The organism is Bradyrhizobium sp. OAE829 (assembly GCF_040546575.1).
GTDB lineage: Bacteria > Pseudomonadota > Alphaproteobacteria > Rhizobiales > Xanthobacteraceae > Bradyrhizobium.
Genome location: NZ_JBEPOE010000001.1, coordinates 4,467,978 through 4,523,381, shown reverse-complemented (window position 1 = coordinate 4,523,381; position 55,404 = coordinate 4,467,978). Strand labels below are relative to the sequence as shown.

Here is a 55,404-nt window from a genome sequence, read left to right as displayed (position 1 = left end):
GCCCCCCATCGACGAGCCGATCACGACCTGGGGGCCGCGACAAAACCGCGCGAACACGGCAACGCTCTCCTCCAGCCAGCGCCCGATGGTGCCGTCGATGAAGGCGCCACCAGATTCGCCATGGCCGGAATAGTCGAACCGGACGCAGGCGCGGCCCTGTTCGGCGGCCCAGGCATCCAGCGCCAGCGCCTTGGTGCCCTTCATGTCGGAGTTGAACCCACCCAGCCAGATCAGGCCGGGAGCACCTCCAGCCCGGGCCCGCACCGCGATTTTGCGCTTGTCCTCGCCGCTACCCACCTCGATGAAGGCCGGTTCCTGATCGTTTACCGCTGAATTGGTCATGGATTCGCTACCCTTGCCCGCTGCTTTGTCGGCGAGCCCACTTCTTGGGTCAACCACCGGTCAAGGCCGGCAAACCCACAGGCACAATATCGGGCTGTCCTTGCAGAACGTGCCGTTGCGCTATATTTGCCGGGCGTGACCAAAATGCCTCGCATTTGACGGTTTTCGAGCGCAGACAGCGAGTTCGCTTGCTCAGCGCCGCGTATTGCTTCAAAATATAGCCTTCCTTCACAGCATTGGAGAATTACCCATTCGCCGTCCCAACAGAGCCCCGCCCGCTGCAGCCAAAGACGGGCCGCGCACCAATGATGAAATCCGCAACGCGCAGATCCAGCTGATCGATCAGAACGGCACCAACCACGGAACGGTCGAGACCGTGGTAGCCGTCAAGATGGCCCTTGAAGCGGGCATGGATCTTGTCGAGATTTCGCCGAACAATAATCCTCCCGTTTGCAAGATCATGGACTACGGGAAGTTCAAATATTCCGCGCAGAAAAAAGCCGCTGAAGCCCGCAAGAAGCAGAAGGTCGTCGAGATCAAGGAGATCAAGCTGCGGCCGATGATCGACGATCACGATTACGACGTGAAGATGCGCGCGATGCAGCGGTTCTTCGAGGAAGGCGACAAGGTCAAGATCACCCTGCGCTACCGCGGCCGCGAGATGGCCCACCAGGAGATCGGCACCAAGCTCTTGGACAAGGTCAAGGCCGACGTCGCCGAGTTCGCCAAGGTCGAGCAGGACGCGCGATTCGAAGGCCGCCAGGTCGTGATGGTACTGGCGCCGCGCTGATCGGCGAAACGCGTTCAATCGATAGCGAAACACGCCCTCGGAGTTGCTCCGGGGGCGTTTTCAATTGGCGTCACGCTTCGACTTCCACATCCCGGCGTTCGCGGCCCGAAATCATGGCGGCATCGATGCACGCAATGATGTGCCGGCCGTAGGCGCCGGTAACCGGCACATCCGTGTCATGAACGATCGCCGCCGCCATCGCCTGCCATTCCCTGACGACGGCGTTCTGCATCCACGCGGGATCATGGGAATTCGGAACGTCCGTCCACTTTCCATTCTGTCCGATGGCAACCCCGCGATCGAAGTCGATCCGCAGCGTTCCGCGCTCGCAGACGAGGTCGAGATCGAAGGTTCCGCCGCCGTCCCGGAAGCCGATGCTGGCCACCTGGGCGAATCGGCCGTCGGTAAAGCGCAGCAGCATCATGGCGCTGTCATCGGCTTTTTGATCGTGAAACGACGTGCTGACCGCGGCCGAAACCGACCCGACCCGGCCATTCATCAGCCAGATCAGCTGGTCCAGCGCATGGATCCCGGCGGTCAGCAGCATGCCGCCGCCGGTTGAGGGATCGAGGTGCCAGCCACGGCGGTTCTGCTCCATCCAGATTTTCTGCAGTGAACTCGACCCTGTGACGGGCCTGCCGAGTTCTCCGCGATCCAGGATTTCGCGCGCGACGAGGCAGGGCCACACGAAATGCATGATCTGCCCGACCATCAGTTTGCGCCGGCCGGTTTCGGCCGCCGCAATGATGCGGCTGCATTCGGCGACCGACAGCGCCATCGGCTTTTCCAGTAATACGTGCTTGCCGGCCTGCAGCGCAGCCACCGCCAGCTCGCAATGCAAATGATGCGGGGCCGTGATCGCGACGGCGTCGACCGACTTGTCGCCCAGCATCGCGCGCCAATCGCCATATGGCCTGCCGCCATGTTCGGCGGCGAAAACTTCGGCGAGCGCCAGTTCCTCAGCGCACACCGCGACGATGCTGACATCCGGAACGGCCGCAATCGCGCGCGCATGAAAGGCGCCGAAAAATCCGGCGCCCAGAATACCTACTCCCAGCATCAGACGTCCCTTGATCGAGCCGCGTCTTTCGCGCGTGCCATCAAGTTACAGCCAATGCGGCGGATACGGCAAAAATCAGCTGCGCGTGGCCTGCCAGGTGCCGCTGCAGCGATCGCCGGTGATGATGCCGCTCCATGAGCCGGCGCCGCTGGTGCCGGCGAGCCGACCGCCGCCGCTGGCCTTGGATGCGCCAACCGACACATTGACGGCAACCGCGCCGCCACGGCTGATCGAGCCGGAGACCCTGCCCCCGCCTGCCGATGACACCCGGGTTCCCATCACCTGGAACGGGACGCTGTAGCCGGAGCTGCAATTGCCCCGGGTGGTAGCGAACACCACGTTCCAGGTGCCGTTGTAGGCGCCCGAGGCTCTGGCCGCGTCGGCGGTGGAGGGCACCGCGGTCACGGCAAGCACCGCGAACACGGGGAGCCAGCGCAGGGTCGAAAAGTGGGAAAAGGTGGGGAAGCGGGAAATGGAACGATGAAATCTGGTCATTTTGGTCCTGTTTCGGCTGAGACTGGGATCACATCAACGACTTCGTCACAGCACAGGGTTTACCGGTTCAACGTTGCAAACATGCGTCTGGTCTGCCATAAGCCCAGCCTTCATCGCCCGGCTGATTAAGGGCTGCCGTGTCGATGACCCCGTGCGGGTGGTTTCGTTTTCGAAAAAACCTGAGCACTTTCAACGCTCTAACGAGCATTTTAAGCCGCAGAAGCGCCCCTCGGGGCGCGTTTTCCTGTGGCCATAGGAGAGCCAAATGCCCAAGCTGAAGACCAAGTCAGGCGCTAAAAAGCGCTTCAAGGTGACTGCCACCGGCAAAGTGATGCACGCCCAGCGCGGCAAGCGCCACGGCATGATCAAGCGGACGAAGAAGCAGATTCGTCAGCTCCGCGGCACGCGCGTGCTGTTCAAGACCGACGGCGACAACGTCAAGAAGTACTTCTTGCCGAACGCCTGATCGCGCTCGCATTTCCGATTTAGCCGGCCGCGTGCGCGCGGCAATCCGTCACCTGATTTCAGATTTTAAGGATAGCAGTCATGTCTCGCGTCAAACGCGGTGTGACCTCTCACGCCAAGCACAAGAAAGTCTACAAGGCCGCCAAGGGCTTTTCCGGCCGCCGCAAGAACACCATCCGCGCCGCCAAGGCCGCGGTCGAAAAGGCCGGGCAATATGCCTTCCGTGACCGCAAGCGCAAGAAGCGCACGTTCCGCGCGCTCTGGATCCAGCGCATCAATGCCGCGGTCCGCCCGTTCGGCATGACCTACAGCGTCTTTATCAACGGCCTCTCGAAGTCGGGCATCACGGTAGACCGCAAGGTGCTGTCGGATCTCGCCATCACCGAGCCGGCGGCGTTCCAGGCGATCGCTGAAAAGGCCAAGGCTGCGCTCGCAGCCTGAGGTTCCAAGGTACCTGAAAAGGCACCCGACTTGAGCTGTCAGCGAGCCCGTGCAGGGCTCGCGGCTCTCAGCGCTCGCTGCGAGTAGCGCTGGGCGACTTTCGCCCGGCAGAACGCCGCGAACGAAATATACATCGTTCCCTCTTCGTGGCTGAACTTGCGGTCGCAGGCATCCTTTTCGCGCTGATAGGCCTTTTTCTGCTGCGCCTTGAGGCGGGCGAGGAAGTCGCCCTCGCATCTCTCTTCAACCGCATCGGTGAGCCCAACGTCACCGGTGGCCCCGCCTGAGCAGGCCGAGGCGATTTGCATGGCACGGTTGCAACTCGCCGCCTTCATCGCGGTCAAGACGTCGTCCCTCGACTTCGCCGGACAGTCCTCGGCGGCGGCGGGTGCGGCAAACGACAGAACGAGGGCCAGAACGGCCACCCCAGGTCCAAAACGCATCAATTGCTCCTTCTCGAACTCCCCGTGAGTAGAGCGTGCGGGATCGAGGGTTCAATGCCGCCTGCTCCAGTTACGGGCTTTTTGCTTGACGTTTTAGCCCGGGAGCGGCGACAACCGGCGGCCTTTTGCGAAAGAGATTTGACCGTGTCCGACCTCACCACACTCGAACAGACCATCCTCACCGATATCGCTACCGCCGCCGACGAAGCCGCGCTCGAAGCGGTGCGCGTTGCCGCGCTCGGCAAGAAGGGATCGATCTCGGCGCTGCTGGCAACGCTCGGCAAAATGTCGCCGGACGAGCGCAAGACCCAGGGCGCCGCGATCAACGTCGCCAAGGACAAGGTCACGCAGGCGCTGACCGCGCGCCGCGATATCCTGAAATCGGCAGCCCTCGACGCCCGCCTCGCTTCCGAGACCATCGACGTCACGCTGCCGCTGCGCGACGCGGTGGCCGAGCAGGGCCGCATCCATCCGCTGAGTCAGGTGTTCGAAGAGGTCAACGTCATTTTCGCCGACATGGGATTTTCGATCGCCGAAGGTCCCGATATCGAGACCGACGATTACAACTTCACCAAATTGAATTTCCCCGAAGGCCATCCGGCGCGGGAGATGCACGACACGTTCTTCTTCAACCCGAAGCAGGACAATTCGCGCATGCTGCTCCGCACCCACACCTCGCCGGTGCAGGTGCGCACCATGCTGAACCAGAAGCCGCCGATTCGCGTGGTCTGCCCCGGTCGCACCTATCGCATCGACTCCGACGCGACGCATACGCCGCAGTTCCATCAGGTCGAAGGCCTCGTCATCGACAAGGGATCTCATCTCGGCCACCTCAAATGGATCCTGCATGAGTTCTGCAAGGCGTTCTTCGAGGTCGACCACATCAACATGCGGTTCCGCCCGTCGTTCTTCCCGTTCACGGAGCCCTCGCTCGAGGTCGACATCCAGTGCCGGCGCGACAAGGGTGAAATCCGGTTCGGCGAAGGCGAGGACTGGCTGGAGATTCTCGGCTGCGGCATGGTGCATCCGAACGTGCTGCGCGCCTGCGGCATCGATCCCGACGTCTATCAGGGCTTTGCCTGGGGCATGGGCATCGATCGCATCGCGATGCTCAAGTATGGCATGTCCGATCTCCGTCAGCTGTTCGATAGCGACGTCCGCTGGCTCAACCATTACGGCTTCAAGCCCCTCGACATCCCGACGCTGGCGGGGGGATTGAGCACGTGAGCGCGCGCGAACTCCGAAAGAATTCCACCGATGCTGAACGCATGCTCTGGTCTGAACTGCGCGATCACAAGCTGAACGGCATAGGCTTCCGGCGCCAAGTGCCGATCAAGAACTACATCGCCGACTTCGCCTGTCATACATCAAAGCTGGTGGTCGAGCTCGATGGCGGGCAGCATTTTTCAGATCAAGCCGAGCAGGCTGATGCCGCACGCTCAGCCGTTATCGAAGCGAGAGGCTTCAAGGTCCTCCGATTCAGCAACCACGACGTGATGACAAATCGCGTCGGTGTTCTCGAAACAATCGCCACTGCCATTGCGGAGAGAGCCCCCACCCCAACCCTCCCCCGCAAGCGGGAGAGGGAGCAGACCATCCGCGTGGAGAAATAGCAGCCATGAAATTCACGCTCTCCTGGCTGAAGGAACATCTCGACACCGACGAGCCGCTGGAAAAGCTCGCCGACAAGCTCACCATGATCGGGCTTGAGGTCGAGCAGATCGAGGACAAGGCCAAGCAGCTTTCGCCGTTCTCGATTGCGCGGGTGATTTCGGCCGAGCAGCATCCGAATGCGGATCGCCTGCGCGTCTGCATGGTCGACACCGGCGCAAAAAACGAACAAGGCTTGGGCGCTCCGGTGCAGGTGGTCTGCGGCGCGCCGAACGCGCGCGCCGGCCTGATCAGCGTGTTCTCTCCACCCGGCACGTTCATTCCCGGCAAGAACATCACGCTCGGCGTCGGCACCATCAGAGGCGTCGAGAGCCGCGGCATGCTGTGCTCGGCGGCCGAGCTGCAGATTTCCGAAGACCATGACGGCATCATGGAGCTGCCGGCCGATGCGCCCGTCGGTGCGCCCTACGCGCAATGGGCCGGGCTCGGCGATCCCATGATCGAGATCAACCTGACGCCGAACCGGCAGGATTGCACCGGCGTGCACGGCATCGCCCGCGATCTTTCCGCCGCCGACATGGGCAAGTTCAGGGATCCCGGTATCCGCCCGATCAAGGGCGAGTTCCCCTGCCCGGTGACGGTGACGGTAGAAGACGCAACGCTGTGCCCGGGCTTTGCGCTGCGGTTGGTGCGCGGCGTCAAGAACGGCCCGTCGCCGGAATGGCTGCAGAAGCGGCTGACCTCGATCGGATTGCGTCCGATCAACGCGCTGGTCGATATCACCAACTTCATGACCTACGACCGCGCCCGGCCGCTGCATGTGTTCGACGCCAAGAAGGTGACGGGCAATCTCACCGTGCGCCGCGCGCGCGACGGCGAGAGCCTGGTGGCACTCGACGGCCGCACCTACGCGCTCGATCCCGGTATCTGCGTGATCGCGGACGAGCACGGCGTGGAGTCACTGGCCGGCATCATGGGCGGCGAAGCCTCCGGCTGCGACGAGAACACCACCGACGTACTGATCGAATCGGCGCTGTGGAACGAGATCAATATCGCGCAGACCGGCCGCAAGCTCGGCGTCAATTCGGACGCGCGCTATCGCTTCGAACGCGGCGTCGATCCGGCGTTCATGGTGCCCGGGCTCGAGCTCGCGACCAAAATGGTGATGGAACTGTGCGGCGGCACGCCGTCGGAGAACGTCGTCGTCGGCAACCCGTTCGGCGAAGACCGCGTGATCGACTTTCCGCTCAGCGAGGTCAAGCGCCTCGCCGCCATCGAGGTGCCGCTGGTCGAGATGAAGCGCATCCTCAGCCATCTCGGCTTCATGGTGGCCGGCAGCGGTCCAATCGTGAAGATCGCTGTGCCCTCCTGGCGCACGGATATCGGAGGCAAGGCCGATATCGTGGAGGAGATCGTGCGCATCGTCGGCGTCGACAAGGTGCCGATGACGCCGTTCGAGCGCGGTGACGCGCCGCGCAAGCCGGTGCTCACCACGATCCAGCTCCGCACCCGCCGCGCCAAGCGCGCGCTGGCCGCCCGCGGCATGGTCGAGGCCGTGACGTGGTCGTTCATTTCGAAACCTGCGGCCGAATTGTTCGGCGGCGGACAGGCCGAGCTCGCGCTCGCCAATCCGATCGCATCGGACCTCTCCGACATGCGGCCGAGCCTGCTGCCCGGCCTGATCGCCGCCGCGCAGGCCAATGCCAATCGCGGCTCGTCCGATGTCGCGCTGTTTGAGGTCGGCCAGGTGTTCAAGGGCGACAAGCCGGAAGACCAGCTGGTCGCGGCGTCCGGCGTGCGCCACGGCTTTGCCTCTGCAAAGGGCATGGGGCGGCACTGGTCCGGCTCGGCGGAGGTCGATGCGCTCGACGCCAAGGCCGACGCGTTTGCGGTGCTCGCGGCCGCAGGCGCGCCGATGCAGGCGCTGCAGATCGTACCTGGTGGTGCGAGCTGGCTGCATCCGGGACGTTCCGGCACCATCCAGATCGGTCCGCAAAACGTGCTCGGCTATTTCGGCGAGCTGCATCCGCGCACGCTGGAGGCGCTCGGCGCCGACGGGCCGCTGATCGCGTTCGAAGTGATCCTCGATCGCGTTCCCGACGCCAAGCAGAAGCCGACCCGCGCCAAGCCCGTGCTTGAACTTTCCGCGTTCCAGCCGGTGTCGCGCGATTTTGCCTTCATCGTCGACCGCGCCGTCAAGGCGGGCGATATCGTGCGCGCCGCGCAGGGTGTCGACAAGAAGCTGATCACGGGCGTGACCGTCTTCGACGTCTACGAGGGCAAGGGCATCGATGAGAGCAAGAAGTCGGTCGCGATCGCCGTGACCATCCAGCCGCGCGAAAAGACGCTCACCGACCAGGAGATCGACGCCGTGGCGGCGAAGATCGTGGCCGAGGTCACCAAGAAGACCGGCGGCACCTTGCGCGCATGATGCCGAACGGCGTGAGCGGTTCGGACATCACGCCCAAAAACACGTTCTAGAAACAGAACATGAACCTCGAAGGCCTAATCCCCGCCAGCGTCAGCCTCACCGCCGCAATCGCGATCTGCGCGATTGCGTTCGTGTCCGGCTTGGCGCGCGGCTTTTCCGGCTTCGGCTCCGCGCTGATCTTCATGCCGCTGGCGAGCAGCATGGCGGCGCCGCAGTTGGTGGCGGCGCTGCTGCTGATCATCGATTTCATCGCGGCCGCGCCGCTGGTCCCGAACGCGTGGAAGCAGGCCGACCGCAGGGCGACCGCGGTGATGGTGTTCGGCGCGCTGATCGGCGTTCCCATCGGCACCTATTTCCTGAGCCGGCTCGAGCCGGTCACCACGCGCTGGATCATTTCCGCCTTCGTGTTTGCGCTGCTCTTGCTGCTGCTTTCCGGCTGGCGCTACCGGGGCAAGGACCACGCAAGCGTTTCGGTCGGTATCGGCGGCGTGTCCGGCTTTTGCAGCGGGCTGGCGCAGACCGGCGGGCCGCCTATCGTTGGTTATTGGCTCGGCCGGCCGATCGCCTCCAACATCGCACGGGCGAACATCCTGCTGTTCTTCGGCGCCTCGGATTTCTTCTCGGTCGTCAGCTACAGCCTGACCGGGCTGATCACGATGCAAGCGATCAAGTTCTCACTGGTGGTCGGGCCCATCTACGGCATCGGCGTCTGGCTCGGCGCCTCCCTGTTCGGCCGAGCCAGCGAGACATTGTTCCGCGCGATCTGCTACGCGCTGATCGCGATAGCCGTCATTGCCGGCCTGCCGACGCTGGATGGTATCCTGCGCTAGGGCGTGGACTCGGGATAGTGGATGCGGCCGGGCTTGCCACTGGTTCGGCCCGGTCGCGAACGACCCATAGCGGCTGTTGCCCGAAGCACCGGAAGCGGACAACGCACACCAGATTTGATCGTATTCGTTAGGCAGCGATACTGCGTTCGACGTGCTGCGCCAGTTTATCGAGGGTCTGATAACCGTATTCGACCGCGCCGAATCCGATCCCCGCGTCGCGCTGAACCTTCGTCGGATGCAACTGCCGCAAAGTGATGACGGTCTTGCCGTCGCTCTGCTCATCGAACGTGATGGTGGTGCGGAATATGCCGGGATCGTTGTCTTTGTCGGCGCCATGATCGATCTCGATCAAATGCGGCCTCTCGATGCGCCGGAATCGCATCCGGTTCGTATATCGCTTGCCGTCGGGCGCGATCATATCGAACCGCCATTCGCCGTTGACACGAATATCCATTGACTTTGTCTCGACCTTAAAACCGGCCGGACCAAACCATTGCGGGAGATGATGCGGATCAGTCCAGGCGGAGAAAACCAGCTCTCGCGGCGCGTTGATCACGCGCGAGAGGACGATCTCTCGATCGAGTGCCCACGTGGACAGCAGCGTATCATTTTGACTTGCGTTTGCGGACATTGGACTTCTCCCTTTTCTTCAGTTTCTCGACGTACATTTCCAGTCGATCCAGTCGTTGCTCCCAGATCTCTCGTTGGGCCGCCAACCAAACCTCGACGGTTGCGAGAGCTTCCGTCTGCAACGAACACATCCTGACGCGACCGGTCTTCTCGGACGTAACGAGGCCGCTGCTCTCCAGAATGCGGATGTGTTTCATCAGGCTCGGCAGCGCCATTTCGAACGGCTTCGCCAGCTCTCCGACGGATGCCTCGCCATCACATAATCGCATGACGATCGCACGACGGGTCGCGTCGGACAGGGCCCCGAAAACGTGGTCGAGCTGCATTGATTGGTTAGCCATAAAGCTAACTATAGTGGAGACACGAACGTGTGTCAATAACAGTTAGCCATACGGCTAACTATTGGTGAGCATAGCTTTATGAGTTCGCGGGCTGGATCACCAGATCGCAATAGGCGTAGCCATCGCGCTCGACGCGCTCGGCCGTACTGACTGAAAGACGATGTGAAAACATCGGTCCCGCCACCACGCAGGTGTGGAATTCGCCGTTCTCGCCGCAAGGATCGACGCTATCGGGCAGGTCCGCCAACAGCTGCACATCGAATTTGCGGCCGGCGAATTCGGCCGCGAGCTTTTTCATGTCGACGGTCGCAAGATAGGCTTCCAGCCCGCATTCCATCATCGCCCGCGCCAGTTCGGGCGTCGGCCGGTCCCAGAGTGGAAAGATTGGTGTGATGCCGGTGCCGGCGAGTTTCGCTTCGCGATAGGCGCGAATGTCGCGCAGGAACAAATCGCCGAAGATCATATGCGTGACGCCGTCAGCGACCGCTTGCGCGACCGCTTCGCCCATGCGGGCCTCATAGATCTCGTTCGGGCAGGGATAGGGGATCGGCACGATCCGTTGCGGCAGGCCTGCGGCTCCGCATTGCGCCTGCAGGATCTCCTGCCGCACGCCGTGGATCGAAACGCGGCCGAACGTCTCCGTCACGGTCGTCAGCGCGCCCACCACATCGAATTCGCCCGCGCGCCGCACTTCGTGCAGCGCAAACGCGCTGTCCTTGCCGCTCGACCACGAGATCAGCGCCTTCGGTCGCGCCATCAGTTGAACTGCGAGGATGGCATTGCCGCCTTCGGCTGCGGTGCACGCCGCCGCTGCTTCGGTGGCGGCGCCGCCGGTTCGGGATCTCTCAACGCGCCAATCCTGCGCAACGCCGCTTCGGCCGCACGCTCCCCGCTTTCCCAGGCACCGTCGATCGTGCCCCACAGCGTCTCGTGCGTGGCTTCGCCCGCGAGATACATGCAGCCGAACGGCTCGGTCAGAACCTTTCGCGAGGCCTGCGCGCCCGGCCCGGCCGCGGACATCGCGCCAAGCGCGAACGGCGCGGCGTTCCAGCGCGTCGCGCTCGATTTCTTCACCGCCGCCGCAACTTCGCTGCCGTACAGTTTTGTCAACCACTCCACCGCAAATGCGATCATGGCCTTTTCGCCCTGCGCGGAGAGATCGCGGCCGAACGAGCCTGCGACGTCGATCGAACACAGCGAAGATGACCCCATATTGGCGTACAGCAAGGCGGTGCGCGTCGAGTTGCTCTGCTCGATGATGATGTCGTCGCGGGCTAATCCCAGCGGATTACCCGGCATTTGCAGCGCAATGCGGTCATAACTGCCGAGGCTCAGTTTGGTGGCGGCATCCAGCGTGCGTTTGGGAATGTCGGGCGTGAATTTGATGTTGCCCGCCGCCAGCACGTTGCTCGAGACCGTCACGACGGCGGCGCGCGCGACAATCTTGCCGGACGGCGTTTCCACCGCAACGTCGCGGCTGCCCCAGGAAATCCGGTTCGCGGGCGTCGACAGCGCCAACGGCACCTGCTCGCCGAGTTTCGTGATCAACGTCCCCAGCCCCTGACGGCAGGCGATCGCGGTGTTGCGATCCTGCGCGCGGACCTTGTCGACAACAGAGATATCCTTCAGGTCCTTGCCGGCGAAATTGGCGCCGAGGACGAATTCGGCGGTGCCCGCCCAGTCGCCGAGATCTTTCGGCAGCGCCGAGGCGCAGGAGACGTCGAGCCGGCGCGAGGCATCGTCGATGGCGCGGTTGGCGCGCACCAGTGCTGCAAGAAACTCCTCGGTCTCGCCGGCGCGGGCGTTGCGGCGGCCGACGCGGATTTTCTGGCCCGACGGCGCGGTGATAATCTCGAGCCCGGCGGATCGCGCGAGCTTGATCATCGGGTTGGTTTCGGGATTGTGCATCCAGCGCGCGCCGCGATCGAACGGCACCTCGAAGGTGGTGGCATCGGTCTGGCAGCGCCCGCCGATCTGGCTAGCGGCTTCCACCACGATCACCTTGCGGTTCGCCGCCATGATCCGCCGCGCCGCAGCAATGCCGGCGGCGCCGGCGCCGATCACGACAATGTCAGCCTCGCGGGGCAGCGGCGCGGCCCCTGCCCGCCCACCGAAAACCGGCATCACCGCCAGGCCAGCGGACGCCGAGAGGAAATCGCGGCGAGTCATTGTCATGTCATGGTTTCCGGGGCCTTGAAGCAAAGAGAACAGCTAGCGAACTCTGCCGCATCTCACCGTGCGCAGCAACACTCATGGTAAATCAATCATGATTGACCCGCTTCACGCATGAACTAAATTGAAACGGCTTGCGACCATGCTAATGGAACATAAAAGCGGTCAAAGAACCGCGGGGGGATTTCATGGGCGTAATGCTCGATACGATTGGCCAGTTGATTGCGGGCTACCTGCAGAAGGAAGTCCCGGGCTATGAACCGTTCACGCCCAGTGACCCCGAGCATCTGCGCGGCGTCATCGAGCCCGGCGACGTGCTGCTGGTCGAAGGCAACAACCGCATTTCCGGCATCATCAAATACCTCACGCAATCAACCTGGTCGCACGCCGCGCTCTATGTCGGCCCGATCGACGGCGCGACGGAACCGGACGGCGAACCTCACGTCCTGATCGAGGCCAATATCGGCGAAGGCGTGACCTCGGCGCCGCTGTCGAAATATTATCCCTATCACACCCGCCTCTGCCGTCCGGTCGGACTGTCCTATGAGGACCGCATCACGGTGTGCCGCTACGCCATCAACCGGATCGGCTTCGGCTACGACACCAAGAACATCGTCGACCTGGCGCGATATTTGTTCCCGCTGCCGGTGCCGCAGCGCTGGCGGCGGCGCCTGATCGCGTTCGGTTCCGGCGATCCCACCAAGATCATCTGCTCGGCGCTGATCGCGCAGGCGTTCGACGCCGTGCGATATCCGATCCTGCCCAAGATCACGCGCGCCGCCTCGCGAAAGGCCCGGCGCGAGATTCTCCACATTCGCGATTCGTCGCTCTACATGCCGCGCGATTTCGATATCTCGCCCTATTTCGAAGTCGTCAAACCCACCATCGTGCATGGCTTCGACTATCTGGCCTTGCATTGGGCCGACAAGCAGAAGCCGCTCCAGGAGGTAGCGGGCGAATTCGGTGTGTTTCCAGAAGTCGGGTCGCCGTCGCTTGTTCCTGAAGAGATTGACGAAACGGCGCCGCTTCCGGTTTCGTCTGAAGAAGTGATCGAGGTCGCGGTAGCGACCGAGGTCACCATAGAGGCGGTGACCGAGGTCACCGTGCAAACGACCATGGTCGAGCGCGTGACCGTGTCGGAGCATTACCTCACCGTGGAATATGTCGCGGCCCGCCCACCGCAACGCCGCGCCCGTCGGCGCAGCAAGGCGTTCGAGGCGGCTTAGAATCGTAGGGTGGGCAAAGCGAAGCGTGCCCACCAACTCAACCAGTAACGAATGGATAGATGGTGGGCACGGCGCAAGCGCGCCTTTGCCCACCTTACAATCTAAAACCTGCCCGCCAACGTCAGCCGCACCGCGAGCGGCTCTGCCGGATGCACATGGCGATCGACAACACCGTCGATCGGCTCGCCCGGCAACCGCGACAGATAATAATACTCGATCTGGTTGGTCTTCGCGTTGAACAGATTGAGCACGTCGAGCTGCAGGCGTATGCCGCTGTCGAATCTGTAGCCGGCGCGCGCATTGAAGATCAGCGATGACAGCGAACGCACACTGTCGTCCTCGATCAGCGGACGCGGACCGAAATAGCGTCCCTTCAGCGCGCCGAACCAACCGGTTTCATTGCCGAAGGTGACGGCGCCGCTCGCAATCCAGGCCGGCGCGCCGGGGATCCGGTCGCCCGCGACATCGAAATCGGTAAAGCGGGCGCGCGTATATGCAACGTCCAGATCGAACGTCAGCCACGGCACCGGCTTGTACTTGTTGGTCCACTCCACGCCGACTCGGCGGCTCGGCCGGCTGGCCTCGGTGGTGCCGGCATCGCCGACGAACAGCAATTCGGAATCGAAATCGAGCATAAAGACCGCGACCGAACTTGTGAGTCCTTCAACCGCCTTGGTACGGATTCCGATCTCGGCGCCCTTCGACCGCACCAACAGCGGCACGCGATCCTGCGGCGTCACCTTGTCGATGGGATCGACCGTGATCGTCGCGCCGCGGATGTCGTTGCTGTGCAGGCCATAGCCGGCATTGCCGAAAAACTCCGTCTTGTACCAGGGGCCGAGCACGATGCCGGCCTTCGGGCTCGCGATCGAAGCCTGCGCATTGCCGGAGTTTTCAGGCGTGTCGCTCAGGACGCGCCCGGCAAAGACATCCTCGCGAATGCCGACGGTGGTACGCAGCCAGTCTGTCCAGCGCGTGGTGCTGTCCATCCAGACGCCGACATTGCCTTCCCTGACGCGGTCCTCGCGCACGGTCGAAAGCCAGCCTCGCTTCTGCGTCTTGAACAGGCCGACATGGATATCGTCATAACGGCTCTGCAGGCCGATTCGTGTTTGCGTCTCAAGTCCGCCGAGGCGCCAATCGAAGGCGTGCCGCGCATCGAAGCCGCCGAGGGTACGACTGTCGAGCTGGTTGAACTGGTCGCCATTGACGGGGTCGTCGAGGAAATAGGTGAAATTGTTGTAGAGCTGCAGGTTGGATCGGACGACATAGGCGTTGATCTTGCTCTGCCCGTATTCGCTCGAATGCGTAAAATTGCCGGACAGGCTGAAGCGGCTGGCCACACCGCCGTCGGTCGGATCGAGCGCACCGAAGCGGCCGATCACGCCCTGGTCGACGGCGCGCTGCGCCACCTGGTCGGTCGAATTCCAGGCGTTGGAATAGGCCATGGCGGTCAGCGTCAATCCGTCGGTCACGGTACCCTGGCTGTAGCGCATGACGCCGTTGATCTTGCGCACATCGTCCGGCACGTCCCATGGACCGTTGTACTTGACCCCTTCGATGGCGGAGAGCAGCGTGCCCGCACCGACCGCGACTGAACCGGCGGCTACCCCGCGCCGATACCCGAAACTGCCAAGCGTGAGCTCCGCCAGATTTTTCGGCAGCTTTGTGAGGTAGTCGATTTCGACCGACCCGGCGGAGCTGAAGTCGCCGACGTCGGCAAAATACGGACCCTTGCGGACATTCAGCGACTGTATCAGCTCAGGGATCAGAAAGTTGATATCGGCGTAGCCTTGTCCGTGGCCATGCGTCGGCATGTTGACCGGCATGCCGTCGACCTTGATGGACAAATCAGTGCCGTGGTCGAGGTTGAAGCCGCGCAGAAAATACTGGTTGGCTTTGCCCTCTCCGGAATGCTGGGTGACGATCAGCCCGGGCACGGCCTCCAGCGCCTCACCGGGCCGCAGAAACGGAACGGCATTCACTTCCGCGCCGCTGATACGCACGGCGCTGGCGGCGGCGGGCTGCAGGGCAGCCGCGCCATCGGATGACGTGGCAGGCCCCACGCCGCTGGCGCCCGCGGTTGCCGGCTGGTTCGAGTTGATGGCCGTTCTGTTCTGCTCGCCACGATTTTGCGACGGTTTTGACCGGGCGGCCCGCTTGGGCGTCGGGTCTGATGCGGTGATGGTGACAGGCGGAAGCTGGCCAGGTAGAGCCGCCCGCTCCTGCGCCTCGGCCGGGAGCATCAGGACAGCCGAAGAAGCTGTGGCGGAAAATATCCGCAACAAGATCCTACGCACCTGCCATGCCCCCGCACGTTTACTGCTACAGTCCGAGCGACTGCGCTACACCCAACCCGGCGTTCTCACGCTAGCAACGTCAGTATGACGATACAATAAAAATATCATACCGAGAAACCCCACGGACATCAGGATGCAACGGATCACCATCACGATCGAAGACGATCTGCTCGCCGAGATCGACGCCGCAGCCGAAGCCCGCGGCTACCAGAACCGCTCCGAGATCATTCGCGACCTCGCCCGATCAGGCCTGCAGCAAAGCGCCGAGGACGCCGCGCCGTCGGGGCAATGCGTCGCCGCGCTGGTCTACGTCTACGACCACGCCGCGCGCGACCTGTCGAAACGGCTGGTGCAGAATTTCCACGGCCATCACGATCTGTCGCTGGCGACGCTGCACGTCCATCTCGACGACGACAGCTGCATGGAGGTGACCGCGCTGAAGGGCGCCTCCGGCGAGGTCCGGCATTTCGCCGACCACATCATCGCCGAACGCGGCGTGCGTTACGGCCGCGTGGTGATGATCCCGACGGCAGCGGACAGGAAGCCGCGCAAGGGTGGGCACAAGCACGGATGAAGTCCGTAGCCCGGATGGAGCGAAGCGCAATCCGGGACTCGCACAGGCAATGCAACTGCCCCGGATTTCGCTTCGCTCCATCCGGGCTACAATATCGCCAGTTCACGCCGCCTTCGCGGCCGTTCCGCACGGCAATCCGGCACGCGCCATGCCGCCATAGAGCTGCTCGTCCGGCATTTCCGATTTCAGGATTCCGCGCACCGCGACCAGTTTTTCGATATCGATGCCGGTCGCAAAACCCTTGCTCTCACACAGGAACACGAGGTCCTCGAACACGACATTGCCGGTCGCGCCCGGTGCGAACGGGCAGCCGCCGAGGCCGCCCAGCGATCCGTCCAGCACGCGCGCACCGGCATCGAGCGCAGCGGAGGCGTTGGCGATGCCCATGCCGCGGGTGTCGTGCAGATGAATGCAGACCGGCTTTGGTCCCGCGATCTTCACCACGGCTGCCGTCAATTCCCCGACCTGCTTCGGCCCGGCATAGCCGACGGTATCGGCGACCGCGACCATGTCGACGCCGGCCTCGAACAGCTTTTCCGCGATCTTGATCACCTCCTTCGGGTCGACGGCACCGACGATCGAACAGCCCAGCGCCATCGAGATCGCGGCGTTCACGACAGGCTTGTGGGCGGTTGCGTCACGCAGCTCGCAGAGCCGCCTGACGTTGGCGATGGCGGATTCTCTGCTGCGGTTGGCATTGGCCTGGCTGTGCTCTTCGGTCGCCGAGACCACGGTGGCCACTTCAGCCACCCCTGATTCCAGCGCCTCGTTGACGCCGCGCTCGTTCAGCGTCAGCGCGATGCCATAGGCGCCCGGCAGTGACGCGATGGTCGCGATGATGTCGCGCACATCGGTGAACTGCGGAAAGGTTTTTGCGGGCAGGAACGAGCCGACCTCGAAATGTCGCACGCCGGCGGCGTATTCGTCGCGGATCCAGCGCTGCTTGGCTGCGGTGGACGGAAACTTCTTCACCAGCTGCAACCCGTCGCGCAAGCCCACTTCGCGCAGAATGATCTTGTTGTCGGGATAGACGTCCTGGAGACGGGTCATGGCGGCCTCACGCAGCGTTGTCGGTTGAAGTTTGTTTGTTCAGTTCGGCTTTGACGGCCTCGGTATCGGCGCCAAGATCAGGCACATGCAAGCCTTCGCCGATATTGCCGCCGTTCCATTCCACCGGCAATGCGGGCACGCGGAACGGCGCCCCATCGGCGTTGAAATTGTTGACGAGCCCGCCGGGCCGCAGCACATGCGGGTCTTGCAGCAAATCCTCAGGGCGGTTGATCGGCGAGAAGCAGATGTTCAGCGCGTCGAGCCTGGCCGACAGCTCAGTTACATTCCAACCTCTGACCACCTCCGCGACGCGCGGAATGATCCGGTCCCGCGCCATGATCCGCTCGGTGGTGTTGGTCAACCTCGGATCGTCCAAAAATTCCTGCAAGCCGAATTCACGGCAGAAACTCTGCCAGTGACCTTCAGTAACGACGCCGATGAAGATGCGCTCGCCGCCGGCGGTGTCGAAAATATCGTAGATCGGCCAGGCATGCTCGCGCTCCGGCATCGAGCGCGGCTTGCGGCCGGTCATTTCATACTCAACCATGTGCTGGGCGACGAGGAACAGGCAATTCTCGAACAGCCCGATCCTGATATCGGCGCCATCCTTGTTGCCGCCACGCTTCTGGTAGAGCGCGGCCAGGATCGCGATCACGCCGAACATGCCGCCCATGATGTCGTTGGCGGAAGAACCGACGCGCTGCGGCTTCTCGCGCGTCCCGGTCATCGCGGCGAGGCCCGACATCATCTGCACGACCTCGTCGAGCGCCGGACGGTGCTCGTAGGGGCCGGACAAGAATCCCTTGTGGCCGGCCACGATCAGATGCGGATGCTTGCGGCGCAACTCCTCGGTACCAAGGCCCTGCTTTTCGAGCGCACCGTCACGAAAATTCTCCACGAACACGTCGGCGCTGGCAAGCAGCCGGTCCATGGTCTCGCGGTCCTCCGCCTTGGCGAGATCGAGCACGACGCTGCGCTTGCCGCGGTTGAACAACGGGAAGAACGAGACCCCCATGCCCCCTAAGCTGCGGGTCTTGTCGCCGACCGGCGGTTCGACCTTGATCACCTCGGCGCCGAGTTGCGCGAGGATCATGCCGCAGGTCGGACCCATCACCATATGGGTCATCTCGACGACCCTCACGCCCTCGAGCGGCAGTCCCGTCCCGGTCATGGCTTCTCCCTTGCGTCGTGTCTTGGGGATCAGACTAAGCCTTCAGGACTTCTCGGGAAAACATAATCTGCCGAACCGTGCCGTTACGGCTGCATAACGCAAATGCACGGGCGGGATCGCTGCCGGCGTTCCTAACCCGGGTCTGCCCAGGTCTTCTGCACAGGTCTTGCCGAAGCCCGATTGCATCTCTACCTCTCGCGAGGGTTTTTCGAGCGAAACAGAGGCCATCATGCTGGACGCCGCCGTCAAGGCGCTTTCCCAAATCCTGTCGCCGCCGATGCGCACCATTCTGTGGCGCTCGATCGGGCTGGCGCTGGTGCTGATCACCGTGCTGGCAATCGGACTGCAGCGACTGCTGAGCTGGTTCGCCGAATATGGCGAGGTCTGGGCAGAAGGGCTGCTCGGGCCAGGCTTCCATACGCCGCTGAACATCCTGGCCTGGATCGTCTCGATCGCGGCCGGGCTCGGCGTCGTACTCGGCGGCATCTTCCTGATGCCGGCGATCACCTCGCTGGTCGCCAGCGTATTCGTCGACGACGTCGCCGACCATGTCGAGCGCGAGCATTATCCGGCAGACAAGCCCGGCTCCGCGCTGCCGCTCGGGGTCGCGATCCCCGAGGGCATCAAGACGGCGCTGCTGACCATTCTGGTCTATCTGGTCGCACTGCCCTTCGTGCTGTTCGCCGGGGCCGGCTTCCTGATTTTCTTCTTCGCCACCGCCTGGCTCTTGGGCCGGGAATATTTCGAGCTCGCGGCGATGCGCTTCCGCTCGCCCGCCGAAGCCAAGGCGATGCGCAAGGACAATGCGGCGACCGTGTTCACGGCGGGGCTGATCATCGCCGCCTTCGTCTCGATCCCGATCGTCAATTTGGCGACGCCGCTGTTCGGCATGGCCTTCATGGTTCATATGCACAAGCGACTGAGCGGTCCCCGGCCCGAGCTGATCGAGCCGTCGCGGCGCACGGGGATGCCGGTGGTCTAACCCCTCATGGTGAGGAGCGCGGCTTCGCGCGTCTCGAACCATGAGGCCCCGATCTCGCCCGTGGCCATCCTTCGAGACGCCGCGTTGCGGCTCCTCAGGATGAGGATGGAGCGAGCGGACGAGGTCTAAACCGTCTTCTCCGGCCAGCGGCAGAGATCGTTGATCAAACACACATCGCAGCGCGGCTTGCGGGCGAGGCAGATGTAGCGCCCGTGCAGGATCAGCCAGTGGTGGGCATGCAGCATGAACTCGGACGGGATGATCTTTTCCAGCCCGAGCTCGACCTCGAGCACGTTGTTGCCGGGCGCCATCCCGGTGCGGTTGCCGAGGCGAAACACGTGGGTATCCACCGCCATCGTATGCTCGCCGAAGGCCATGTTGAGCACGACATTAGCCGTCTTGCGGCCGGCGCCGGGTAACGACTCGATCTCGGCGCGGGTGCGCGGCACTTCGCTGCCGAACTCGGCGATCAGTTTTTCCGACAACGCGATGACGTTCTTGGCCTTGTTTCGAAAAAGCCCGATGGTCTTGATATAATCGCGCACCGTGTCCTCGCCGAGTGCGAGCATCTTTTCCGGCGTGTCGGCGATCGCGAACAGCGCGCGCGTCGCGCGGTTGACGCCGGCGTCGGTCGCCTGCGCCGACAGCACCACGGCGACCAGCAGCGTGTAGGGGTTGAGATGTTCGAGCTCGCCCTTCGGCTCCGGATTGGCTTTCCGAAAGCGGCTGAACGCCTCGTGGACCTCGGCTGAGGTCCAGGGTTTTGGCTTTGGTGATCGCTTCGCCACGGGTTCGGCGGACGCTTTGGCCGGCTTCCTGGCCGTGGCCTTTTTGGCTGTTTTCCTTGCTGTTTTAACGGGCACGGATGGAACGCTTGATTTTTTGGCAGCTTTTGCGCGGATGATTTTGGCCATGATCCGGGTATACTGATCCGCGATGACCGCAAGCAACGACTTTGATCGGGATGTTGACCAACCGAAGCTGTTTTCGGCGCGGCTGACGCCGCATCGTTCGCTCAACCGCACCGGCTTCCTGGTGCTGATGGCGTTCCTGTGTGCGGTGAGCTTTGTCGCGGGCGTTGCGTTTCTGTTGATGGGCGCCTGGCCGGTGTTCGGATTCTTCGGGCTCGACTTGCTGGTGATCTACTGGGCGTTCCGGGTCAATTTCCGCAGCGCCAATGCGTCGGAGGAAATCACGGTGACGCCGTCGGAGCTGCGGGTGCGCCGGGTCAGCCATCGCGGCCATGTGGTAGAATGGGTGCTCAATCCGCTCTGGGTGCGGCTCGACCAGACCGGCGACCCCGAATTCGGCATCGAGCGGCTTTACCTGGTCTCGCGGGGCCGCTGCGTCTCTGTCGGGCATTTTTTGGGGCCAGACGAAAAAGCAAGCTTTGCCAAAGCCTTACTGGCTGCATTGCAATCGGCCAAACGCGGTATCACGTACAATCCTGTAACGTGACCTCCTATCGGAAATCGGGTGGTTTGGACGTCGGATGAGCCCTAAATCTGATCCCATGATGACACTCGCCATACATGACCAGCGCCTGGCCAAGCCGGGCCCCCAGAACGCCGCGCTGCGCGACTACGACTCCGTGCGCCGTGCGATCGCCTTCATTTCGGAACACTGGCGCGCGCAGCCGACCATCGAAGCGATGGCGGACGCCGCCTCGGTGACGCCAGATGAATTGCACCTTCTGTTCCGCCGCTGGGCCGGGCTGACGCCAAAGGACTTCATGCAGGCGCTGACGCTCGACCACGCCAAGGGGTTGTTGCGCGACTCGGCCAGCGTGCTCGACGCCGCGCTCGACTCGGGCCTGTCCGGTCCGGGACGGCTGCACGATCTGTTCGTGACGCACGAAGCAATGTCGCCGGGCGAATGGAAGAACGGCGGCGCCGGCATGACGCTGCGCTACGGATTCCATCCCTCGCCGTTCGGCACAGCCATTGTAATCGCCAGCGGCCGCGGCCTTGCCGGGCTTGCCTTCGCCGATCCCGGCGAGGAGCCGGCATCTTTCGCCGACATGAAGCGGCGCTGGCCGAACGCGACCTATGTCGAGGATCGTGACGGCACGGCCGGCCTCGCGCAGCGCATCTTCGACACCAGGATGTGGCGGCCGGACCAGCCGCTGCGCGTGGTCCTGATCGGTACTGATTTTGAAGTGCGGGTGTGGGAGACCTTGCTGAAGATTCCGATGGGCCGCGCGGTCTGCTATTCCGACATCGCCAACAAGATCAAGAATCCAAAAGCCTCTCGCGCCGTTGGCGCCGCGGTCGGCCGCAACCCGGTGTCGTTCGTGGTTCCCTGCCATCGCGCACTCGGCAAAGGCGGCGCGCTCACCGGCTATCATTGGGGCATCACCCGCAAGCAGGCGATGCTGGGCTGGGAAGCCGGGCAGGTAGGGCTGCACTAGACTGGCAGGATGGGGTAGAGCCAACGGGTCGCGCGAATGCGCGCCCGATGACGGCGAAACCCATCCTAAGCCGTCATTGGCGTGAGATGTGCGCATGTAAAAAATGTGAGGTGACAGGCGGCGACGCGAACCCTAGCATCGCCTGATCAGGATGGTGACCGCGGATTTTCATGACAATGCAATTGCTGCGGCTATCCTGTCTTGCACTCTCTGTTCTTGCGGCTGCATTGGTTGCCGGATTCTTCTACGCCTATCATTGCTCTGTCATGCCGGGTCTGGCGGCAACCGATGCCGTATCGGCGATCAAGGCGATGCAGGGCATCAACGCGGTCGTCCGCAACGCCGTTTTCGCGTTCAGCTTTTTCGGCACATTGGCGTTCGGAGCTCTCGCGACCCTCCTGCTGATCGCTGCCGGCGGCTGGCCGCTGGCGCTGACCGTTCTCGGCACGACCATTTATGGCCTCGGCGCATTCTTCGTGACGCTGCGTTTCAGCGTGCCGTTGAACGAAGGTCTCGCAACCGTCGTACCGACCACGGAGAACGCCGCCGCGATCTGGCGGGCCTATCTCGACCCCTGGAGTTCTGGAATGCGCTGCGCATGGTCATGTCCGTGCTGACGCTGGCGGCATTCACGGCAAGCCTCGTCATGTTGATCTCACGCGCGCCGGGCGGCGGCCTCCGGTTCCCCATGGCTGATATGTCGACCAAGCGGAGCACCCGGCCGGAACACTGACGGCGCGCCTCGATTGACGATCGCGTATCGATCGCTCACAACCACGCTCGGGGTAAACAGCGAAAGGCCCGTCGATGCAGAAACGCCGCCCGGTGATGCTAGCGATATTGGATGGTTGGGGTTGGCGGGAGGATCCGGCTGACAATGCTGTTCGTCAGGCCAAAACATCGAATTTCGACCGCCTGTGGAACGCGGGTCCGCGCGCGTTCCTGAGGACGTCGGGACGGGATGTCGGGCTGCCCGACGGACAGATGGGTAATTCCGAAGTCGGGCACTTGAACATCGGCGCGGGCCGCGTGGTGATGCAGGACCTGCCACGGATCAACGACGCCATTGCGTCCGGCGAAATCAAGTCCGCGAAGGCGCTCACCGCCCTGATCCAGGCGCTGAAGCAGAGCGGCGGCACCTGTCATCTGATCGGACTGGTGTCGCCGGGCGGCGTCCATTCGCATCAGGACCACGTCGCCGCACTGGCCGCGATCCTCGCTGAACACGGCGTGCCGGCGGTCGTACACGCACTCACGGACGGACGCGATACGCCGCCGAGATCAGGGGCCGATGATTTGAAGCGGCTGGCCGCGGCGCTACCGCCACAGGTTCCGATCGCAACCGTTGTCGGGCGATATTATGCGATGGACCGCGACAAGCGCTGGGAACGGGTTGGCAAAGCCTATGACGCCATCGTCGAGGCTGAAGGTCCGCATTTTGCCGACGCGCAATCGGTCATGTCAGATGCCTATGCGCATGATGTCACCGACGAGTTCGTCGTGCCGTCGGTGATCGGCAATTACGCCGGCATCAAAGACGGCGACGGCGTGCTGAGCTTCAACTTTCGCGCTGATCGCGTCCGCGAGATTCTTGGTGCGATGCTCGATCCGTCGTTTGACGGCTTCCCGCGCAAACGCAGCGTCAAGTTCGCCGCCGCAGTCGGCATGACGCAGTACAGCTCTGATCTGGACCGGCTGATGCAGACGATATTTCCGCCGCAGGCGTTTCCAAACATCCTGGGCGAAGTCACATCAGCGGCAAACCGGACGCAATTGCGGATGGCCGAAACGGAAAAATATCCCCACGTCACCTATTTCCTCAACGGTGGACGGGAAGAACCTTTTCCCAGCGAAGACCGCATCATGGTGCCATCCCCCAAGGTCGCGACCTATGACCTGCAGCCGGAGATGTCAGCTGCCGAGCTTACGGCGAAGGCGGTAGAGGCGATCGACTCCGGCAAGTACGATCTGATCGTGCTGAACTACGCCAACCCGGACATGGTCGGCCACTCGGGAAACCTGGCGGCCGCGATCAAGGCGGTGGAAACCGTGGATGCCGCGCTCGGGAAAATCTCGGAGGCGATCGAGCGATCCGGCGGCGCGCTGCTGGTGACGGCCGATCACGGCAACTGCGAAATGATGCGCGACCCCGTCACCGGCGGTCCGCATACGGCTCACACGACGAACCCGGTGCCCCTGCTGCTGCAGGGCGGCGGCGGCGCGACATTGGCGGAAGGCCGGCTCGCGGATATTGCGCCGACACTGCTCGACCTGATGCAGTTGCCTAAACCGGCCGACATGACCGGCATGTCGTTGCTGCGCCCGAACAAGCAAGGCTAGGCGTGCAATCGCTTATGCGACCCTTGGCGAGCGGAGACGACCGATGGAATGCACGATCCGGCCGGCGCATGAGGATGACGCCGACGAGATAAGCGCGGTCATTATCCGTACACTGCGCGAAACCAATGCGAAGGATTATACAAGAGAGATCATCAAGAGGATCGAGCACGGCTTTAGTCCGAACGCCGTGCTGGAACTGATCGGCAAGCGCACCGTCTTTGTCGCCGCGATTGGTAGCCGTGTCGTGGGAACGGCAAGCCTCGATGGAAACGTGGTCCGCACCGTCTTCGTGTCCCCTGACGTTCAGGCCCGCGGTATCGGCGAGCTGCTGATGGCCGAGGTCGAGCGCACGGCATGCGAGAGAAACATCCCGACGTTGGCGGTGCCTTCTTCAATCAGCGCCGAAACGTTCTACGGGCAGCTCGGGTTCAGGGTCGTGCGCGATAGCTACTATGGTGAAGAGCGCACCATCATCATGGAGCGATCATTGCAGGACCGTCCGTAGGTCTGGTCGGCTAATTCAAGCTATGCATTCGGCACGTCGTCGAATTTCAGAAGTCGCCGAGGCCCAGCACATCGGCCATTGAGTACAGGCCGGGCGTCTTGCCCTGCGCCCACAACGCTGCCTTGACCGCGCCTTGCGCAAACATCGTGCGATCCTCGGCGCGGTGGGTCAGCTCGATGCGCTCCATCGCACCGGCGAAGATCACGCTGTGTTCGCCGGTGACCGTGCCGCCGCGCAGCGCCGCAAACCCGATATCGCCGGCCTTGCGCGCGCCGGTAATGCCGTCGCGTCCGCGCGCTGAATGCAGATGCAGGTCAATGCCGCGGCCCGCGGCGGCGGCCTCGCCCAGCATCAGCGCCGTGCCCGACGGCGCATCGACCTTGGCTTTATGATGCATCTCCAGAATCTCGATATCGAAATCGGTATCGAGCGATTGCGCCACGCGTTTCACGAGGGCCGCCAGCAGGTTGACGCCGAGGCTCATATTGCCTGATTGCACGACGATGGCACGGGACGTCACGCTCTTGATGACGGCCATATCGGAGCTCGACAACCCCGTGGTTCCGACCACGTGCACCAGCTTCCGTTCGGCGGCGATCGCCACATTGGCGATGGTGGCGGCTGGAACCGTGAAATCGAGAATGCCGTCGGCGTTGGCCGTGAGCGCCCAGAGGTCGGCAGAGAGTTTGACGCCATTTTCGGGCAGGCCAGCGAGGATGCCGGAATCCTTGCCCAGCAGTTCCGAACCCGGCGCTTCGAGCGCACCGGCAAGAACCGCGCCCGGCGTCTCCGAAATAACGCGCGTCAGCGCGCGGCCCATCCGGCCGCCGGCTCCCGCTACGATCAAACGCATGTCGGCCATGGCTTCACCTCTTCAAGCCCTATAGCGGGATGGGGACATTCCGGCAACCGATCCGGCCGTTTTGGCCGCTATTTCCTGGGTCCGAAATGCAGCCCGTGCGACGCATCAGGCTCGCTACGCGGCGAGAAACCGCAACGAAGATAGAACTTCGCAGCTTCCTCGGTGTCCGTGCGCAGCCGGACCTGGCTGAAGGTCGGCCTGGCATCCTTCAGCAGATGATCGACAATGGCGCGTCCGATCCCCTGCCCCCTGTAATCCGAGTGTACGTACAGGTGCCGCATGCGCCCGGTCGCGGGGTCGTTCACATAGGGGTCTCGATTGAGACCGCCGACGCCAACCAGCATGCCATCGGCAAACGCTCCGAGCATACGCTCACCGGGCTGACCGAACGCGTTGGTCCCGCTCGTGCACTCCGACACCAGCCGCTCAATAAATCGAAACCCCTGCCGCGCGGCATCCGCCCTCAGCCGCTCGATGCCGGGGGGCAGTTCGTGCAGCCGCGTTATCTGGACTCGGTCGTTCACGCGGAAAGATCAGGGCTGCGGGCCGTCATAGCCCTCGATCACGATGAGTTCGGCGATCGAGTGCGGCTGCCGAACCTTGAGGTTGGCCTGGTATTCCGGTGAGTTATAGCAGGCCATCGCCGCGTCGTAGCTGTCGAACTCGATCACCACGTTGCGCGAGCGGCTTTGGCCCTCGACGCCGGTGAACTTCCCGCCGCGCACGACATATCGCCCGCCGAACTTCTTGAAGATCGCGAGATTGGCCGCGGCATAGGGCTTGTAGCCCTCGTCATCGTGAACGTCGACGCGACCGATCCAGTATCCCTTGGCCATCTTGCTCTCCCGTTTCTTGTCGCGCTGATTTGACTACGCCAGCGCCTGCGCGATTTCGGTTTGAATGGCATCCGCGGCAGCTTTGGGATCGGCGGCCTCGGTGACCGGCCGTCCCACCACCAGGTAATCCGCGCCGGCGGCAATGGCGCGCGCCGGTGTCATGATGCGCTTCTGGTCGCCGGTCGCACTGCCCGCCGGCCGGATGCCCGGCGTCACCAGGTTCATCTGGTGGCCGACGATCTTGCGCAAGGAAGCCGCCTCTTCCGGCGAGCTCACCAGCCCGTCGACGCCGAGCACCTGCGCCTGCTGCGCCCGCGCCTCGACCAGATCGGAGACGTTGAGCCGATAGCCGGCGGCATGAAGGTCGCCGTCGTCATAGGAGGTCAGCACGGTGACCGCGAGGATTTTCAGGCTCGAGCCCTCACGTGCTTCCACCGCCGCCTTCATGGTCTGCGGATAGGCGTGCACGGTGAGAAAGGTCGCGCCCAGTTTTGCGACACTCTCGACGCCGCGTGCAACGGTGTTGCCGATATCGTGCAGCTTGAGATCGACGAACACCTTCTTGCCCGCGCCGGACAATTGACGGACCAGCGGCAGGCCGCCGGCATAGGCGAGCTGATAGCCGATCTTGTAGAACGTCACGCTGTCGCCTAGCCGCGCCACCATCGCTTCGGCCTCGGCGACGCCGGGCAGATCAAGCGCCACAATCAACCGGTCTTTCGGAGCGATACTGGCAGGCTGCATGTCACCTCACATCATGCGTTGGGAATGGTCGATCAGCTGCCGCACCAGCGCTTGCAGCGCCTCGACATCGGCAGGATGTTTCAGACGGTCCATCTCGTCATAGGCCTGGTCCGCGAACGACAATGCGAGCTGGTTCGGAACCACGCTGGCGTGGCAGGCCGTCAGAATCAGGCGCAGCGCCGCCAGCGCGCGCGTGCCGCCGAGCCGCCCGCCCGAGGCCGATGCGATCGCAAACACGGCGCCGCGAAACACCTGGCCGCGGGTTTCATGCGTATCCTGCACCCGGCTGATCCAGTCGATGGTGTTCTTCACCAGCGCCGGCACCGACGAGTTATATTCCGGCGTCACGATCAGGACGCCGTGGTGGGCGCCGATCATGCGCTTCAGATTGACTGCGTGCTTCGGCACGCCAGACTTCGCCTGCAGGTCGCCGTCATAGATCGGCAGCGGAAAATCCGACAACGAAATACGCGTCACCTCGGCGCCGGATAGCGCCAGCTCATGGCTGGCGGCGGCCGCCAGCCTCGCATTGAGCGAGCCTGATCGAAGCGATCCCGGGATCACGAGGATTTTCAGCGCGGACATATTCTATAAATCGCGGTTCGGGCCAAACCCGCCGCGAGAATGCCGCAGGCGGTATCAGCCCTTGCGATACACCCAGACCCGGGCGGGCGGAAGGTTCATCCAGATCCGCTCGGAAGCTTCTGTGGACACGCCGGGCAGCGATTTCGGGATCGGTGGCGCAACCGAATAGGTGAACTGCACGAAGGGCGCTCCAGGTGCCAGCGCCGTAAAGGCGTCGCGGATCAATTTGAGGCGCGTCAGCATCGGTTTTGTGACCAGCGGCAGGCCCGAGACCACGGCCGAGGCCGGCACGTCGAGAACCTTCAACAGCGAATCGCGAAGTTTATAGGCGTCGCCCTGCACCACTTTGGCGTGCGGATAACGGTCGCGCAGCAGCGCGCAGAAGCCCGGATTATACTCAACCAGCACGAGACGCTTCTGATCGACGCCATGTTCGATCAGCGCATTGGTGATCGCGCCGGTGCCGGGGCCAAGTTCGACGACCGGTCCTTTCGAATCGACGTCGACATATTGCGCCATGGTGCGCGCGAGCAGCTTGCTGGACGGCATCACCGCGCCCATGTGCAGCGGCTTTTCGATCCATGAACGGAGAAAACGCACCTCGTCGTCAAGACGGAGAGGTTTCTTCAACGCACGCACGGACGATTGCAGAGGCATGTCGCTACCAGGCGGGACCGCGAACGGCGGTTATGTCAGAAAACAGTCATAAAGAGGTATAGGTCGCAGCTCTTATGGTCAAGCAAAAGGCTCACTGCGGGGCAGCGCGGCTACCGAAGAAGTCCTTGACCTTAGTAAAGAAACCCGCCGCTTCTGGCTGGGTCGCACCCGACGACAGCTTTTCGAACTCGGCCAGCAATTCCTGCTGCTTCTTGGTCAGATTCTGCGGCGTTTCGACCATCACCTGCACATACATGTCGCCGGTCTGGCGCGAACGGAGCACCGGCATGCCTTTTGATGCGATGCGGAATCGCCGGCCGGACTGTGTTCCCGACGGCACCTTCACCTTGGTCTTGCCCTTGTCGATGGTCGGCACCTCGAATTCGCCGCCAAGCGCGGCCGCCACCATCGAGATCGGGACCCGGCAATGCAGGTCGGCGCCGTCGCGCTGGAAGAATTCGTGGGTCGCCAGCGACAGGAAAATATAGAGATCGCCGGGCGGTCCGCCGCGGACGCCGGCCTCGCCCTCGCCGGCGAGGCGAATGCGGGTGCCGTCCTCGACGCCTTGCGGAATGTTGACCGAGAGGGTCCGGTCGCGCGTCACCCGGCCCGAGCCCGCGCAGGAGGGACAAGGGTCTTCGATCATCTGGCCGCGGCCCTGACAGCCCGGACAGGTTCGTTCCAGCGTGAAGAAGCCCTGAGCCTGCCGCACCCTTCCCTGCCCGCCGCACAGCGAACAGGTCTTCGGCTTGGTGCCGGCCTTGGCGCCGGTGCCGGAGCAGGATTCGCAGGTGACCGAAACCGGAATCTCGATCTGGGCGGTCTTGCCGAGGAAGGCTTCCTCCAGCGTGATTTCCATATTGTAGCGCAGGTCGGCGCCGCGCTCGCGGCCGCCGCCACCGCGCCCGCGTTGTCCGGCCATGCCGAACAGATCCTCGAAAATATCCGAGAATGACGAGGCGAAGCCGGCGCCGAATCCGGGCCCGCCGCCACCCATGCCCTGCTCGAACGCCGCGTGGCCGTAGCGGTCATAGGCGGCGCGCTTGTCGCCGTCCTTCAGGACCTCATAGGCTTCGTTGATTTCCTTGAACTTCACTTCGCTGGAAGCATCGCCCGGATTCTTGTCCGGATGCCATTTCATCGCGAGCTTGCGAAAGGCCGCCTTGAGCTTGCCGTCGTCCGCTGACCGCTCGACTTCCAGGGTTTCGTAATAGCAGCGCTTGGTGGACATCCGTCAGATCCGTCCGAATTTCGTCTTCATGCCGCACGAGTGCATCGTTGAGGATGCCGCCTTGCGCTTAACGAAAAATGACCCCCACCCATCGAGACGCAGCCGGCGCTCTTTGGTGTGAGGGTCATGATCGAAAGCCCGCTTACGCCGACTTCTTGTTGTTCTTGTCGTCGTCGACCTCGGTGAACTCCGCGTCGACGACGTCATCCTTGGCCGCATCCTTCTTGGCGTCGGCTTCGGCCTGCTGCTTGTACATGGCCTCGCCGAGCTTCATCGAAGCCTGCGCCAGCGTGTTGGTCTTGGCCTTGATCGCCTCGGCATCGTCGCCCTTCAGCGCTTCCTTGAGGTCGCTGACGGCGTCCTCGATGGAACGGCGCTCGCTCTCCTCGACCTTCGAACCGTGTTCGGCCAGCGCCTTCTCGGTGGAATGCACCAGGCTGTCGGCATGGTTCTTGGCGTCGACCGCCTCGCGGCGCTTCTTGTCCTCGGCCGCATTGGCCTCGGCGTCCTTGACCATCTTCTGGATGTCGGCGTCCGACAGGCCGCCGGAGGCCTGAATCCGGATCTGCTGTTCCTTGCCGGTCGCCTTGTCCTTGGCCGAGACGTTGACGATGCCGTTGGCGTCGATGTCGAACGTCACCTCGATCTGCGGCATGCCGCGCGGCGATGGCGGAATGCCCATCAGGTCGAACTGGCCGAGCACCTTGTTGTCGGCCGCCATTTCACGCTCGCCCTGGAAGACGCGGATGGTGACGGCGCTCTGGTTGTCCTCGGCGGTCGAGAACACCTGGCTCTTCTTGGTCGGGATCGTGGTGTTGCGATCGATGATGCGGGTGAACACGCCACCCAGCGTCTCGATGCCGAGCGACAGCGGGGTCACGTCGAGCAGCAGCACGTCCTTGACGTCGCCCTGCAGCACGCCGGCCTGGATCGCCGCACCGATGGCGACGACTTCGTCCGGGTTGACGCCCTTGTGCGGCTCCTTGCCGAACAGCTGCTTCACCACTTCCTGAACCTTCGGCATGCGCGTCATGCCGCCGACCAGCACCACTTCGCCGATCTCGGCGGCGGTGAGGCCCGCATCCTTCAGCGCCTTGCGGCACGGCTCGATGGTCTTCTGGACGAGATCGTCGACCAGCGCCTCGAACTTGGAGCGGGTCAGCTTCATCGTCAGATGCTTCGGACCGGTCTGATCGGCCGTGATGAACGGCAGGTTGATCTCGGTCTGCGTGGTCGAGGACAATTCGATCTTGGCCTTTTCGGCGGCCTCTTTCAGGCGCTGCAAGGCAAGCTTGTCGTTGCGCAGGTTGATGCCCTGCTCCTTCTGGAACTCATCGGCCAGATAGCTGACGAGACGCATGTCGAAGTCTTCACCGCCGAGGAACGTATCGCCGTTGGTGGATTTCACCTCGAACACGCCGTCGCCGATTTCAAGAATCGAGACGTCGAAGGTGCCGCCGCCGAGGTCGTACACCGCAATGGTGCCGGTCTTGGTCTTGTCGAGGCCGTAGGCGAGCGCGGCCGCGGTCGGCTCGTTGATGATGCGCAGCACTTCAAGACCGGCGATCTTGCCGGCGTCCTTGGTGGCCTGACGTTGCGCGTCGTTGAAATAGGCGGGAACCGTGATGACGGCCTGCTCGACCTTCTGGCCGAGATGGGCTTCCGCGGTCTCTTTCATCTTCTGCAGAATGAAAGCGGAGACCTGCGAGGGCGAATAGGTTTTGCTGTCGGCTTCGACCCAGGCGTCGCCGTTCGAAGCCTTGACGATTTTATAGGGGACGAGCTTCTTGTCCTTCTCGACCATCGGGTCGTCATAGCGGCGGCCGACGAGGCGCTTGACCGCAAAGAAGGTGCGCTCGGGATTGGTCACCGCCTGACGCTTGGCAGGCTGGCCGACGAGGCGCTCGCCATCATCGCTGAAAGCGACGATCGACGGGGTCGTGCGCATGCCCTCTGCGTTCTCGATGACTTTAGCTGTCTTGCCATCCATTACGGCAACGCACGAATTGGTGGTGCCGAGATCGATCCCAATGACCTTTCCCATGGTCCTCATATCCTTCTTTTTGCGGCAGGTTGGCTGGGCCCTGGACGGCGCACCTAACCGAACCCCCAACGATCAATTACTCGCGATATTGCGACGGTGAGCCTCATATAGGAGGGGGGGTCCTGCCCGCAAGGACCGAACGCAACCTTAGGGCCTGAAAATGCTGACGTTTGAAAGATTGTGTCAGCTCAGGGCAGGTCAAGGTTCAGGCCCTCAGCCGTGTTAACAAATCGGCAAGGAGGTGAGCGTGCACTCATCGCCACGCCCGAAAATCCGCCTCGTTCATGATCGCCGCCAGCGCGGTATTTGGCCGCTGCGCGGACCTCACCAGCCATCCGGCTCGCCGCCGAAAACGCCTGAAAACGTTTGGCAAGCCGCCATATCGCGCGAAAATTCCGGTGTTTCGGAACGTGATGAGGGAACGGACGCCGCCCCTGCCCTGTTGCAGGGACATCAAAACCGCTAAAAGCGGGCTGACTAAACCAAGCCCTCGAACCCTTGAGGGCTGCGCTGGCCGACCATTGAACGGCCTCAATGTAAACCCGGTAGAACCCTTCATGAAGCCTGTTCGATACCTCGCTGCGGTTGCCCTTACCATCGCCGCGACCTGCGCCGCGTTCGCCGCCGATCCGGTTTTTCCGCCGGGCGCGCGGGTCGGCATGACGCCGCTGGTCGGCCTGGTCAAAGCCAGATCATTCGTCGGCTTCGAGACCGAGGATCAGGGCGTCAAGGTGCTGGTGGCGGACCTGCCCGCCGAGGCCTATGGCGAGGTCGCCAATGCTTTCAAGGCAAATCCCGGCGGCACCGGCGGCATCAAGCCGGAGAGCATCGAGACCGCGGCGGGGCTCGCCTATTATACCGCTGAGAACGCCAAGGACGGCGCCACCAATGTCCGGCGCTACTCGATGATCGTGCCGGGTCCGACCTTCTCCGGCTACGTCGCCGTGCAGGTGCCGGAGAATGCCTCCAGGATCTACACCGACGACGCCGTACGCCAGATGTTCGCTTCCGCCGTCATCCGAAACGAAGTTCCGGTCGATGAGCAGCTCGGCCTGATGCCGTTCAGGATGGCCGAGCTCAGCAATTTCAAGACGGTCCGCACGCTGGCGCCGGGCGCAGCCCTGATCATTGCCGATGGCGACGAAAAAAGCGGTTTTGAAACCGCGCCCTTCATGATCGTCGGCCTGGTCGGATCGGCGCCTGCGCAGCCCGACGACCGCGGACGTTTTGCCCAGCAGATGGCGACGACGATTCCCGGCGTACGCGACGGGCGGATCACGATGTCGGAGGCGGTCCGCATCGACGGCCAGCCCGGATACGAAACCCGCATCGAAGCCACCAGCGGCAAGGACAATACGCCGGTGACGATCGTGCAGTGGTTGCGGTTCGGCGGCCAGAATTCGCTGCGCATCATCGGCAGTTCACCTCGCGACGGCTGGACCACCGCGTTCACGCGTTTCCGCGCCGTGCGAGACGGAATTCGCCCGCGCTAAACATGATCCGTTCGGTGCCGAAGATTCAGCCGCACGCCGCCGCCTAAAGCCGCTTTACGCTCTGCCTGCGACCTGATTTGCTGGTGTTGACCTCTTTGACAGGGAGATGCACCATGTTTCATCGCAGGCAAATTCTCGCGGGCTTTGGCAAAACGTTGGGCACGGCGGCAATGGCGACCATTCTTTCGAAGGCAGTTTTGGCCGCGTCGATCAAACCCGACAATGCGTCGGCGTTGCTGGTGATCGACGTTCAGAACTGCTTCCTGCCGGGCGGCAGCCTTGCAGTGAAAGATGGCGACCAGGTCGTTCCCGTCATCAACCGCGTCGCCAAGAGCTTTGCCAACGTCGTGCTGACGCAGGACTGGCACACCGCTAGCCATGTCTCGTTCGCCACGACGCATTCCGGCAAGAAGCCGTTCGAGACGATCGACCTGCCCTACGGCAAGCAGGTGCTGTGGCCCGATCACTGCGTGCAGGGCACCGAAGGCGCCGCGCTGTCAAAGGACCTCTCGATTGCCCATGCCGGCCTCGTCATCCGCAAGGGCTCCAACAAGGACGTCGACAGCTATTCGGCTTTCACCGAAGCCGATGGCAAGACCACGACGGGGCTTGCCGCCTATTTGAAGGCGCGCAAGGTGGAACGCGTGTTCTTAGCCGGTCTCGCCACCGATTTTTGCGTGGCATGGAGCGCGCTCGATGCCCGCAAGGCCGGCTTTGAAACCTATGTCATCGAGGACGCCTGCCGCGGCATCGACACCCAGGGCTCGCTCGCGAAGGCCTGGACCGATATGGGCGCAGCCGGCGTCAAGCGCATTCAGTCGAGCGATATCGCTTAAGCTAGGACACCCTCTCGCGAGAGAGTCGCAATGCCGGATTTAGGCGCACCCCTCGCGTTCGAAATGATCCGCCGTGCACCCTCACAACGCACGGCGGGCCTGATCACGGGAATAACGGGCTACCGCGAGACCGCGCTTGGCCGGTTTTCACAACGTGAAGCCGCGCATCTGATTGTGCCGCTGATCATCAGCCTCGGCAGCCCGTTCCTGATCGCGCTGGGCCGGGAGCCCGATGCGGCCGACCGGCAGCCCAGCTTCGCCGCGGGCCTCTACGCCGGGCCTGTTCATATCGAGTCCGATGGCGGGGCGGAATGCGTGCAGGTGGATTTTACGCCGCTCGGCGCTTATCGCTTCTTCGGCGGTGACGTCGCAGGTCTTGCCGCGCGCATGGTCGACATGTCAGACGTGCTCGGCCGCGACGGCCGGCAACTGCGCGAGAGACTGGGCGCGACAGCTTGCTGGCAACATCGCTTCGACCTGGTCGAGGATTTTATCGCCGGCCGCGCCAATCATCTGCCGTCGCCGGAGATCGCGTTTGCCTGGCGCCGGCTGGCGCTGACCGCCGGTGGCGCGCGGATCGCGACGCTGGCCGGCGAAATCGGCTGGAGCCGCAAACATCTGGTCGAGCGCTTTCGATCCGAGCTTGGCCTCGCGCCCAAATCAATCGCGCGCATGATGCGCTTTCACCGCGCCTGCCGGCTGGCACGCAGCGGCACGGCTCCCGGCTGGGCCGGGATTGCCGCCGAGAGCGGCTTTGCCGACCAGGCCCATCTGGTCCGCGAATTCGGCGAACTGGCGGGCGAGACGCCGACGGCCTGGGCGAGGCGGCTGGCGCTGATCGACAGCCGGCTGACACGCCCGAACGAAGCGCTTTCGGGCTAAAGCGTTTTCCAGCGAAGTGGATACCGGTTCGCGGCAAGAAAACGCGTCAAAACCAGGAATCAAGAGCCCCGTTCCGATTCAATCGGAACGGGGCTCTTGGTAACAAATCTTCAAGCCGGCGCCGCGCTGTATCAGCATATTGGCACGGTGACGCCGAACGAAGGAATTTGTCATGACCAATAGCAACGACGCGCAGCGCATTTATCCGACGATGCGCTGCAGGGATGCCGAGGCGATGATCCGCTGGCTGAAGGACGTGCTTGGTTTCACCGAGCATGTCGTTTACCGCAGCGACGGCGTGGTACAGCACGCGCAACTTGCCTGCGGCGCTTCGCTGCTGATGCTCGGTCAGGCCCGCGACGATGAATACGGCAGACTGGTTGGCGACATCTCTGGCCGCCGCACCGACGCGCTTTATGTCGCCGTCGAAGATCCTGACGCGTTGTGCGCCAAGGTGAAGGCATCAGGCGCCAAAATCGAAATGGAACTGCACAACACCGACTACGGCAGCCGCGATTTCGCCTGCCGGGATCCGGAAGGCAATCTCTGGAGCTTTGGCACCTACTGGCCGAAGGCGCATGAGAAGCCGATGGACGCGTAAGTCGGATCGGCTCTTTCGTCTCAGGTCGTGATGTCGGCGGCAGGCGCCGCCTTGGCGCCGCCCTTGGATACGCCGACCAGCGCCGGACGCAGCACGCGCTCGCCGATCATGAAGCCGGCCTGCACCACCTGCACCACAGTGCCCGCCGGCACCGATGCGTCAGGGACTTCGTACATCGCCTGCTGGAAGTTCGGATTGAACTTCTCGCCCGACGGATCGAATTTCTTGACGCCGTTTTTCTCCAGCGTGTTGAGCAGCGACCGCTCGGTCAACTCGACGCCTTCGATGAACGCCTTCAGCGCCGGATCGGCCGAGGCCTTCATTTCAGCGGGAACCGCATCCAGCGCGCGCTGCAGATTGTCGGCGATGTCGAGAATGTCGCGCGCGAAGCCGGTGATGCCGTAAGCCCGCGCATCGGCAACTTCCTTGGCGGTGCGTTTGCGCAGATTTTCCATCTCCGCCAGCGTGCGCAGCATCTTGTCGCGCGCTTCAGCCGCTTCCTTCGTCAACGCCTCGACCGATCCTTCCTCGGGATCATCAGGCATGATGTAGGGCTTTGAGACCACGGGCTCGCTCGGCGCCGCCGCGTCATCATTCGGCCGGTTGGGATCGGTCATAAGTCTGCCTTCTCAAAAGAACCGTTCGGTTAAATGGGGATTTGCTGCCCGGGATATCGTGCTTTAGCGGGCGAAAATCAAGCGTTCCATGGCGTTTTCGAGCGATGCCCGCACCGACCTGATCCGGGGTGGGCCCGGTTCGCGCCGGGAAAGGCGTCAAAACAACAAAGCGAAGCTTTTTTCGGGCCGTATCAACCACCGAGCATGCGGCTGACGATGCGCGCGGCATAGTCCACCGTCGGAATCACCCTTGCATAGTTGAGCCGCGTCGGCCCGATCACGCCGAGAACCCCGACGATGCGGCCGGCGGCGTCGCTATAGGGCGCGATGATGGTGGAGGAACCGGACAGCGAGAACAGCTTGTTCTCCGATCCGATGAAGATCCGCACGCCCTCGGCGCGCTCGGCGCGACCGAGCAGATCGATGACGCCGCGCTTGGTCTCGAGATCGTCGAACAGTGATTTCACGCGCTCCAGATCTTCCAGCGCGTGCAGATCCTCGAGCAGATTGGCATGACCGCGCACGATCAATTGGCGGTCCTCGCTTTCGCCGCCGGACCAGCTCGCAATGCCGGCCGCGATGATTTTCTGCGTCAGCTGATCGAGTTCGGCGCGGCTTTGCGTCAGCGCGGTTTCGAGTTCGAGGCGCGATTCGGCAAGCGTACGGCCGCGAATCCGGGAATTGAGGAAATTGCTGGCTTCCGTCAGCGCCGACGAGGGAACGCCGGGCGGCAGGGTCAGCACGCGGTTCTCGACCTGGCCGTCTTCGCTGACCAGCACCACCAGCGCGCGTTCCGGCTCCAGCCGCACGAATTCGATGTGCTTCAGCCGCGAATTGGATTTCGCCGTCAGCACCACCGCAGCGGCGCGGGTCAGGCCCGACAACCGCGTCAGGGCCTCGCCGAGCGCCGCCTCGACCGATTGCGCGCGGCCGACGGAGGCAAGCTGGGTCTGGATCGACTGCCGCTCGTCTTCGGTGAGGTCACCGACCTGCATCAGGGCGTCGACGAAGAAACGCAGGCCGAGTTCCGTGGGCAGACGGCCGGCCGAGGTATGCGGCGCGTAGATCAGGCCGAGCTGTTCGAGGTCCGACATCACATTGCGCACCGAGGCCGGCGACAGCGGCATCGCGATCAGGCGCGAAATGTTGCGCGAACCGACCGGCTCGCCGGTAGCGAGATAACTCTCGACGATTTGACGAAAAATGTCGCGCGAACGCTCATTGAGCTGGGCCAGCCCGGCATTCGGCGCAATCAGGCCAATCGGATCGTGGTGGGCCACCAATTACTCCCTCGACTTGACCTCTAATCTGTCTATCCGGAGGGCCGGTGACAAGCACGCATTATACCCCAAAGAGGTACCAAAGGCCTTGCCGCTGCCCGCTCCCCCTCCTACAAGCACCGCGAACCCGCTTTTGCTTGATTTTTCGGAGGATTCCCCATGCGGCCAAGCCGCCGTGCGCCCGATGAGCTGCGCCCCGTGTCGCTGGAACGCGGCGTCGTCAAATACGCCGAAGGTTCCTGCATGGTGAAATTCGGCGATACCCATGTGCTGGTCACGGCCACGCTGGAAGAACGCCTGCCGCCCTGGCTCAAGGGTCAGGGCCGCGGCTGGGTCACTGCCGAATACGGCATGCTGCCCCGTGCCACCCTGGAACGCACCCGCCGCGAGGCCGCGGCCGGCAAACAGGGCGGCCGCACCGTCGAAATCCAGCGCCTGATTGGGCGCTCCTTGCGCGCGGCGGTCGACCTCGAAGCGCTCGGCGAGCGGCAGATCACGGTCGATTGCGACGTGATCCAGGCCGATGGCGGTACCCGCACCGCCTCGATAACAGGCGCCTGGGTGGCGCTGGCCGACTGCATCTCGTGGATGAAGAACCGCAACATGCTGAAAGCCAATGTGCTCCGCGACAATGTCGCGGCGATCTCCTGCGGCATCTATCAGGGCACGCCGGTGCTCGACCTCGATTATGCCGAGGATTCCGAGGCCGATACCGACGCCAATTTCGTCATGACCGGCGACGGCCGCATCATCGAGGTGCAGGGCACCGCGGAGAAGACGCCGTTCTCGCAGGACGAGTTCCTGGCGCTGATGGCGCTGGCGCGCAAGGGCGTCGCGCGTTTGGTGGACTTGCAAAAGATGGCCGTCGCGTAGTCTGATTGATCATGCACCGTCGAATCACAGGCCGCCTGGTGATCGCGACCCACAATCCCGGCAAGCTTGCCGAGATGCGCGAACTGCTGGCGCCGCATGGCGTCGAGGCGATCTCCGCGGGCGAACTCGGCCTCGATGAGCCCGAGGAGACCGGTGAGACCTTTCGGGCCAACGCGGCAATCAAGGCGATCGCGGCCGCGAAAGCCGCGCAGCTTCCGGCCTTCGCCGATGATTCCGGCCTCGTGGTCGAAGCGCTGGACGGTGCGCCCGGAATCTATTCGGCGCGCTGGGCGGGCAAACCTGCGGATTTTCTGGCGGCCATGACGCGGGTCGAACGCCTGTTGCAGGAGCGCGGCGCCAAAACGCCAGACAAACGCAAGGCGCATTTCGTGTCCGCGCTGTGCGTCGCCTGGCCCGACGGGCACGTTGAGGAGGTCGAGGCGCGGGTCGATGGAACCTTGGTGTGGCCACCGCGCGGCACCGAGGGTTTCGGTTACGACCCGTCGTTCCTGCCGGATGGACACGGCCGCACCTTCGGCGAGATGGCCAGCATCGAGAAGCACGGGCTGCCGCCGCTGGGGCTCGGCCTGTCGCATCGCGCCCGCGCCTTCGTCAAACTGGCGGAGATCTGCCTTGGCTAGCTTCGAGCGCCCCGAGATCCTCAAGACCGGCAAAGCGGCTTTCGGCGTTTATGTGCACTGGCCATTCTGCCTGTCGAAATGCCCGTATTGCGATTTCAACAGCCATGTCCGGCATGCGCCGATCGACGAAGCGCGGTTTGTCAGCGCCTTTACGCGCGAGATCGAAACATCAGCCGAGCGCGCGCCGGGACGCGAAGTCACCTCGATCTTCCTCGGCGGCGGCACGCCATCGTTGATGCAGCCGCAGACCGTTGGCGCCATCCTGGATGCGATCGGCAAACATTGGCGCGTCGCTGGTGACGTCGAAGTGACGCTGGAGGCCAACCCGACCAGCGTCGAGGCGACGCGCTTCCGCGGCTATCGCGCGGCCGGCGTCAACCGGGTCTCGCTCGGCGTGCAGGCGCTGGATGATGCGTCATTGAAAGCATTGGGCCGCCTGCACAGCGCGCGCGAGGCGCTGGATGCGGTGGCGATCGCGCGGCAATCCTTCGATCGTTACTCGTTCGACCTGATCTACGCCCGCCCCGACCAGACGCCGCAGATGTGGGCCGACGAACTGAAGCTGGCGATTTCGGAAGCCGCCGAACATCTGTCGCTCTATCAGCTCACGATCGAGGAAGGCACACCGTTCTTCGGATTGCACGCGGCGGGCAAGTTGAAGACGCCGGATGAGGCCGTTGCCCGCGCGCTGTATGACGTGACGCAGGATGTTTGCGCCGCGCAGGGTCTTCCTTCCTATGAGATTTCCAACCACGCGCGGCCGGGCGCGGAGTGCAAACATAATCTCGTCTATTGGCGCGGCGAGGAATATGCCGGCATCGGTCCGGGCGCGCATGGCCGCCTCGACATCGATGGCGAAAGACACGCGATCGCGACCGAAAAGCGTCCCGAAGCCTGGCTGATGCGGGTCGAGACCAACGGCCACGGCTTCATCACCGACGACGTCCTCAATTCGGAAGAGCGCGCCGACGAATTTTTGCTGATGGGGTTGCGGCTTGCGGAAGGCATCGATCCCAACCGCTACGCCGCGCTGTCGGGCCGCACCCTCGATCCCGGCCGGATCGCCGTGCTGCGCGAAGAAGGCGCGATCATCGTCGACGCCGATGGCCGGCTGCGGGTGACGCAGGCCGGTTTTCCGGTGCTCGATGCGGTCGTCGCGGATCTCGCCGCGTAAGGGTCTGATAACGTAAAGCGCAGTGTTTTCGAGCGCTGAGCGCCCGGCCGTGGTAGATTTGTCCAGCGATTTTGCCCCAACCGCCATTTGCATGACGATCGTGAACGACCGGACCATCACCCCGCCGATCCATGATCCCGAACTCGACCGCCGCGTCAAAAGCGCCGGCGCGAGCAAGACGGTTTATGCGCTGGTCACATCAGAGACCGAAGCCGCGAAAAATTTCATTCTCGGTAATGCCGTCACTGGGCCGGACGCCGCGCGGCGTCATCATCTCGAACAGTTCCGCGACGCCTGGACCGGAAAACAATTTGCCATCCATGAAGCCTTCATCGAGCGCTGGATGGCGTGGGCGGTGCCCGTGGTCGCGATCGATGCGGCCGGTTTTCCCTGGCGCTATCCGACCGCCGGCGGCAGCGAGGCGCTGTTTCACGTCATCACCGCCTATGGCAACCGCGCCCGCGTCGAACAATTCAATCCCGAGGTGCACGTCTTCGCCGGCGAGTATGAAGGCTACAAGGCCTATGCCGAGGCCTGCGGCATCGCCGTGATCGAACATCCGCGGAGCCATTGGCAGGCCGTCGCGCGCACGCTGCCCACCGATGCCCTGTTCTGCCTGAGCCAACCGTCGGCGATCGACGGCAATGTCTGGCCGCACGCCAATGATTTTCTGGCGCTGCTCGCCGCCGCCGAAAAACCCCGCGTGCTGCTCGACGTCACCTATGTCGGCTCGATCGCCGATGCGCCTGCCGCAAGAATTGCCAGCGACAGTCCGGCGGTGCAGGCGCTGGCGTTCAGCCTGTCAAAACCGTTCGGGGTCTATTACGACCGCATCGGTGGCATGCTTTGCCGTCGCGCCATGCCGAGCCTGTTCGGCAATCAATGGTTCAAGAATCTCACTTCGCTGCAGCTCGGCTTGACCTTGCTGGAACGTCACGACGTGTTCGATCTGCCGCGTCGCTACAAGCATGTCCAGCGCGAGGCGGCGATTCAAATCGGCCGCCGCCTCGGGCTGACGCTCTTGCCTTGCGACGTCAGCGTGCTGGCCCAAGCAGAAGCCAACGCCACCGACCGCGCGCTGGCGGATTTCCTGCGTCGCCCGGCCGGCGATCCCGCTGCACGCTTGCGGCTGTGCCTGACGCCAACGATGGCCGAGATGATCGGCACCGCCGGGCCGATCGCCGCTCCTGGAGGCGCACCGTGAAAAACCTGGTCGTCCTGACGGATGCAAAGGAGATTCACCGCCACGTGCACGGTCTTTGGCGCAGCGCGCCGATCCGTGCCTCCCACACCGACGGCGGCTTCATCCACGACATCGTCGAGCAGTTCACGAGCCTGCCGCGGCTGTTCTGCGACTCCACCGACGACCGATTGGAGCGCGCGCATTTCTGTTCATGGTGGGGCGTCACCATGAACCGCGCCTACGACAATCCCGCGATCGAGGACCTCTACCGGTTGCACGAGATGTTCCACGCGGCCTTCATGCCCTACTTTCCCGGCATCGGCTTCGATGCCTTCCACCGCAAGATGGAAGACAATGAACTGAAGGCCAGCGTCTGTTCGGAAATCCGCGTCTATTTCGAACTGCCGCATTTGCGCGAACAGGCCTTTGCGCATCCGATCTATGCCGATCGCTATTTGTCCGATCCTGCGATGCAGACGCTGTGGGCCAAGAACAAACCCGTTGCGATCGAAACGCTGCAGGAAGCGCGGCGCGACGTGATGTTCTCAAAGCCCGAACACGAGATGGATTTGACGGAGCGCTGGATCCGCCGCTTCGCGCTGCAGAACCGTCAATGGTCGACCTGCTGGTACGATCGGTACCTGGAGATCGAGAGCCACATGTTCGAATTCCAGATCAAGGCGTTGCGAGGTGATCGTTCGGGCGCGATCGCACAGCACGCCGCCTGGATCGAGGCGCAGGCCGGTCAGGATGCCGACGACCACATCCCCTACCGCCAGGAAGCGGCGCTGTTCGCCAACATCTATTGGAGCAACCGGCGGCGTTACGAGGCTGAATTCGCGAACGCCAAGAAAGCTGAATAAAGCTTAAGCGCCAAAACTCTTCGGCGAGCCCGCAACCGGCGCGCTGCCGCCCTGGCCCACCTTCATGACCGCAAGCCCGCGTTCATTGCTGCCGTCGGAGCGGAAGCGGAACAGCCCGTCGATGCCGGCAAAGCCCGACGGATTGGTCAGCGTTTCCGGCGCGAAACGTTGCGGACCCTGCGTGCGCGACAAGGCGGCGACCAGCGCCACCGCGTCATAGGCCAGCGTCGCGGTGCGCACCGGCTCGCCGCCATATTTGGTGCGATAGCGGCCGGCGAAACTTCGAAAACCCGACGGATCCGGTGCCGCATAGAGACCGCCCTGCAGCGCCGGGCTCGCGAACACCCGCGGATTGTCCCAAAGGCCGGTGCCGAGCAACTGGATGTTGCGCAAATTCACGCCTGCCGCGGTGAGCGCATCGGCCGTCGCCACCACCGAATCGCCGTCATCGGCCATGAACAGCGCATCGGCCTGGCCGAGCGACTGCGAGACGGTGCGCACGGCGGCCGAGCGGTCGGCGCCATATTTCTCGAACGCGACGATGCGGCCCTTGCGCGCCGCGGCCTGCTTGAAGGCGGCTTCCACCACATTGCCATAGGCGTTGTCGGGTAGCAGCGCCGCAAAGGATTTCTTGCCGATGCCGGCCGAGTAATCGACGATCCGGTTGACGTCGGATTCCGGCAGGAAGCTGAGCAGATAGACGCCGCGCCCGGCCACGCTGGAATCGGTCGAGAACGCAATCACGGCCACGCCCTTCGCGCGCGTCTGCTGCGCGACCGCGGGAACCGACTGCGCAAACAGCGGGCCGAGGATGATCTCCGCGCCTTCACCGAGCGCCTGCTGGGTCGCCTGGCTGGCGCCTTGCGGGCTGCCGCCGTCATCCTTGATCAGAAGCTGGATGTTGGGATTCTGGAATTCGGCCAGCGCCATTTCGGCGGCATTTTTCATCGACTGCGCGGCGACGCCGGCGTTGCCGGCGGCCGAGAGCGGCAGGATCAGGCCGACCTTGACCTGCCCGGTGCCGACCGCGAGCGGTTGCTGCTGCGGGCCCGCCGGCCCGGCTTCGGGTTGCGGCGAGGAGAACGGGTTGGAAAACTGGCCAAAACTCTGCTGCACGCTGGAGCAGGCGCCAAGCAGCGGCGCGCCGAGAATAAGGCCGACCGCCGTCCGCCGGGTTGCCCCTGACGGCTGAGGTTTGCGAATGAGCGGGCCCACCATCGTATCTCTTCTCTTGACCGACCTTGATCGGCCAGTCCTTGAACCTCAAGGACTTGAACCCAAAGGACCTGAACCTTAAGGCTCCAACCTCCGGAATAAAGGCGGGCGGATTCAGGCATATTGTCGGCGAATAGTTAACCAAAACAAAAGGATTATGGTCCGCGGACTCAACGCCGATTGCGGATACCTGCTCCCTTCCCGTGATGCGTAGCACCAACGTTGCCGCCGCGCTGTGGCGCCGGAGCTACTACCGCTGTGTTCCGGTTCTGATCTTATCAGAACCGGAACACCCGGTCTTTGTATTGACGCGTTTTCTTCACGCGAACCGGTATCCACTTCGCTTGAAAACGCTTTAGATTGGCATTATGCGCGCAAAAACCCGCTCCAACTACGGGCCTGAAGCCGAACCGGGTTCCGTGATCAGGACATTTTCGATCGGCGGTCATGTCCTGACCGCCCCAAAGCCGGTTCCCGGGCTTTATCTGGTGGCCACCCCGATCGGCCACCTCGGCGACATCACGTTGCGTGCGCTTGAAACCCTGGCCGGCGTCGACATCATCGCCTGCGAGGACACCCGCATCACCCGCCGCCTGACCGAGCGCTACGTAATCTCGGCGCAGCTCAAGCAATATCACGAGCACAACGCCGCGATGGCGCGGCCAAAGATCCTGGAAAAGCTGGCGCAGGGCGCCTCGATCGCGCTGGTCTCGGACGCCGGGACGCCCCTGATATCAGATCCCGGCTTCAAGCTGGTGCGCGAGGTCTGCGCCGCCGGCCATGCCGTGATCGCGGTGCCGGGCGCCTCCTCGGTGCTGACGGCGCTATCGGTCGCAGCATTGCCCACCGACCGGTTTTTCTTCGAGGGATTTTTGCCCGCCAAGCAGCAGGCGCGCCGCACGCGGCTGGCAGAACTTGCCCGGATCGACGCCACGCTCGTCATGTTCGAATCCGGCAACCGCATCGCGGACACGCTGGGCGATCTCGCCGGGATCATGGCCGAGCGCGACGCCGCGATCTGCCGCGAACTGACAAAACTGCATGAGGAGATCGCGCGCGCCCCCATAGCGGAGTTGGCAAAGACCGCCGATACGCTGGAGACCCGCGGCGAATTCGTGCTGGTGATCGGCCCGCCCCGGGCGGATGCGCTGGTCATGACCGAGGCTGATCTCGATGACCTGCTGCGGTCATCGCTCGCGCGCGATAGCGTCAAGGATGCGGTCGCCCATGCCGTCGAACTGTCCGGCCGGCCGCGCCGCGAGGTCTATGCCCGCGCGCTCGAGCTTGCGAAAGCAATTCGGGATGGAGAGGACGATGGCGAAGACTGACGGCGCCACGCCGCCCGACGCGTCCACAAAACTCGCCGCGCCCGAGCGGGTCGCGGCGTTCCAGACCGGGCTTTCGGCCGAGACCCGCGCCGCCGCGTTCCTGATGGCCAAGGGCTACCGCATTCTCGCCAAGCGTTTCAAAACCCCCTATGGCGAAATCGATCTCGTCGCCAAAAAGCGCAATCTGATCGCCTTCATCGAGGTCAAGGCGCGAGCCCGGCTCGACGACGCCGCCTATGCGGTGACGCCGCGCCAACAGGCCCGCATCATCGATGCCGCGCAAGCCTGGCTGATGGCGCATCCCGAACATGCCGAATTCGAGCTGCGATTCGACGCCATCCTGATTGCGCCGCGGCGTTTGCCACGCCATCTGTTAGCGGCATTCGACGCCAGCGTATAAGACCTCCCTCGAGAAAGCCGGACCCGCCCCATGAAATTGAATGTCGCCGTCCAGATGGACCCCATCGCGCGTATCAACATCCGCGGCGATTCGACCTTTGCCTTGTTGCTGGAAGCGCAAAAGCGCGGCCACGCGATTTCCTATTACACGCCGGACCAGCTCTCGCTGCGCGGCGAGGAGCTGGTGGCGCCGGTGCAGGTGCTGACCGTGCGCGACGAGCCCGGCGATCACTTTACCCTCGGCGAGCCCAAGCGTACGGCGCTTGACGCTTTCGACGTCATACTTCTCCGGCAGGACCCGCCGTTCGACCTCGCCTACATCACCTCGACGCATCTTTTGGAGCGTATCCACCCCAAGACGCTGGTCGTCAACGATCCCGCCAGCGTGCGCAACGCGCCGGAAAAACTGTTCGTGCTGAACTTTCCGCAGCTGATGCCGCCGACGCTGATCTCGCGCGACATCAATGAGATCAATTCGTTCCGCGACGAGCATGGCGCCGTCGTCATGAAACCGTTGCACGGCCATGGCGGCGCGGCGGTGTTTCGCGTGATGCCGCAGGACATGAATTTTGGTTCGCTGTTCGACATGTTTTCCGTCACCTTCCGCGAGCCCTGGGTGATCCAGCGCTTCCTGCCCGAGGTCAAACACGGCGACAAGCGCATCATCCTGGTCGACGGCGAATTTGCCGGTGCGGTCAACCGCGTGCCGGCCGCCGACGATCTGCGCTCCAATATGGTGCGCGGCGGCGCCGCCCAGGCCACCGACCTCTCGCCGCGCGAGCGCGAGATCTGCACCACGCTCGGACCGCATCTCCGCGAACGTGGCCTGCTGCTGGTCGGCATCGACGTGATCGACGGCAACCTCACCGAGATCAACGTCACCTCGCCCACGGGCATCCGCGCCATCGCCCGGCTCGACGGTCCTGACGTCGCTGCGATGGTTTGGGACACCATTGAGGCGAAGCGGGCCAAGAAATAATCTTCTCAATAATTGTCGCGCGTTATGCGTTTGCACATTTCGTACGCGCGGCTTTCGCGTGGCTAATCCCACTTGCCAATTTCAGGGCGCGGGAGCAGCCTGTAGCCGCGGATGAATCTGTCCGGGCGGCAACGCCAAATTCCATAAAAAGTGGAGGAAGACCCATGACGATGGACGTATCGCGACGGTCCCTGCTTGCTCTTGGTGCAGGACTTGGTGTTGGCCTCGGCGCCTCGACCATGCTCGGCGGCAGCGCGCTGGCGAAAGCGCCGAAACTCGGCACGCAGACGCCCTACTGGCACCGCTTCGTTCTCGGTGACGCCGAGGTGACCGTGGTCTCCGACGGCCCGCTGCCGCTCGGCCCGCCCAAGGGCACCTTCGTTGGCGTGTCCGACGACGAAGTTAAGAAGATGCTGACCGACAACTTCCTCGACCCCGAAAATGTCGTGCTCGAGCAGAACTCGCCGATCGTCAACACCGGCGACAAGCTGATCCTGTTCGACACCGGCATGGGCACTTCGAAAGCGTTCGGCCCGACCACCGGCCGCCAGCAGAAGAGCATGGCGGAAGCCGGCATCAAGCCCGGCGATATCGACGCCGTGGTGTGCTCGCACGCCCATATCGACCACATCGGCGGCCTCGTCGGCGCCGACGACAAGCCGCTATTCCCCAACGCGCAGGTCTACATCACCCAGAGCGATTTCGATTTCTGGACCGATGAAGGCAAGCTCGGCAGTCCGCTGAAGGATTTTGTGATTCATGCCCGCAAGAATTTGATGCCGGTGCGCGATCGCATCGTCTTCATCAAGGACAACCAGGAATTCCTGCCCGGCGTGACCGCGATCGCGGCCCCCGGCCACACGGTCGGACACACCATCTTCATGGTGAGCTCGAAAGGAAAATCTTTTGCCTTCCTCGGCGACCTCACCCACCACCCGATACTGCTTCTGGAAAAGCCGCGGATGCAATTCTCCTACGACTCGGATCCGAAGCAGGCGGCGGACACACGCGTGAAACTGCTCGACATGATCGCGGCCAACAAGACCCCGGTCATGTCCTATCACTTCGCCTGGCCCGGCTTTGGTCACATCGGCAAGACCAGCGAAGGTTTCCATTACTATCCGTCGGCGATGGTGATGAACCTCTGAGCCGGAGGAGCGTTCGGGGGCGCGCTTCGGCGCGCCCCTCTTCCATCCGGATTTGCGAGAACGATTCGCAAGCCGCACGCCTTGTCCTGTTCGTGCATCCCGATCGCGCCTCGTTGGCGACAACGAGGAATCGCGACAAGCCAATCCACGTCTCTCCATCTGTTCGTCCGTGACGTCAATCACGGCGCGCGCGCCGACAATGCGGCATCGTCTGTTCCCGATGGGATGGCTCATCGCGGATGGGGACGCACACGCTCCCGTTTCCGCTCACTCGGAACAGGAGAATTGAATGTCTAACCTTTATGGCACTTATACCTGGCGCACGCGCTACGGCCTCGACGATTTCGTCTCCGATACGTTGCGCGGCGGCAGCGGTGACGACGTCATCCGCGGCTATGGCGGCGCTGATACTCTTTACGGAAACGGCGGCCATGACGAGATCTATGGCGGCCGCGGCGACGACTGGATCAGGGGCGGCACCGGCTGGGACACGTTGAGCGGCGGTTCCGGACAAGACACCTTCGAGTTCTACAGGGGCCATAGCGGTCCCAGCTACGACCAAGCCGACGTCATCACCGACTTCAATACGAACGAGGACTCGATTCTCTTCCAGACCAGTTCGCCCCGCGGCTCCCAATCCAACTATCATGAATTCCTGTGGACTGGCGACGACCTCGGCAGCGACGAGGCCAACTTCAACGAGATGAAGCAACTGGCCCAGGAAGACTTCAACGACGACAGCAGCCTCTGGTTCGTGTTCGGCACCAACGGAACGGACGGCTACCTGTTCGCCGACCTCGATGGCAATGGCACGATCGACACCAGCATCGAGCTGCCCGGTCTGAACTCGACCGGCGACTTCGCGGCCACCAACATCTTCTGAGGTGAGGCCTGATACCGGTGCAATGACGCCGAGATGACGGCGGGCCAGCCTGGCCGGCCCGCCGTTGCCTTCGGGACCACGGGTCGTCTTTTCGGTGGGCGCTTTGCGTCGACCTTCGGCCGCGCTGCCTTCATCATGCCAAGCCGCCGCTCGGTCGGCTGCCGGGCTGGAGTTGATGTTATATCGCGCTCTCGTCCCCGTGCTGGCGCTGGAAAGGCTGCACCGACGATCGTCGGGACGGCCGCGATCGAATAGCGTAAGGGGGATCAGCGAACCGCCTCTTACCGCGATGCGGGGAGCGCCCCAAGGAGAGTCACGATGACCGACCAACCGAACCCCAAGCCGGGCGACCTCGTCTATGAAGACACCGGAGCCGCCGCCCCGCTGGTCTATTTCGACATCGTCGGCGCCTACGGCACCATGAACGGCTCGGTCGAGATCGAACTCGCCACCCGCATTCTCATTCCCAAGACTGATGGTTCGACCGAGGTAAAATTCATCTCCTCAGGCCGCCTGCGCTGCAGCCAGAACGCCGCCGTCAATTTGCGCAACGGCCTCGATGCCGCGCTGAAGATGCTGGAGCAGCCGGCGGCGAATGTGGCGGTAGTTGCGGCGAGTAAGCTGAACTAAGGCTCGAAACCTCCGATTTTGGTGCGATAGCACCATCGCCCTTAAAATAAATAACGAATCGCTATATATTTTAAGAACGACTATGATGCGCTAGATTCCCGGTCGGAGGCTCCGATGGATATTCAGTTTGAGGGTTGGGCCCGGAAGCATGGCCGCCTGAGCATCGCTTCATTCGACCTGACCAAAACGACGGCAGGTCCGCCTGGCACGGACTTTTCAAAGGAAGAGCCGCTCATCGTTCTCTCCGGCGACGGTGGGGTCGTCGAGCGCATAACGGTGAACTGCCACACCAACGTCCGGCTTGGCGGTGACTATCAGGCGATGGTCACCCTCTCGAAGAAAGAGATAGCCCGGCTCTATTATCTGACGCACCAGATGGAAGTGGACGGCCTGATCAGAACGCTGCCCATCGCGCGATGAACTGGCTCCCTGCCATAACCCCCATGTTCCCGTAATGTTCTTGCACATCCCGCCCGGTTCCGCTACCCTCGGTAGAGGCAAGGGGTCGGCATGGTTCAACGGGTTTCTACCGTAGCCTTTGAGGGGATCGAGGCCCGCGCGGTCGACGTGCAGGTGCAGGTCGCGCCCGGGCTGCCGGCGTTCGCGATCGTCGGTCTGCCGGACAAGGCGGTTTCCGAGGCGCGCGAGCGGGTCCGCTCGGCGTTGATCGCCTCGGGGCTGGCGCTGCCGGCGCGCCGGATCACGGTCAATCTCGCGCCGGCCGATGTGCCGAAGGAAGGCAGCCATTACGATTTGCCGATCGCGCTCGGCCTGATGGCCGCCATTGGCGCGATCCCGCCGGACGCGCTTTCAGGCTTCACCGTGCTCGGCGAACTCGGGCTCGATGGATCGATCGCGCCGGTCGCGGGCGTGCTGCCGGCGGCGATCGGCGCCAATTCGCGCGACGAAGGCCTGATCTGTCCCGCCGCGTGCGGGACGGAAGCGGCCTGGGCCAGCCCGGATATCCAGATCATCGCGGCAAAATCGCTGATCCAGATCGCCAACCACTTTAAAGGCACGCAGTTGCTGTCACGCCCGCAGCCGAAAGTGCACGAGCGCGAGGAAACGCTCCTCGACCTCAGAGACATCAAGGGCCAGGAAAGCGCCAAACGCGCGCTGGAGATCGCAGCGGCCGGCGGACATCATCTGCTGATGATCGGCTCGCCCGGCGCCGGCAAATCGATGCTGGCGGCGCGGCTGCCCTCGATCCTGCCGCCGCTGTCGCCGTCCGAACTTTTGGAAGTCTCGATGATCGCCTCGGTCGCCGGCGAAATCCGCGACGGCGCATTGACGGCGCGGCGGCCGTTCCGGGCGCCACATCATTCCGCCAGCATGGCCGCACTCACGGGTGGCGGCATGCGCGCCAAACCCGGTGAGATCTCGCTGGCGCATCAGGGCGTGCTGTTCCTCGACGAATTGCCGGAGTTCGATCCGCGCGTGCTGGACTCGCTGCGCCAGCCGCTGGAGAACGGCGAGGTCGCGGTGTCCAGGGCCAATCACCGCGTCACCTATCCGGCGCGCTTCATGCTGGTCGCGGCGATGAACCCGTGCCGATGCGGCCACGCCTATGAGCCCGGCTATTCCTGCAAGCGCGGCCGGATCGACCGCTGCACAGGGGATTATCAGGTGCGCATTTCAGGGCCGATGATGGACCGCATCGATCTGCGCATCGAAGTGCCGGCGGTGACCGCGGCCGACCTGATCCTGCCGCCGCCAAGCGAAGGCTCGGCCGAAGTCGCCGCCCGCGTCGCCGCCGCGCGCGACGTTCAGCTCGCGCGTTACGCCGCCGCCGGCATGCCGCATGTCCGCACCAATGCGGAAGCGCCGGCGTCGCTGCTGGAAATCATCGCGCAGCCGGATGCGCAGGGACAAAAGCTGCTGCGCGACGCCGCCGAGACCATGAAGCTGACCGCGCGCGGCTATCACCGCGTGCTGCGCGTCGCCCGCACGCTGGCCGATCTCGACGGCGCGGAAAAGATCGGCCGGCTGCACCTGGCGGAAGCGTTGTCGTATCGCGCATTGGCCGACGATGCGCGGCGCGCGGCGTAATCGGCTCAGCAAAAGGTCCGTAGGGTGGGTGGAGCGCAGCCATACCCACCAGCTTCGTCGCCAGCCATTGATGGGTATCGCGGAGCCTGTCATCGGGCGCGCATTCGCGCGACCCGTTGGCTCCACCCATCCTACAAGATCTACATACCGGACGATCACCTCTTGCACTCGGGAATCAGAAAGCCGAAACAATCGAGTTGCGGTTGTTGCCTTAGGACTGTGCCGGACCCGCAGTCGCCAAGTCGTCACTCTGGCACCACGTAAGCCGTCCCGGCGGGCCGCCTTTTAATCTTGTCGCGACAAAATGACCCGACGGGCAAATCAGTTCTGATTTACGGAAATCATGTCAAGTCCCAGAATAAAAAATATTTCTGTTTACCAGAATGCAAATCAGGTGCATATGGTTGGCCATCCCGTCCTGGTCAGAAGGGCGTCGGCCGTCGTCACGGACGTTGGGCGGGTTGCGGTGGACGCTGGGCTCACGTCTGACGACGGCGTGGATCGAGCGTACGGCAAAACCGTGTGGTCCTGGCGCCCGTTGCTGGTGTCAAGCTGTCGGAGAAGCGCAAGCGGAAACGGCAGTGACGGAGTCAACCAAGAACTCGTCTCCGGGGAGATCACGGCATAAGCCGTAAAGCCACTGCGCAGGGAATGTCGGATGTTCTCCGCTGCCCTGTATGCTCGTGTGCACTTTGTTTTGTGCAAACCGCACACGGGACCGCGGGTGCAGCGCGCATCCGGCATTCCCTGCGCCCTCTTAATTTGGGCGAATGATTTTAAAAAACTTCGGGCGCTTTGCGCCGCGAGATCGTGAAGTCATGTTTGCGATGACCTATCCTCGTCGTCCCGGCGACCGCCGGGACCCATACGCCGCGGCCCATCAATGAGAATGCCGGCGTTCGATACCTTTCGCAAAATGACTGCCGCGGGGTCCCGGCGTTCGCCGGGGCGACACGTGGAGCGAGCGACATCGCGGCTCATAAACCCCGTAGTAACGAGTTTTCTTTACCCTCTGCCAACCATAAGCCCCTTGTCGCGGGCTTGTGCTGAGTGGGTAGTGTCATGTTGCGTTTCAAGGTTTTGGCCTCGGTGGTTCCGCTGGCCGTCGTCGCCCTGTTCGCCCGCGGCGAGTTCTCGACCGGTCCGCGCCCCTGTATCGAGATTGCGGGCGCTTCGGTCCAGATCGCGGCCCTGTCCTGGCAGGCCGAACGTCACGTCAGTTTCACCAGCGATCCCGGCCGCGCCACGGTCCGCGTCCAGATCTCCGACAGCGCGGAAGCGGCGGACTTCACCGTCATCGACGACATCGACAGCACCGAGCGTGGGGCCTGCGAAAGCCATTCGCCGCCGCAGCTGGTCGCGATTTCCAGCTCGCCATCGCCGTCCGAGCCCGTCATCTATCTCTCGACGGAGGGACCCGCCGATTACCGCATCTTCGTGCGCTCGAAGAGTTTTTCGGCGCGCGATGCCGCCGCCCTCATCGTCAGCGCCCGCGGCGCACAGCCTCGCGTCGTGGCCGCCTCGCTGTGAGTTAACACTTCATCAACCCTGTTTTTATCGCACCCGCGAAAGGCAGCGAGCCTCAAACACTTTTCAAGGTCGGCGACGCATCGTCTCTCGGGACGCACCGGGCGAATCGAGCCGCCTCAATTCGAGCAAACAATCTCAGGGTAACTGACGATGGGGCGGACTTACCGGATCAAACTATACTTCCGCCGCTTTGGCCGCCGGCATCCCTGGGTCAGCTTCACCCTCCGCTCGTTCATCGTCTTTTCCGCCACCTTTGGCGGCGCCTACGGCTTCATTACCGCAAGCCGCTCGGAAATATCCGGCTACAATCCGCACACCTTTGCGATCGGCATCAGTTTCCTGTTCGCGATCGCCTGCGTCGCGCTGGCCGCCCAGAGCGCCCGGTTTCGCTTCCTGCGCAAGAAGATGCAAAAGGTCGCCTTGCACAATGAAGCGATGGCGGACCGGAATTGGGAGTTGCAGGAAGCCGAGCAGCGCACCCGCCGCCTGTTCGAATCGCAGGGCGACCTGATCATCCTGCGCGACACCGACGGCTGCATCACCTTCGTCAACGATGCCTATTGCGAACTGGCGCAAGCGCCGCGCGAGGCCCTGATCGGCAGCACCGCTACGCTCGAAGTTCTGGAACAGGGCGACAGCGTGCTGGAATGGAACGGCACGCGTATCCATGACCAGAAGATCACGGGTCCCGAGGGGCCGCGATGGATCGCCTGGCGTGAAGCGCTGGTGCGCAACGACGCCGGCGGGCCATCCGAAATGCAGAGCGTCGGCCGCGACGTCACCAACCGCACCGAGAGCGAGCGCGCGCTGGCCGAGGCCCGCGACCAGGCCGATGCCGCCAGCCGCGCCAAGTCGCGCTTCCTCGCCATGGCGAGCCACGAGATCCGCACGCCGCTGAACGGCATCATCGGCATGAGTGGCCTGCTGCTGGATACGCCGCTGACGCCGGAACAGACCACCTACGTCAAGGCGGTGAAGACCTCCGGCGACGCGTTGCTGTCGCTGATCGAGGAGCTGCTGGACTATTCCAAGATCGAGGCCGGCAAGATCGACCTCGAGCATCGCGCCTTCGCCCTGCCGGAGCTGATCGAGGGCATCACCGAATTGCTGGCGCCGCGCGCGCAGGCCCGCAAGCTCGAGATCGCCGCCTATATCGACGAGCGCCTGCCGATGGAAGTGGTCGGCGATGCGGCGCGGCTGCGCCAGGTGCTGCTCAATCTTGCCGGCAACGCGATCAAGTTCACCGCGACCGGCGGCGTCGCATTGATTGTCGAGCCCGGCATCCGTCCGGGTGAGGTCAGTTTTGTGTTGCGCGACACCGGCATCGGCATCGCGCCCGAGGCGCAGGAGCGCATCTTCCGCGAATTCGAGCAGGCCGACGACCGCATCGCGCGCAGTTATGGCGGCACGGGATTGGGCCTCAGCATCAGCGACCGCATCGTCAAGCGGATGGGCGGCCGCATCACGCTGGAGAGCAAGCCCGGTACCGGTTCGACGTTCGAGGTGACGATCCCGCTGCCGGCCTCCGATTCCGGCTCGCCGAAGACGTTTGCCGCACCCGACCTGACCGGCCAGTCGATCATGCTGGTGTCGCCGCAGAGCATCGAGGCCTCATTGACCGCGCGGCGGCTGCAGCGCTGGGGCGGCCAGACCTGCATGGTTTCCGATTCCGACGTCGCCCAGGCGCTGTTGCCGGAGCGCCCCTGGCACGCCATCCTGATCGATCACGCGCTCGGTACCAAAACCATCGAGGCGTTCGGCGAGGCCGCACGGCTGCACGCCACGCAGCGCATCGTGATGTTCACGCCGGCCACGCGGCAGGAGCTGCAGCCATCAGCGGCATCCCCCTTCACCGGCTATCTGGTCAAGCCGCTCCGCGCCGCTTCGCTCGCGGCGCGCCTGACGGCCACGCCCGAGATCTCGGCGCCGAGCGTCGTCAGCGATGCCATGACCGGCCTGGACGAGCCTGCCCCGACGCCGGCGCCGGCGAGCAAGGGGCTTTCGATCCTGGTCGCGGAAGACAATGAGATCAACGCGCTGTTGATGCGCTCCTTGCTGAGCCGGCTGGGGCACCAGGCCGTCATCACCACCAATGGCGAAGAGGCGCTGGAATCCTGGCTGTCGGCCAAATCGGCCGGCGCCGGCTATGATCTGGTGCTGATGGACATCCAGATGCCGCAGCTCAACGGCATCGAAACCACCAAGCGGATGCGCACGCTGGAATCCGGCCTGCCCGGCCGCCGGACGCCGATCCTGGCGCTGACCGCCAACACGCTGGTGGAAGATCGTTATGCCTGCTTCGAAGCCGGGATGGATGGCTTCCTGATCAAGCCGCTCGATCGCGAGAAACTGGCGGAGGCCATCGCAGGCCTGGCGGCCTCGCGGCACATCCCGGCTTGATAAGTTTGTAGGGTGGGCAAAGCGGAGCGTGCCCACCATCAAGAGCAAGGTCGTGACGGTGGGCGCGGCGCAACGCGCCTTTGCCCACCCTACGAAGCTGGCTACAGCCGCCGCAGCGCGACGGTCTCAACGACGTGATCGGCGCCCTTCTTGAGGATCAGCGTCGCCCGCGGCCGCGTCGGCAGGATGTTGTCTTCGAGATTGGCAAGGTTGGTACGTTCCCAGATCGCCAGCGCCGTCGCCGTCGCTTCCTCGTCGGAGAGCGGCGCGTAACGATGGAAGTAGGACCGCGGATCGGTAAACGCCGTGTCGCGCAACGCGAGGAAGCGCCGCACATACCATTGGCGCAGCACCGCCTCGTCGGCGTCGATGTAAACCGAGAAGTCGAAGAAGTCGGAGACCACAGGCACCGCCTTGCCGTCGCGCGGCAGGCGGCCGGTCTGCAGCACGTTGACGCCTTCGACGATCAGGATGTCGGGGCGGTCGACCTCGATCCACTGGTTGGGAACGATGTCGTAGGTCAAATGCGAATAGACCGGCGCGCGTACCGGCCGCCGGCCGGCCTTGATGTCGCTCAGGAACGACAGCAGCATCGGCAGGTCGTAGCTCTCGGGAAAGCCCTTCTTCTGCATCAGGCCCTGCCGCTCGAGCACGGCGTTCGGAAACAGAAAACCGTCGGTCGTCACCATTTCGACCTTGGGCCGCGGCGACCAGCGCGCCAAGAGCGCCTGCAGCACGCGCGCGGTGGTGGATTTGCCGACCGCGACCGAACCCGCGACGCCGATGATGTAGGGCACCTTGCGGTCGCGGATGCCGAGGAACTGGCGCTGCG

The 55,404-nt window shown here is 63.5% G+C and carries 59 protein-coding genes (2 of these 59 running past the window's edge); 35 read left to right on the top strand and 24 right to left on the bottom strand.

What is annotated here, in order from left to right:
• Positions 1-342: the 5' portion of an alpha/beta hydrolase gene (locus ABIE49_RS21880; protein WP_192736195.1), read on the bottom strand. Its footprint begins 474 nt before the window's first position; only the first 342 of its 816 coding nucleotides appear in the window; its start codon is at positions 340-342; its stop codon lies off the left edge, out of view.
• Between the two features lie 250 nt (positions 343-592).
• Here ABIE49_RS21880 and infC point away from each other — a divergent pair, with 250 nt between their 5' ends.
• Positions 593-1,132, top strand: coding sequence for a translation initiation factor IF-3 (gene infC, locus ABIE49_RS21875; protein ID WP_192736529.1), 540 nt, complete (start codon positions 593-595; stop codon positions 1,130-1,132).
• Positions 1,133-1,202: 70 nt separating this feature from the next.
• Here infC and ABIE49_RS21870 read toward each other — a convergent pair whose 3' ends face one another.
• Together ABIE49_RS21870 and ABIE49_RS21865 are read right to left on the bottom strand one after the other, a co-directional pair.
• Positions 1,203-2,192, bottom strand: coding sequence for a Gfo/Idh/MocA family protein (locus ABIE49_RS21870; RefSeq protein ID WP_192736194.1), 990 nt, complete (start codon positions 2,190-2,192; stop codon positions 1,203-1,205).
• 75 nt (positions 2,193-2,267) lie between these two features.
• Positions 2,268-2,687 (bottom strand): hypothetical protein, encoded by a 420-nt coding sequence (locus tag ABIE49_RS21865; protein ID WP_192736193.1) that lies wholly within the window; start codon positions 2,685-2,687, stop codon positions 2,268-2,270.
• A 265-nt stretch (positions 2,688-2,952) separates the two neighbouring features.
• Here ABIE49_RS21865 and rpmI point away from each other — a divergent pair, with 265 nt between their 5' ends.
• The gene (rpmI, locus tag ABIE49_RS21860) at positions 2,953-3,153 is read left to right on the top strand and encodes a 50S ribosomal protein L35 (RefSeq protein WP_008539890.1); all 201 of its coding nucleotides are present in this window, start codon (positions 2,953-2,955) and stop codon (positions 3,151-3,153) included.
• Between the two features lie 80 nt (positions 3,154-3,233).
• A complete protein-coding gene (gene rplT / locus ABIE49_RS21855) occupies positions 3,234-3,593 on the top strand; it encodes a 50S ribosomal protein L20 (protein WP_192736192.1) in 360 nt (119 codons plus the stop codon).
• Between the two features lie 38 nt (positions 3,594-3,631).
• Here rplT and ABIE49_RS21850 read toward each other — a convergent pair whose 3' ends face one another.
• Positions 3,632-4,036 (bottom strand): hypothetical protein, encoded by a 405-nt coding sequence (locus ABIE49_RS21850; protein WP_192736191.1) that lies wholly within the window; start codon positions 4,034-4,036, stop codon positions 3,632-3,634.
• A gap of 144 nt (positions 4,037-4,180) precedes the next feature.
• Here ABIE49_RS21850 and pheS point away from each other — a divergent pair, with 144 nt between their 5' ends.
• Genes pheS through ABIE49_RS21830 form a run of 4 tightly spaced genes read left to right on the top strand, consistent with a single transcriptional unit; the run spans position 4,181 to position 8,908 of the window.
• Positions 4,181-5,263, top strand: a complete 1,083-nt coding sequence (gene pheS / locus ABIE49_RS21845; RefSeq protein ID WP_192736190.1) for a phenylalanine--tRNA ligase subunit alpha — start codon at positions 4,181-4,183, stop codon at positions 5,261-5,263.
• A complete protein-coding gene (locus tag ABIE49_RS21840) occupies positions 5,260-5,649 on the top strand; it encodes an endonuclease domain-containing protein (protein WP_354066918.1) in 390 nt (129 codons plus the stop codon). Before pheS ends, ABIE49_RS21840 begins: the two co-directional genes overlap by 4 nt.
• Positions 5,650-5,654: 5 nt before the next feature.
• Positions 5,655-8,078: a phenylalanine--tRNA ligase subunit beta gene (gene pheT, locus ABIE49_RS21835; protein WP_192736189.1), complete on the top strand. Its 2,424-nt coding sequence runs from the start codon at positions 5,655-5,657 to the stop codon at positions 8,076-8,078.
• A gap of 59 nt (positions 8,079-8,137) precedes the next feature.
• Positions 8,138-8,908 carry a sulfite exporter TauE/SafE family protein gene (locus ABIE49_RS21830; protein WP_192736188.1) on the top strand — a complete coding sequence of 257 codons (771 nt, stop codon included), beginning with the start codon at positions 8,138-8,140 and terminating at the stop codon, positions 8,906-8,908.
• A gap of 127 nt (positions 8,909-9,035) precedes the next feature.
• Here ABIE49_RS21830 and ABIE49_RS21825 read toward each other — a convergent pair whose 3' ends face one another.
• From ABIE49_RS21825 to ABIE49_RS21810, 4 genes are all read right to left on the bottom strand, one after another.
• On the bottom strand, positions 9,036-9,539 hold the full coding sequence (locus ABIE49_RS21825; protein WP_192736187.1) for an SRPBCC family protein: 504 nt from the start codon (positions 9,537-9,539) through the stop codon (positions 9,036-9,038).
• Positions 9,514-9,879 (bottom strand): ArsR/SmtB family transcription factor, encoded by a 366-nt coding sequence (locus ABIE49_RS21820; protein WP_192736527.1) that lies wholly within the window; start codon positions 9,877-9,879, stop codon positions 9,514-9,516. The genes ABIE49_RS21825 and ABIE49_RS21820 overlap by 26 nt, the downstream gene beginning before the upstream one ends.
• A gap of 76 nt (positions 9,880-9,955) precedes the next feature.
• On the bottom strand, positions 9,956-10,636 hold the full coding sequence (locus tag ABIE49_RS21815) for an adenine nucleotide alpha hydrolase (protein WP_192736186.1): 681 nt from the start codon (positions 10,634-10,636) through the stop codon (positions 9,956-9,958).
• Entirely contained in the window at positions 10,636-12,054 is a 1,419-nt protein-coding gene (locus ABIE49_RS21810; RefSeq protein WP_192736185.1) for a flavin monoamine oxidase family protein, read from the bottom strand. Before ABIE49_RS21810 ends, ABIE49_RS21815 begins: the two co-directional genes overlap by 1 nt.
• 185 nt (positions 12,055-12,239) lie before the next feature.
• Between ABIE49_RS21810 and ABIE49_RS21805 the strand changes: the two genes are divergently transcribed.
• Entirely contained in the window at positions 12,240-13,277 is a 1,038-nt protein-coding gene (locus ABIE49_RS21805) for a YiiX/YebB-like N1pC/P60 family cysteine hydrolase (RefSeq protein WP_192736184.1), read from the top strand.
• Positions 13,278-13,378: 101 nt separating this feature from the next.
• On the opposite strand, the gene ABIE49_RS21800 is transcribed toward ABIE49_RS21805, so the two are convergent.
• Positions 13,379-15,523: a TonB-dependent receptor gene (locus ABIE49_RS21800; RefSeq protein WP_192736183.1), complete on the bottom strand. Its 2,145-nt coding sequence runs from the start codon at positions 15,521-15,523 to the stop codon at positions 13,379-13,381.
• A 187-nt stretch (positions 15,524-15,710) separates the two neighbouring features.
• Between ABIE49_RS21800 and nikR the strand changes: the two genes are divergently transcribed.
• Positions 15,711-16,151, top strand: coding sequence for a nickel-responsive transcriptional regulator NikR (nikR, locus tag ABIE49_RS21795; protein ID WP_192736182.1), 441 nt, complete (start codon positions 15,711-15,713; stop codon positions 16,149-16,151).
• Positions 16,152-16,253: 102 nt separating this feature from the next.
• Here the strand turns inward: nikR and ABIE49_RS21790 are convergent, their stop codons facing one another.
• Both ABIE49_RS21790 and ABIE49_RS21785 read right to left on the bottom strand, forming a co-directional pair.
• Positions 16,254-17,201 carry a hydroxymethylglutaryl-CoA lyase gene (locus ABIE49_RS21790; RefSeq protein ID WP_192736181.1) on the bottom strand — a complete coding sequence of 316 codons (948 nt, stop codon included), beginning with the start codon at positions 17,199-17,201 and terminating at the stop codon, positions 16,254-16,256.
• 7 nt (positions 17,202-17,208) lie between these two features.
• A complete protein-coding gene (locus ABIE49_RS21785) occupies positions 17,209-18,372 on the bottom strand; it encodes a CaiB/BaiF CoA transferase family protein (RefSeq protein ID WP_192736180.1) in 1,164 nt (387 codons plus the stop codon).
• Between the two features lie 229 nt (positions 18,373-18,601).
• Between ABIE49_RS21785 and ABIE49_RS21780 the strand changes: the two genes are divergently transcribed.
• Positions 18,602-19,354: a sulfate transporter family protein gene (locus ABIE49_RS21780; RefSeq protein ID WP_192736179.1), complete on the top strand. Its 753-nt coding sequence runs from the start codon at positions 18,602-18,604 to the stop codon at positions 19,352-19,354.
• A gap of 125 nt (positions 19,355-19,479) precedes the next feature.
• Here ABIE49_RS21780 and nth read toward each other — a convergent pair whose 3' ends face one another.
• Positions 19,480-20,142: an endonuclease III gene (gene nth / locus ABIE49_RS21775; protein WP_354066917.1), complete on the bottom strand. Its 663-nt coding sequence runs from the start codon at positions 20,140-20,142 to the stop codon at positions 19,480-19,482.
• Between the two features lie 16 nt (positions 20,143-20,158).
• On the opposite strand from nth, the gene ABIE49_RS21770 reads away from it, so the two are divergent.
• The 6 genes from ABIE49_RS21770 (at position 20,159) to ABIE49_RS21745 (ending at position 24,609) form a co-directional block, all read left to right on the top strand.
• Positions 20,159-20,284: a hypothetical protein gene (locus ABIE49_RS21770; protein ID WP_354066916.1), complete on the top strand. Its 126-nt coding sequence runs from the start codon at positions 20,159-20,161 to the stop codon at positions 20,282-20,284.
• 6 nt (positions 20,285-20,290) lie between these two features.
• Positions 20,291-20,812: a DUF2244 domain-containing protein gene (locus ABIE49_RS21765; RefSeq protein WP_192736177.1), complete on the top strand. Its 522-nt coding sequence runs from the start codon at positions 20,291-20,293 to the stop codon at positions 20,810-20,812.
• A 55-nt stretch (positions 20,813-20,867) separates the two neighbouring features.
• The gene (locus ABIE49_RS21760; RefSeq protein ID WP_192736526.1) at positions 20,868-21,764 is read left to right on the top strand and encodes a methylated-DNA--[protein]-cysteine S-methyltransferase; all 897 of its coding nucleotides are present in this window, start codon (positions 20,868-20,870) and stop codon (positions 21,762-21,764) included.
• 170 nt (positions 21,765-21,934) lie between these two features.
• Complete coding sequence (locus ABIE49_RS21755) at positions 21,935-22,381, top strand: anthrone oxygenase family protein (protein ID WP_192736176.1); 447 nt, start codon at positions 21,935-21,937, stop codon at positions 22,379-22,381.
• 190 nt (positions 22,382-22,571) lie between these two features.
• A complete protein-coding gene (gpmI, locus tag ABIE49_RS21750) occupies positions 22,572-24,104 on the top strand; it encodes a 2,3-bisphosphoglycerate-independent phosphoglycerate mutase (protein ID WP_192736175.1) in 1,533 nt (510 codons plus the stop codon).
• A 43-nt stretch (positions 24,105-24,147) separates the two neighbouring features.
• Positions 24,148-24,609 carry a GNAT family N-acetyltransferase gene (locus tag ABIE49_RS21745; protein ID WP_192736174.1) on the top strand — a complete coding sequence of 154 codons (462 nt, stop codon included), beginning with the start codon at positions 24,148-24,150 and terminating at the stop codon, positions 24,607-24,609.
• A 46-nt stretch (positions 24,610-24,655) separates the two neighbouring features.
• Here the strand turns inward: ABIE49_RS21745 and dapB are convergent, their stop codons facing one another.
• The 8 genes from dapB to dnaK all read right to left on the bottom strand — a co-directional run bounded on the left by dapB (position 24,656) and on the right by dnaK (position 31,568).
• Positions 24,656-25,471: a 4-hydroxy-tetrahydrodipicolinate reductase gene (dapB, locus tag ABIE49_RS21740; RefSeq protein ID WP_192736173.1), complete on the bottom strand. Its 816-nt coding sequence runs from the start codon at positions 25,469-25,471 to the stop codon at positions 24,656-24,658.
• Positions 25,472-25,539: 68 nt separating this feature from the next.
• On the bottom strand, positions 25,540-25,995 hold the full coding sequence (locus ABIE49_RS21735; RefSeq protein WP_192736172.1) for a GNAT family N-acetyltransferase: 456 nt from the start codon (positions 25,993-25,995) through the stop codon (positions 25,540-25,542).
• A gap of 9 nt (positions 25,996-26,004) precedes the next feature.
• Positions 26,005-26,307 (bottom strand): DUF1330 domain-containing protein, encoded by a 303-nt coding sequence (locus ABIE49_RS21730; RefSeq protein ID WP_192736171.1) that lies wholly within the window; start codon positions 26,305-26,307, stop codon positions 26,005-26,007.
• Positions 26,308-26,340: 33 nt separating this feature from the next.
• The gene (gene pyrF / locus ABIE49_RS21725) at positions 26,341-27,051 is read right to left on the bottom strand and encodes an orotidine-5'-phosphate decarboxylase (protein WP_192736170.1); all 711 of its coding nucleotides are present in this window, start codon (positions 27,049-27,051) and stop codon (positions 26,341-26,343) included.
• 6 nt (positions 27,052-27,057) lie between these two features.
• Positions 27,058-27,636 carry an NADPH-dependent FMN reductase gene (locus ABIE49_RS21720; RefSeq protein WP_192736169.1) on the bottom strand — a complete coding sequence of 193 codons (579 nt, stop codon included), beginning with the start codon at positions 27,634-27,636 and terminating at the stop codon, positions 27,058-27,060.
• A 54-nt stretch (positions 27,637-27,690) separates the two neighbouring features.
• Positions 27,691-28,293 (bottom strand): class I SAM-dependent methyltransferase, encoded by a 603-nt coding sequence (locus ABIE49_RS21715; RefSeq protein WP_192736168.1) that lies wholly within the window; start codon positions 28,291-28,293, stop codon positions 27,691-27,693.
• A gap of 91 nt (positions 28,294-28,384) precedes the next feature.
• Positions 28,385-29,524: a molecular chaperone DnaJ gene (gene dnaJ / locus ABIE49_RS21710; RefSeq protein WP_192736167.1), complete on the bottom strand. Its 1,140-nt coding sequence runs from the start codon at positions 29,522-29,524 to the stop codon at positions 28,385-28,387.
• Between the two features lie 142 nt (positions 29,525-29,666).
• A complete protein-coding gene (gene dnaK, locus ABIE49_RS21705) occupies positions 29,667-31,568 on the bottom strand; it encodes a molecular chaperone DnaK (RefSeq protein ID WP_192736166.1) in 1,902 nt (633 codons plus the stop codon).
• A gap of 557 nt (positions 31,569-32,125) precedes the next feature.
• Between dnaK and ABIE49_RS21700 the strand changes: the two genes are divergently transcribed.
• The 4 genes from ABIE49_RS21700 (at position 32,126) to ABIE49_RS21685 (ending at position 35,380) form a co-directional block, all read left to right on the top strand.
• Positions 32,126-33,061, top strand: coding sequence for a hypothetical protein (locus ABIE49_RS21700; RefSeq protein WP_192736165.1), 936 nt, complete (start codon positions 32,126-32,128; stop codon positions 33,059-33,061).
• Positions 33,062-33,174: 113 nt separating this feature from the next.
• Positions 33,175-33,897 (top strand): bifunctional nicotinamidase/pyrazinamidase, encoded by a 723-nt coding sequence (gene pncA, locus ABIE49_RS21695; protein ID WP_192736164.1) that lies wholly within the window; start codon positions 33,175-33,177, stop codon positions 33,895-33,897.
• 30 nt (positions 33,898-33,927) lie between these two features.
• Positions 33,928-34,779 (top strand): helix-turn-helix domain-containing protein, encoded by an 852-nt coding sequence (locus tag ABIE49_RS21690; RefSeq protein WP_192736163.1) that lies wholly within the window; start codon positions 33,928-33,930, stop codon positions 34,777-34,779.
• 172 nt (positions 34,780-34,951) lie between these two features.
• Positions 34,952-35,380, top strand: a complete 429-nt coding sequence (locus ABIE49_RS21685) for a VOC family protein (protein WP_192736162.1) — start codon at positions 34,952-34,954, stop codon at positions 35,378-35,380.
• A 20-nt stretch (positions 35,381-35,400) separates the two neighbouring features.
• On the opposite strand, the gene grpE is transcribed toward ABIE49_RS21685, so the two are convergent.
• Together grpE and hrcA are read right to left on the bottom strand one after the other, a co-directional pair.
• Positions 35,401-35,997 (bottom strand): nucleotide exchange factor GrpE, encoded by a 597-nt coding sequence (grpE, locus tag ABIE49_RS21680; RefSeq protein WP_192736161.1) that lies wholly within the window; start codon positions 35,995-35,997, stop codon positions 35,401-35,403.
• Positions 35,998-36,188: 191 nt separating this feature from the next.
• On the bottom strand, positions 36,189-37,277 hold the full coding sequence (gene hrcA, locus ABIE49_RS21675; RefSeq protein ID WP_192736160.1) for a heat-inducible transcriptional repressor HrcA: 1,089 nt from the start codon (positions 37,275-37,277) through the stop codon (positions 36,189-36,191).
• Between the two features lie 159 nt (positions 37,278-37,436).
• On the opposite strand from hrcA, the gene rph reads away from it, so the two are divergent.
• The 5 genes from rph (at position 37,437) to ABIE49_RS21650 (ending at position 42,011) form a co-directional block, all read left to right on the top strand.
• Positions 37,437-38,150 (top strand): ribonuclease PH, encoded by a 714-nt coding sequence (gene rph, locus ABIE49_RS21670; protein ID WP_192736159.1) that lies wholly within the window; start codon positions 37,437-37,439, stop codon positions 38,148-38,150.
• An 11-nt stretch (positions 38,151-38,161) separates the two neighbouring features.
• Positions 38,162-38,791 (top strand): RdgB/HAM1 family non-canonical purine NTP pyrophosphatase, encoded by a 630-nt coding sequence (rdgB, locus tag ABIE49_RS21665; RefSeq protein ID WP_192736158.1) that lies wholly within the window; start codon positions 38,162-38,164, stop codon positions 38,789-38,791.
• Positions 38,784-39,965 carry a radical SAM family heme chaperone HemW gene (hemW, locus tag ABIE49_RS21660; RefSeq protein WP_210337277.1) on the top strand — a complete coding sequence of 394 codons (1,182 nt, stop codon included), beginning with the start codon at positions 38,784-38,786 and terminating at the stop codon, positions 39,963-39,965. Before rdgB ends, hemW begins: the two co-directional genes overlap by 8 nt.
• Positions 39,966-40,056: 91 nt before the next feature.
• Complete coding sequence (locus ABIE49_RS21655; RefSeq protein WP_192736157.1) at positions 40,057-41,169, top strand: aminotransferase class I/II-fold pyridoxal phosphate-dependent enzyme; 1,113 nt, start codon at positions 40,057-40,059, stop codon at positions 41,167-41,169.
• Positions 41,166-42,011 carry a hypothetical protein gene (locus ABIE49_RS21650; protein WP_192736156.1) on the top strand — a complete coding sequence of 282 codons (846 nt, stop codon included), beginning with the start codon at positions 41,166-41,168 and terminating at the stop codon, positions 42,009-42,011. The genes ABIE49_RS21655 and ABIE49_RS21650 overlap by 4 nt, the downstream gene beginning before the upstream one ends.
• A 3-nt stretch (positions 42,012-42,014) precedes the next feature.
• Here the strand turns inward: ABIE49_RS21650 and ABIE49_RS21645 are convergent, their stop codons facing one another.
• Positions 42,015-43,229: a penicillin-binding protein activator gene (locus tag ABIE49_RS21645; RefSeq protein WP_192736155.1), complete on the bottom strand. Its 1,215-nt coding sequence runs from the start codon at positions 43,227-43,229 to the stop codon at positions 42,015-42,017.
• Between the two features lie 365 nt (positions 43,230-43,594).
• Here ABIE49_RS21645 and rsmI point away from each other — a divergent pair, with 365 nt between their 5' ends.
• The 10 genes from rsmI (at position 43,595) to ABIE49_RS21595 (ending at position 54,572) form a co-directional block, all read left to right on the top strand.
• Positions 43,595-44,554, top strand: coding sequence for a 16S rRNA (cytidine(1402)-2'-O)-methyltransferase (gene rsmI / locus ABIE49_RS21640; protein ID WP_192736154.1), 960 nt, complete (start codon positions 43,595-43,597; stop codon positions 44,552-44,554).
• The gene (locus ABIE49_RS21635; protein WP_192736153.1) at positions 44,541-44,954 is read left to right on the top strand and encodes a YraN family protein; all 414 of its coding nucleotides are present in this window, start codon (positions 44,541-44,543) and stop codon (positions 44,952-44,954) included. Before rsmI ends, ABIE49_RS21635 begins: the two co-directional genes overlap by 14 nt.
• Positions 44,955-44,984: 30 nt before the next feature.
• Positions 44,985-45,932 (top strand): glutathione synthase, encoded by a 948-nt coding sequence (gene gshB, locus ABIE49_RS21630; RefSeq protein ID WP_192736152.1) that lies wholly within the window; start codon positions 44,985-44,987, stop codon positions 45,930-45,932.
• A 164-nt stretch (positions 45,933-46,096) separates the two neighbouring features.
• Positions 46,097-47,080 (top strand): MBL fold metallo-hydrolase, encoded by a 984-nt coding sequence (locus ABIE49_RS21625; RefSeq protein WP_192736151.1) that lies wholly within the window; start codon positions 46,097-46,099, stop codon positions 47,078-47,080.
• Positions 47,081-47,369: 289 nt separating this feature from the next.
• Positions 47,370-47,963 (top strand): calcium-binding protein, encoded by a 594-nt coding sequence (locus ABIE49_RS21620; RefSeq protein ID WP_192736150.1) that lies wholly within the window; start codon positions 47,370-47,372, stop codon positions 47,961-47,963.
• A gap of 318 nt (positions 47,964-48,281) precedes the next feature.
• Positions 48,282-48,593 carry a hypothetical protein gene (locus ABIE49_RS21615; protein WP_192736149.1) on the top strand — a complete coding sequence of 104 codons (312 nt, stop codon included), beginning with the start codon at positions 48,282-48,284 and terminating at the stop codon, positions 48,591-48,593.
• A gap of 114 nt (positions 48,594-48,707) precedes the next feature.
• Complete coding sequence (locus tag ABIE49_RS21610) at positions 48,708-49,013, top strand: hypothetical protein (protein WP_192736148.1); 306 nt, start codon at positions 48,708-48,710, stop codon at positions 49,011-49,013.
• 90 nt (positions 49,014-49,103) lie between these two features.
• Positions 49,104-50,642, top strand: a complete 1,539-nt coding sequence (locus tag ABIE49_RS21605; protein WP_192736147.1) for a YifB family Mg chelatase-like AAA ATPase — start codon at positions 49,104-49,106, stop codon at positions 50,640-50,642.
• A gap of 1,062 nt (positions 50,643-51,704) precedes the next feature.
• Positions 51,705-52,172, top strand: coding sequence for a hypothetical protein (locus ABIE49_RS21600; RefSeq protein WP_192736146.1), 468 nt, complete (start codon positions 51,705-51,707; stop codon positions 52,170-52,172).
• 150 nt (positions 52,173-52,322) lie between these two features.
• Positions 52,323-54,572 carry a PAS domain-containing hybrid sensor histidine kinase/response regulator gene (locus tag ABIE49_RS21595; protein ID WP_192736145.1) on the top strand — a complete coding sequence of 750 codons (2,250 nt, stop codon included), beginning with the start codon at positions 52,323-52,325 and terminating at the stop codon, positions 54,570-54,572.
• A 101-nt stretch (positions 54,573-54,673) separates the two neighbouring features.
• On the opposite strand, the gene coaA is transcribed toward ABIE49_RS21595, so the two are convergent.
• Positions 54,674-55,404, bottom strand: partial view of a type I pantothenate kinase gene (gene coaA / locus ABIE49_RS21590; protein ID WP_192736144.1) — the 3' portion only. Its footprint extends 226 nt past the window's final position; 731 of the gene's 957 nt are visible here — the last part of the coding sequence; the start codon falls outside the window, past its right edge; its stop codon occupies positions 54,674-54,676.

Bases quoted from the DNA above. Each gene is read 5' to 3' on its own strand.
- ABIE49_RS21870 (WP_192736194.1), bottom strand. From the start codon at position 2,192: ATGCTGGGAGTAGGTATTCTGGGCGCCGGATTTTTCGGCGCCTTTCAT.
- ABIE49_RS21865 (WP_192736193.1), bottom strand. From the start codon at position 2,687: ATGACCAGATTTCATCGTTCCATTTCCCGCTTCCCCACCTTTTCCCAC.
- rpmI (WP_008539890.1), top strand. From the start codon at position 2,953: ATGCCCAAGCTGAAGACCAAGTCAGGCGCTAAAAAGCGCTTCAAGGTG.
- rplT (WP_192736192.1), top strand. From the start codon at position 3,234: ATGTCTCGCGTCAAACGCGGTGTGACCTCTCACGCCAAGCACAAGAAA.
- ABIE49_RS21850 (WP_192736191.1), bottom strand. From the start codon at position 4,036: ATGCGTTTTGGACCTGGGGTGGCCGTTCTGGCCCTCGTTCTGTCGTTT.
- pheT (WP_192736189.1), top strand. From the start codon at position 5,655: ATGAAATTCACGCTCTCCTGGCTGAAGGAACATCTCGACACCGACGAG.
- ABIE49_RS21830 (WP_192736188.1), top strand. From the start codon at position 8,138: ATGAACCTCGAAGGCCTAATCCCCGCCAGCGTCAGCCTCACCGCCGCA.
- ABIE49_RS21825 (WP_192736187.1), bottom strand. From the start codon at position 9,539: ATGTCCGCAAACGCAAGTCAAAATGATACGCTGCTGTCCACGTGGGCA.
- ABIE49_RS21820 (WP_192736527.1), bottom strand. From the start codon at position 9,879: ATGGCTAACCAATCAATGCAGCTCGACCACGTTTTCGGGGCCCTGTCC.
- ABIE49_RS21815 (WP_192736186.1), bottom strand. From the start codon at position 10,636: ATGGCGCGACCGAAGGCGCTGATCTCGTGGTCGAGCGGCAAGGACAGC.
- ABIE49_RS21810 (WP_192736185.1), bottom strand. From the start codon at position 12,054: ATGACAATGACTCGCCGCGATTTCCTCTCGGCGTCCGCTGGCCTGGCG.
- ABIE49_RS21805 (WP_192736184.1), top strand. From the start codon at position 12,240: ATGGGCGTAATGCTCGATACGATTGGCCAGTTGATTGCGGGCTACCTG.
- ABIE49_RS21800 (WP_192736183.1), bottom strand. From the start codon at position 15,523: ATGCTCCCGGCCGAGGCGCAGGAGCGGGCGGCTCTACCTGGCCAGCTT.
- nikR (WP_192736182.1), top strand. From the start codon at position 15,711: ATGCAACGGATCACCATCACGATCGAAGACGATCTGCTCGCCGAGATC.
- ABIE49_RS21790 (WP_192736181.1), bottom strand. From the start codon at position 17,201: ATGACCCGTCTCCAGGACGTCTATCCCGACAACAAGATCATTCTGCGC.
- ABIE49_RS21785 (WP_192736180.1), bottom strand. From the start codon at position 18,372: ATGACCGGGACGGGACTGCCGCTCGAGGGCGTGAGGGTCGTCGAGATG.
- ABIE49_RS21780 (WP_192736179.1), top strand. From the start codon at position 18,602: ATGCTGGACGCCGCCGTCAAGGCGCTTTCCCAAATCCTGTCGCCGCCG.
- ABIE49_RS21765 (WP_192736177.1), top strand. From the start codon at position 20,291: ATGACCGCAAGCAACGACTTTGATCGGGATGTTGACCAACCGAAGCTG.
- ABIE49_RS21760 (WP_192736526.1), top strand. From the start codon at position 20,868: ATGATGACACTCGCCATACATGACCAGCGCCTGGCCAAGCCGGGCCCC.
- ABIE49_RS21755 (WP_192736176.1), top strand. From the start codon at position 21,935: ATGACAATGCAATTGCTGCGGCTATCCTGTCTTGCACTCTCTGTTCTT.
- gpmI (WP_192736175.1), top strand. From the start codon at position 22,572: ATGCAGAAACGCCGCCCGGTGATGCTAGCGATATTGGATGGTTGGGGT.
- ABIE49_RS21745 (WP_192736174.1), top strand. From the start codon at position 24,148: ATGGAATGCACGATCCGGCCGGCGCATGAGGATGACGCCGACGAGATA.
- dapB (WP_192736173.1), bottom strand. From the start codon at position 25,471: ATGGCCGACATGCGTTTGATCGTAGCGGGAGCCGGCGGCCGGATGGGC.
- ABIE49_RS21730 (WP_192736171.1), bottom strand. From the start codon at position 26,307: ATGGCCAAGGGATACTGGATCGGTCGCGTCGACGTTCACGATGACGAG.
- pyrF (WP_192736170.1), bottom strand. From the start codon at position 27,051: ATGCAGCCTGCCAGTATCGCTCCGAAAGACCGGTTGATTGTGGCGCTT.
- ABIE49_RS21720 (WP_192736169.1), bottom strand. From the start codon at position 27,636: ATGTCCGCGCTGAAAATCCTCGTGATCCCGGGATCGCTTCGATCAGGC.
- ABIE49_RS21715 (WP_192736168.1), bottom strand. From the start codon at position 28,293: ATGCCTCTGCAATCGTCCGTGCGTGCGTTGAAGAAACCTCTCCGTCTT.
- dnaJ (WP_192736167.1), bottom strand. From the start codon at position 29,524: ATGTCCACCAAGCGCTGCTATTACGAAACCCTGGAAGTCGAGCGGTCA.
- dnaK (WP_192736166.1), bottom strand. From the start codon at position 31,568: ATGGGAAAGGTCATTGGGATCGATCTCGGCACCACCAATTCGTGCGTT.
- ABIE49_RS21700 (WP_192736165.1), top strand. From the start codon at position 32,126: ATGAAGCCTGTTCGATACCTCGCTGCGGTTGCCCTTACCATCGCCGCG.
- pncA (WP_192736164.1), top strand. From the start codon at position 33,175: ATGTTTCATCGCAGGCAAATTCTCGCGGGCTTTGGCAAAACGTTGGGC.
- ABIE49_RS21690 (WP_192736163.1), top strand. From the start codon at position 33,928: ATGCCGGATTTAGGCGCACCCCTCGCGTTCGAAATGATCCGCCGTGCA.
- ABIE49_RS21685 (WP_192736162.1), top strand. From the start codon at position 34,952: ATGACCAATAGCAACGACGCGCAGCGCATTTATCCGACGATGCGCTGC.
- grpE (WP_192736161.1), bottom strand. From the start codon at position 35,997: ATGACCGATCCCAACCGGCCGAATGATGACGCGGCGGCGCCGAGCGAG.
- rph (WP_192736159.1), top strand. From the start codon at position 37,437: ATGCGGCCAAGCCGCCGTGCGCCCGATGAGCTGCGCCCCGTGTCGCTG.
- rdgB (WP_192736158.1), top strand. From the start codon at position 38,162: ATGCACCGTCGAATCACAGGCCGCCTGGTGATCGCGACCCACAATCCC.
- ABIE49_RS21655 (WP_192736157.1), top strand. From the start codon at position 40,057: ATGACGATCGTGAACGACCGGACCATCACCCCGCCGATCCATGATCCC.
- ABIE49_RS21645 (WP_192736155.1), bottom strand. From the start codon at position 43,229: ATGGTGGGCCCGCTCATTCGCAAACCTCAGCCGTCAGGGGCAACCCGG.
- rsmI (WP_192736154.1), top strand. From the start codon at position 43,595: ATGCGCGCAAAAACCCGCTCCAACTACGGGCCTGAAGCCGAACCGGGT.
- ABIE49_RS21635 (WP_192736153.1), top strand. From the start codon at position 44,541: ATGGCGAAGACTGACGGCGCCACGCCGCCCGACGCGTCCACAAAACTC.
- gshB (WP_192736152.1), top strand. From the start codon at position 44,985: ATGAAATTGAATGTCGCCGTCCAGATGGACCCCATCGCGCGTATCAAC.
- ABIE49_RS21625 (WP_192736151.1), top strand. From the start codon at position 46,097: ATGACGATGGACGTATCGCGACGGTCCCTGCTTGCTCTTGGTGCAGGA.
- ABIE49_RS21620 (WP_192736150.1), top strand. From the start codon at position 47,370: ATGTCTAACCTTTATGGCACTTATACCTGGCGCACGCGCTACGGCCTC.
- ABIE49_RS21615 (WP_192736149.1), top strand. From the start codon at position 48,282: ATGACCGACCAACCGAACCCCAAGCCGGGCGACCTCGTCTATGAAGAC.
- ABIE49_RS21610 (WP_192736148.1), top strand. From the start codon at position 48,708: ATGGATATTCAGTTTGAGGGTTGGGCCCGGAAGCATGGCCGCCTGAGC.
- ABIE49_RS21605 (WP_192736147.1), top strand. From the start codon at position 49,104: ATGGTTCAACGGGTTTCTACCGTAGCCTTTGAGGGGATCGAGGCCCGC.
- ABIE49_RS21600 (WP_192736146.1), top strand. From the start codon at position 51,705: ATGTTGCGTTTCAAGGTTTTGGCCTCGGTGGTTCCGCTGGCCGTCGTC.
- ABIE49_RS21595 (WP_192736145.1), top strand. From the start codon at position 52,323: ATGGGGCGGACTTACCGGATCAAACTATACTTCCGCCGCTTTGGCCGC.